Consider the following 55,792-nt stretch of genomic DNA (forward strand, 5'->3'; position numbering starts at 1 on the left):
CGGAAGTTAAGCCCTCCAGAGCCGATGGTACTCCGCGGGAAACCGCGTGGGAGAGTAGGTCGCTGCCGGATTCTTTTTGAAAGCCCCTGACGCCGAAAGGCGCCAGGGGCTTTGTCTTTGCGGGCTTGTGGCGCTGGTTTCGGGCGCACGTCTCCTCGTGGATTGATCCGACGGGATGCGAACGTACAGCCGCCTGGCTTTGAGGCTGGCCTGACCCTGGCTGCTTTTGCTTGAGTGGCGCTCCTTCCCCCTCTCTGGACAGGAGCCTCTCGCATGCATCTGCTTCGAATCTACGCCGCTGGTCTGTTCGCGCTGGGGCTTCTGCTGGCGCCCGCGGAATCCAAGGCGCAGCAGTCCGGCGTCCGCCTGGGCGTGGGCGCGGACTACTGGGTCGACACCAGCGCCGCGTTCAACTTCACGCTGGGCGTTGAAGGGCATGTCGCGGGTCCACTCTTCGTGGGTGCCCGGTTCGGCGCGGTGCTCGTCACGGACGGCAACATCATTGGCGTTCCGTTGGACATCTCGCTTCGCGCGACGGTGGGCCGGAACGTCTACATCGAGGGACTCGCGGGGCCGTGGATCTTCTTCAAGGGGGACACCTTCAAGGCCCATGCGGCGTTTGGCTTTGGTCTCCAGGGCAAGGCCGCGAGCATCGGCATCGAGGTGGGCTACCTCGATCCGAATCCCATCATCGGCCTGCGGCTGGGCTACAAGTTCTGAGGCCTTGCCTCAGTAGTGCGGTGGCCGCTCCTGCTGGCGGGCGTCCACTAGGCCCGGCTCCGCGTCCAGCTTGCGCTTGAGCTGGTCCAGCTCCGCCCGGAGCGCGTCGACGACGCGCCCCTGCTGGTAGAGCACGTCACTGAGCTCCTGCAGCAGCTCCTGCTGCTGCGTGTAGCGGATTTCCAGCTCGACCAGGCGCTTGTCTTCCATTGCCGTCTTCTCCGCTCGGGGACCGTGCCCCATGAATACCCTTGAACACCTGCGGCGCGCCCGCGAGCTGCTTGGACGCGGACAGCCCGAGTTGGCGGAGTCCGCGCTGAGTGACGCCATCGATGCGGCCGTGGCGGCGGAGGACCTGGTCCTCCTCACCCAGGCCCGGTTCGCGCTGGGGGAGTTGCTCTTCCAGCAGGGCCGCGATGAAGAGGCAATCCCCTTCCTTCAGGCGGTGGTGCGCACCGAACGGGCTGACGGGTCCGTGGACGCGCCGGTCGTCGCCTCCGCGCGGATGCTGCGCCAGATTCGGGGACAGGAGCCGCGCTGAGCGTCTCCTGCGCTTCAGGGCAGCCGGCACTGCTCCCGGATGGCGTCCATCCGCTGCGGGAAGCGCCGCTCCAGGTCCGTCCTTGTCTGGCGTGCTCCCTCGAGCTTCCCTGCCTTCACCTGGAGGGTGCAGAGGGTGGCCAGCGCCCGCGTGTCGGACACGTCCAGACGGTCCGCCTGACGCAGGGCTGCCTCGGCGGCGGTCTGATTCCCCAACTGGAACCAGACGATGCCCAACTGGAAGTGGCCTTCCGCGAGCTTCGGGTCCTGCTGCACCGCCTGCTGCAGTAACTCCACGGCTTCGCGGCTCCGGCCTTCCTTGGTGAGCACCAGTCCCTGTTCCACCAGGAGCCGGGCCGCGGGGACCTTGCCCTCCAGGGAGGTGAACACCTTCAGGGCGTCCTCGGGCCTTCCGACCCGGCTGAGCAGCCGGCCGTAGCGCACGCCGATGAGGGGATCGCCTGGTGCGCGGTTGTAGGCCCGGGACAGAGCCTCCGTGGCGCCCTCGACGTTGCCCTTCTCCTCGCTCAGGTCCGCCCGGAGCAGGTCCGCCCGTGGGTCCGCCGGCGCGAGCTTCCTCGCCTTTTCGAGCGACTGGTCCACGCAGCGGGACATCCGCTCCCGGTCGCAGATGCGCGCGAGCAGGAGCTGGGTCTCCAGGGCGTTCGGGTCCCTCCGTTCGGCTTCCAGGGCCAGGTCGTGCGCTTCCGCGGGGGCCTCGCGCAGGAGCTCTGCTGCTTCGCGCAGGTCCGCCGCTGTCGCCTTGTCGTTGTGCTTCAGGGGCACCAGGAAGCGCAGACGGCCTTCCACGTTCTCCGTGGCCCTCGCGATGGCCAGCTCCTGCTCGGGCATGTCGCGGGGCAGGAACAGGGGGATGACGTGGATGGCGAGCGCCGCTCCGCAGACCCAGATGACGCCCCGGAGACCCTGGTTCCGGCGCCGGCCGCTCCGCTCCCCCGGTTCGTTCGATGGGTCGCTCATGGGGGCGTTTCTAGACGGCTCGGAGGTGCGGGCGCAGCCCCGACGGCAGTTCCAGCTCGCAGCTCCAGCAGAGCTCGAAGTTGGCGGGGTTCTCCTCGCCACAGCGTGGACAGGTCACCGAACGGTTGGCGGCTTCCTGGTTGGCCTGGAGCTCCGCGAGGACCTGGCGCCCGGCTTCCAGCTCCTGCGGCCACAGCCACAGCTCCACCCAGGCCTCGGTGCTGGGAATCTCACCGCTCAGCGGGACCAGGGACTCGCCGCGGATGTCGACCGAGAGCCCGGCCGATTCCAGGGCCCCTGCCAGCATCCGTGCCTCTCCGACCGTGCGGTGCACGGAGAACTGCACGCGCTTCATGCTTCTTGTCTGTCAGAAGCGGGCCTCCAGGGCAACCGGCCCCGGCTGCTCCCCTGCTGTGCCCTGACCGATGCGGCCCTCACGGACCGTGCGGCCTCCGTCATTCATCGTGACGGAGCTGGTGTGGCAGGACGGCGTGGGCGTGGCGGGGGGCTCGCGCGTGGAGCTCCGCGGACAGCAGCGCGTCCAGCTCCTCGAGCAGGCGATCATACCCGCCCCCCTTCGCGGGCAGTCGCTCGGTGGCGAGTCTCAAGCGGGGCGTCTCCTCGTCCTCGAAGGCCAAGGTCACCGCCAGGATGTCCGGGCCTCCTGCCTGGGGCGCGAGGGTGGCGGGTTCGGGCTCCCGCTGCAGGGGTTCCAGCAAGGGGGCCAGCCGGTGGATCTCCTCCGGCGTCAGGTCCCGCTCCACCACCGGTTCGCCCTGTTCCAGGACGCGCAGGTGCTTGAGGCCTTCCACTCGCAGCGCCTGCGCTCCGGTGTTCGTCTGGCCACTGCGCTCGTAGGTCACGGTCTTCACGCGCCGCACCTCCCCGGGGTCAAGGAGTAGGCATTCGCATCCTCCCCGGCATCCGCGGGAGACCGCCGCGGGCGCTCCCGGGCCGGGGAGGACAGCCCGAACGACCGGTGCCGGACACCAGGCAGCGCCCGCTGGGCCCCTGCGCTTCCCGGGGGCGTCTCCCTACCGTGCCTTCCGTCCGGGCGCCCATGTCCGGACACACGGAGGACGCCGAACGATGAGCAAGCACAAGACCCCGAGCCCGAATGATCAGCGCTCCAACACGAAGAACCCCGAGCGCCCGGAGCACAAGTCCGCCCAGGACAACCGCTCCAACCAGATGAACCCGAACCGTCCTCCGAACCCGCCGTCCCACATGCCTTCGCACGGCGGTGGCACGACGGGCGGGGACGATTCCTCGAAGCGCTGAGTGAAACGGGAGAGGCCGGCCGCGCGTTCGGGCCGGCCCCTCCGGGGGCGTGTCCTAGCGGACGCGCGGCGAGCACTCGCCTTCGCCGCGGTAGTGGCCCACGGTGCGCACGAGCGCCGTCACGAAGTCGCGCAGCGTCCGCACGCTGCCCGCGCCTCCCGTGCCGTACTGGCCCGAGGGCAGCGACGTCAGGTTCACCAGGCCCAGCTCATCCAGGGTGATTTCGCCGTCTGGACCGACGATGCCCGTGCTGTCCGCCGCGGCGATGGCGTCGAAGCGCATCTTCGCGTCCGGCGACTGGAGGTCGTCGAAGAACAAGTGGTCGCCGTGGATGGTGAGCTGCACCGTCTCCGTGCTGCCCTTGGGCACCGTCACGCCGTTGCCGATGTCCTCGCTCTCGCAGTGCTCGTAGAGGGTGTTGGTGGCGAAGCCCCAGTGGAAGCTCTTGGTGGCCGCGCCCTTGGTGGCCGTGCCCTCGACGTAGACGGACCAGCCTTCGGTGTTCATCCGCGTCACGTCTTCCGCGTCCGCGTTGCCCGCGGTGGCGTTCGTGGCGGGGGCGATGGCGTAGCTCACCTCGTCCCAGTCCTCGGCGGCCAGGTCGCTGAACTTCGCGACGTCCACGGGGCCCGGACGGTGCACGTCGTACACCTTCGCGGCCGTCTGCTCGGCGGCGGTCACTCCCTCGCCGTTGGCGACCTTCACCTCGCTCAGCTTCACGAGGAATTTGGTGTACTTCACCGTCCAGCCGTCCTCGAAGGCGCTGACGGGGATCTCCTTTTCGATGAAGTCCTCTCCGTACGTGGTGAACGTCACGTTGCCCTGACCCGACGAGCAGGCGACCAGGCCCAGACACGACACACCCATCAGCCAATTCTTCATCACTGCGCTGCTCCTTCCACCCACGTCACGACGTAGGCGCTGGTGTCTTCCACGCCGCGCACCAGCCCGTTCTGGGCCTGGCTGCCGGCGGGGAAGGTGGAAACGCCAGTCGCGTCCGGAAGCGACGCGGTGGCGAAGTCGATGCGGTCCATCCATTTCCCCAGGTCCACCGAGATGCGCACGAAGCCGGCCTCCTGCTGGAGATCGCGCTCGAAGCGCACGCCTTCGATGGCCTTGGGTAGATCCACCGTCGCGTCGAAGCGCACCGTGGCTCCGGACGTGTGGGTCGCGGTGCCTCGCACGTGGGCCTGGTGGCCTTCGAGCACGTTCTGCGCGTCCGTGGCCGCCGTGGGCGCCACGAGCGTCAGCTCCAGCGAGCCGTACGAGCCGGTGACGGCGTTGGCGCTGCCCAGGCTTCCGCCCGCGAGCAGATCCACGGTCTGGGCGTTGAGCACCTCTCCCAGGGCATCCCCCGGGACGTAGTGGCCGGGGTGCGCGTTCGCGGTGCCTCCGATGAGCGAGTACCAGTCGAATCGGGGGAGGCGCCGCGATAGCAGCACGCGGCCCTCGAAAAAGCGCACCGATCCCACGGAGAGCTGCGCGGCTTCGGGCGTCACCGTCCAGCCGTACTCGTTGGGGGCCGTGGGCGCCGTCGCCGTCATCGCCACGGCGAAGGTGCGGCGCTCCGCTTCCGTCTTGCCGCCGCAGCCCAGGCTCATCAGGGCCGCGGTCAGCGCCAGCGCTCGGAGCGGGGTGGGAATCGGGTTCATCACAGGTGGACCTCCAGGGTGAGCGAGGCCACGCGTGGCGCCCCCGCGGTGAAATGTCTGGCTGGAACGAGGCTCGGCTGGGCGGTGGGGTCGAAGCGCGAGCTGTAGACGAACTCGCCGTCGCGCCAGCGCGTGTTGAGCAGGTTCTTCACGTCGAGCCGCAGCGCGAGCGCTCCCCGCCGCAGCGCGGCCTGCACGTCCACGAGGAACACGGTGTGGCTGTACTCGTCATAGGGCAGGGGCCTGGGTCCGATGAGCGTGAGGCCCGTGCCCAGGGACAGCACGGCGTCGATGCCGGGCAGCGGCTTCTCCCAACCGATGTCCGCTCGGGCGACCAGCGGTGCGAAGTAGGGGAGCTTCGCGTCCGTCTTCGTCACCGTCGCGTTCGCCACCGTGGCGCTCAGCGCGGCCGTGACGCCTTCGAGCGGACGCGCTTGCAGGGACGCGGAGACGCCCGTGCGCAGTGTCTCTCCCGTGAAGACGGTGGTGCCCACCGTGTGGTCGAAGAAGAAGTCGTCCGCTACCTGTGAGCCGAAGACGCTCGCCTGGAGGGACAGACGTTCTCCGTCCATCCGGGTGCCCAGCTCCGCGCCGTGCACGTTCACGAACGGGGCCTGTTCTCCTTCCGCGAGGCTTCGCGCCTGTGGGGAACGGAAGCCGTCTCCGTAGCTGGCGAAGAGGGCCCAGGTGTCCGTGAGCGCGTATTCGACGCCGGCCTTCGCGCCCCAGTGCACCCCGAAGGCGCTGCGCGAGTAGCCCTGCCCGTCGTAGTAGCGCGGGTCCCGGAAGGCGAGCGCGTCGAAGACCTCCACGCCCAGCGCGTCCGCGCGGCCTCCCAGCCGGAAGGCCCAGCGGCCCAGTGGGAGCCTGGCTTCGGCGTAACCCCAGACGTCCGTCTGGGTGAGGTTCGCGTCCACCTCGTCCGCGAAGAAGGTGCCGTCCGTCTCGCGGTAACGGCGTTGCGTCTGGTGGATGCCGTCGCGCCTTCCTCCCAGGCCGAGCTCCAGCGCGACGGGGCGGTCGAAGAGCGTGACCTGGCGGCGGTGCTCGGCGCGCAGGCCCAGCGTGGAGCCGTCGTGGGTCTGCTCCAGGCCGTCGCCCCGGTCGTCCACCCGGTAGCCCGTGAAGTTGTTGCGCAGGCGCAGGTCCGAGAGGATTCCGAAGGCCTCCAGGCGCGTGCGCGCGGTGCCCTCGCGCGGGAGGTCCACTCCGATGAGGAGCTGATGCCTGGAGACCGTGCCTCCCTGACGGTCGAAGGAGCCGGAGTAGAAGGTGCGGCGCCCGGCTTCGAGGTCGTCCTCTCGCACCACTCCGGGGGAGTCGAAGCGCGTGGCGTAGCTGCCTCCCAGGACTCGCGCGCTCAGGCCGTGGCCCAGGTCCAGGTTCCCCTGGGCGAGCAGCGCGGCCCGGCCGTAGCCTCGCTGGGGCCCGAAGCCGTCGCTCTCACTGAGCTCCGCCGCCGCGAAGGTGCCGGGGTCCTCTCCCGGGCGGACCGTCACGACGAGCCGGCGCGTGTTGAACTGGCCCAGCGTGCCGGCGAACTCCACGCCCTTTTCACGCGCGCCCAGGTCCATGCGCACCGTTCCCGCGACCGCGAAGTCCCCCTGGAACGCGCGGTAGGAGCCCTCCGTCACCTCCAGCGATTGGACGAGCTCCGGGATGATGAAGTTGGTGTCCGCGTAGCCCAGCGCGTGGATGTGGCTCACCTCGTTCACCGGCAGGCCTCCGACGTTCAGCTCCACGTCCTGGCCGTGGAGCGCGTCGAAGCCTCGGAGGAAGAGCTGCTGCGCCTTGCCCTCGCCGCTGTGCTGCGAGGCCACCAGGCCCGGGACCACGCGGAGCACGTCCGTCGCGTTCATGCGTGGTGCCGTGTCGAGGATGTCCCGGCCGATGGTGACCTCGGCGGCGCTCTGGGCCGGACGCGTGCCTCGCACCACCGTGGAACGCTGCTTCCCGGTGGCCTCTGGCGGCGGCGTCGCTTCCAAGGGCTGCTGCTCAGCTGGAGATGCGACCGCGTCGCTGGAGGGCGTTTGCTGCTCGGGTGGCGTCGCGTCTGTCTCACCCGGGGCCTCCGTCGGCTGTTGGAGTTCGGGTTGCTGCTGTTGCTGCGTGGCTTCTGTCACCGCGTGGTTGGTGACTTCCTGGCGCGGTCCTTCCTGTGCGGTGGGAATGGCCGAGGGAAGACACGTCGAGAGCGTGGCGAACGCGATGAGCAACATGGTCACGGTGGGGAACGCACGACGACACGTCCCCGACGCGCGTCGGGACGCGCTCCGGGGCGTGCGGGTTGAAAGACAGACGGCTTCAGGACACACGCTCACGCAGGCCCGTGCCTGGCGTGGGCCAGACGGTCCTCGTGCTCGCAAGTCATCCTTACGGAGGTCCGAAGGGGCCTAGGGGCCTTGCGGCATCGCCGCGGACCGCAACCGCTGGCCCGGCGACCACTCCGGGCTTCGCTCCGGCTCCACCCGCCAGGACACCCAGCGCAACTTCGGCGGCACGAACACGGTCCAGCTCGCCGCCACCGCCAGCAGGTGCTCCACCGAGCCCGTCAGGTGCTGGTGGCCATGGCCCCGCTTCGCTCCGTCCGGTGTGCCCTGTTCGGACTCCGTCGGACACGCGGCCTTCGTCGCGTCACACGTACCCGTGGTGCGGTGGACGTGGGTGCTGGCGCCGTGCTCATGGCCGTGGCGTCCCAGGCCTCCACCGTGTCCCACCACCGCGTGCAGCACCGGCGCGACCGCGAGCCCGTACACCAGGACCCACAGTCCCAGGAACGCCAGGTCTCGTCGGTCTCGGGAATCCCACACGGCGGTTCGGGGGCGGCGGAGCGTCCAGGACGGGGGAGGTGAGGCGGCTGCCTGCCTATCCGTCCTCCCCCCGACACGCAAGGCGGCCTCCGCCGCTCGCTGCGCGACAGTTCCCTGTCGCCCAGCCCCATGACCCCGTGGACCTCTTGACGCATCGCATCGGAATCCGCTGCGGCCACAGACTTCCCGTCATAGACTCGTCACGTGCGTTCCGAATCCGCCGCGCTTCGTTCCCTGCCTGCCTCCACGGAGGTTCCTGCCCCGCCCTCGCGCGCCGACCGTCTGCGTGCGCTGGGGAGTGAGTCGTTCGACCTGCTCGTCATTGGCGGCGGGGTGACGGGGGCGGGGGCTGCCCGGGACGCGGCGCTGCGGGGCCTGAAGGTGGCCCTGGTGGAGCGCGAGGACTTCGCCAGCGGGACGTCCAGCCGCTCGTCGCGCCTCATCCACGGCGGCCTGCGCTACCTGGAGCATGGCCACCTGGGGCTCGTCTTCGAGTCGAGCATCGAGCGGCGCCGCCTGCTCCACCTGGCGCCCCACCTGGTGCGCCCGCTGGCCTTCATCTGGCCCGTCTACGAAGGGGCTCGCGTGCCGCGCTGGAAGCTCAACGCGGGCCTGATGCTGTACGACGCCCTGTCCCTGTTCCGGAACGTGAAGGCGTATCAGCGCCTGTCGCTCAAGCAGTTGGTGGAGGCCGAACCCGGCATCCGTTCCGAAGGCCTCAAGGGCGGCGCCCGCTACTACGACGCGGCCACCGACGATGCTCGCCTCACGCTGGCCAACGCGCTGGGCGCGAGCGAGGCCGGCGCGGTGGTGCTCAACCACGCCTCCGTGAAGCGGCTGGTGCTGGAGGACGGCAAGGTGAAGGGCGCGGTGGTGGTGGATCACCTCACCGGCCTGGAGCACACCGTGCGCGCGCGCGCCGTCGTCAACGCGACCGGGCCCTGGAGCGATGAGATCCGCCGGCTGGATTCGCAGCAGGAGCGCACGGGGCCCGCGGTGCGCGGCAGCAAGGGCGTGCACATCGCCGTGCCCCGCTCGCGGCTGAACATCGGGGACGCGCTCACGCTCCTGTCGCCCGTGGATGGCCGCGTGATGTTCATCCTCCCCGCGGATGCGTTCACCCTCATCGGCACGACGGAGACCGCCACCCGCGCCCATCCGGCCGAGGTGCGCGCGAGCGAGGCGGACGTGGCCTACCTGCTCTCTTCCGCCAACGCCTTCTTCCCCGCCGCGAACCTCACCCGCGAGGACATGGTCAGCGCCTGGGCCGGCATCCGCCCGCTGGCGGCGAGCGGCTACCACGGCAACAGCGACGCGGGCAGCGCGAGCCGCGAGCACTCCATCGACGTGAGCCCGTCCGGCGTGCTGGCCATCAGCGGCGGCAAGCTCACCACCTTCCGGGTCATGGCTCGCGACGTGGTCAACGCCGTGGAGCGCCATCTTTCCCTCCCGCACAAGAAGCCCGTCACCCACGAGCAGCCCCTGCCGGGCGGCGACCTCCTCAAGCTGGACGCGGAGCTCGCGGCGGCGAAGCAGGAGGTGGGGGACGCGGCCACGGGCGAACACCTGGTGCGCGCGTACGGCAGCCGCTGGCACGCGGTGTGGGCGCTCACTCGCGAGTCTCCCGAGCTGGCCGAGCCGCTCGTCGAGGGCCTGCCGTACCGCCGCGCCGAGGCCGTCTGGGGCGTGTCCCACGAGATGGTCCAGACGCTCGCGGACCTGCTCATCCGCCGCCTCAAGGTCGCGTTCGAGACGCGCGACCAGGGCCGCGCCGCCGCCGTCCGCGCCGCGGAGGTGATGGCGCCGCGCCTGGGTTGGGACGCGGCGGAGACCGAGCGTCAGCTGGCGGCCTACGCCGTGGATGCCCAGCGCGTCTTCGGCGTGGATCCTTCCGACGCCTGACGCCCTGCTGGGTCACCGGGCCCGGTGCGTCATGCCGGGCCGGAGGTCCTGCCTCGAAGGAAGCGCTCCCCATCAGCGTTGAGCGCCTCACGTTGGACCGGTACCGGATGGCCGTCGGGCGCACGACAGCCGCCCGAGCAGTCGTGCTGCGTCCATGCTTAAATCGTCTTGGGAACGGGAAGCAGGGCCGGCCCGTTCCTTCCGGCCCCCTTTCGGGGCGGCGGGTCACGGCGCGGTAATCCACGTTGGCCGGGCGAAGGAGATACACCCCATGAAGCGTTGGCTTTGGCTTGGGCTTGGGTTGTCCGGACTGGTGGCGAGCGGCTGTGGCAGCGACCCCGACCCCATCGACGTCCTGCCCCAGGCGTGTCCTGGCACCGCGGAGATGTCGCTGCCGAAGCCAGGGGTCTCCCCGCTGAGCACGGACACGGCGCCGGACGGCGTCATCATCACCTACAAGCCGAAGGTGACCGCGAGCGCGCTGGCCGCGTCGGCGGACATCGCGGCGGCCGTGGAGCGCGAGGGCGGCACGGTGAAGCGCCGCATCCCGAACATGAACATGGTGTCCGCACGGCTGTCGCCGGAGGCCATCTCCGCGCTGAAGCTCCGCTCGGACGTGCTCTCCGTGACGCCCAACCGCCGTGTGCGCGCGCTGGGCCTGCCCACGCCCCCTCCGCTGGCGTCGTGGCAGGGCGTGTACAACACGCAGGGGTCGGTGGGCGAGTACACGGAAGGGCTCAAGATGATCCAGGTCCCGCAGGTGTGGGACGCGAACAACGACGGCGTCATCGACCCCGGCGCGCCCACGGGCGAGGGCGTGAAGGTGTGCGTCATCGACAGCGGCTGGGACAGCAAGCACCCGGAGCTGAAGGCGGCGTTCCTCATGGGCAAGGACTTCGTCGACGACGACGATGACCCGTCCGACCAGAGCGAGTCCCAGGGCGTGGTGACGGTGGGCGGCGGCCACGGCACGCACGTGTCCGCCACCATCCTGGCGCAGTTCGGCGCGGGCTCCGGCGCGCGCGTGGCGCCCGGGGAGGAGCCGAACGGCGTGGTGGGCGTGGCGCCGGGCGCGTCGCTGCTCGTGGCGCGCGTGCTGGACACGGACGGCGGCGGCCGCACGGACGACGTCATCTCGGCGGTGGACTGGTGCCATTCGCAAGGGGCGAAGGTCGCCTCGCTGTCGCTGGGCGCGCCGGAGCCGTCCGAGACCGAGCGGCTGATGTTCGAGAAGGTCTGGGAGAACGGCAACGGCATGCTGTCCGTCGCGGCCAGCGGCAACGACGGCACCAAGGGCAAGCCCGGCATCGCGTATCCGGCCGCGTACCTGCCGTCGGTGATGGCGGTGGGCGCGGTGGACCTGCAGGGCGAGTACGCGCCCTTCTCGCAGTTCGGCCAGGAGCTGTCCGTGGTGGGGCCGGGCGTGAACGTGCTGAGCGCCACGGTGCTGGGGGCGGCGTCGCTGTCCTCGGTGACCGCGGCGTCGTCGCCCATCACCTCGTCGCCGCTCACGTACACCGCGCAGGGCACGTACACGGGCCGGCTGGTCAACTGCGGCCTGGGCGTGGACCGCGCGGCGTGCGGTGAGTCCGCCACCTGCGAAGGCTTCGTCGCCTATGTGGACCGCGGCGACCTGTTCTTCGAGGAGAAGGCGCGCAATGTCATCCAGGCCGGCGCCCGCGCGGTCATCATCGGCAACAACGTGGCGGAGGACGGGGACGGCACCTTCACGCTGGGCTCCGCGAACTCGCACTGGGTGCCCACGGTATCGGTGTCCATGGCGGCCGGCACGTCCCTCAAGAAGATGATGGGCCAGGAGGTCACGGTGTCCATCACCGGCCTGGACTACCAGCGCGAGTCAGGCACCTCCATGGCCACCCCGCACGTGTCGGGCGTCGCCGCGCTGGTGTTCAGCGCCCGGCCGGACCTGAGCGCCGCGCACGTGCGCGCGGTGCTGGAGAAGACGGCGAAGGACGACAAGACGACGCCGGGCAAGGACGAGAAGTACGGCTACGGCCTGGTGCAGGCGGCCGAGGCCGTGGAGCTGGCGCGCACGCTGCCCCAGGGCGGCGGTCCGCTCCCGCTGCCGTAGCGGCGCGCCTGCGCGCCCGTGGGCCAACGCCCCCGTGTCCCTTCGTGGGACCGGGGGCGTTTCCTTTTCTTCCGAGCAGGCGCCGGGTCGTGGGTTGGCAGTCCGGACGGACAGGCGACCGCCAGGCCTCCGGGCCGGTGGTTCGTGCCGCGTGCGCATGCACCTTCCCAAGAAGGGAGGCACGCGACGCATGAGGCGAGACACCTGGCTGGGATTGGGAATCGCGGGTCTGGCCTTCCTGCTGATGTGCGCCGGGACTCAATCCGGCGGCATGAGGGATGACGCGGCGTCCGAGGAGAGCACCGCTCCCGCGAGCTCGCGGCCAGCCACGCAGCAGGCTCCCGCGGCGACGCAGCAGGCTCCCGCGGCGACGCCGCCGGCTCCGGTGACGACGCCCCAGCAGCAGCCAGGGACGGGAGGCTCCGGGACGAACACGCAGGCCCCCGCTGGGACGGCTCCTGGCACCGCGCCCGCGCAGGGCACCGCGGGGGACAGCTCGGCGTCGGATCCGAACAGCCCCAGCGCGGAGCCGAACCCGGAGGGACAGACGACTCCGCCCAACCCGGGCCCGGAGACGAACTCGGGCACGGGGGGCACGGGCAACACGGGAACTAAAGCTCCCTCCACGGCGAAGCCCTCCGCCCCAGGCGCTCCGCAGGGCGTCGCGGTGGTGGACGCCATCTACCGGGGAAAGGTGCGCTCGGTGTCCGACAAGGAGGTCGTCATCGACAACGAGGGCACGCGCCTGCCGCTGGAGATCAGCACCCAGACGCGCATCGTCCGTGACGGCGAGGACATCCGCGTGACGGAGCTCAAGGAGGGCGAGCGCGTGCGCGCCACCGTGAACCTGGTGGGCCGGAGCCACACGCGGGAGATCGCCGTGCTGACCGGCGCCGAGGCCCGGCGCGACGCCGAGACTCAACGCCGCCGGTAGCCAGGGGGCCCCTCCGTCAGCCGCATGGCCCCGTCCGCGTCTCCCGGACGGAGGTTTCCACCATGACGGTCTACAACCGATACCGAACCCTGTTGCACAAGTTGGCCCTCGTCCGCGCCCGCGCGCCCGGCGGAGATTCACCCGAAGCGGACGCGCTGCTCGACACGATGGACGAGGTCTGGGACGCCCTGTCCGACGGCGAGCGCGCCGCCATGGAGCGCGAGCGCGACCGGTTGGCCGTCTCCGTGGCCACGCGCGCCGTGCCCGCGTGAGGCGTTCGTGTCACTCCCGCACGGACCCCATGGGTGCACCCGTGGGCCCATGGGGAATGCGCGAGGACGGCCGGGACGGCGGCCGTTCCCGGTGCTGACGCTGGCGCCACACCGCCCGCGAGTAGTCCACCACCGACGCCAGCGACAGCATCGCGACGAGCGCGACGAGCGGCCGCACCAGCGGCGGGTAGAGCAGGACGCACAGCAACACCGCGAGCTGCAACGTCGTGACGACCTTGCCCAGCATCCGCGCCTTGAGCTCGATGGTCCGCATGTCCGGCCGCACCCTGGCGACGATGAAGCCGATGGCCGTGCCGATGTCCCGCAGGAGCAGCAGCGTCAGCTCCACCGGGTCGATGAGCCCATCCAGCAGACACACGATGAAGGCCGTCACCATGAAGGCGCGGTCCGCCACCGGGTCGATGAGCGCTCCCACGCGCGTGGCCAGTCCCCGGTGCCGGGCAATCCAGCCGTCCAGGAAGTCCGTCGCCGCGGCCAGCACCACCAGGAAGGCCCTCATGCGCAGGTCCGACACCGCGATGAACACCGCGGCGAGCGGCAGTCGCGACAGGGACAGCGTATTGAGCAGCACGAGGCTTGCCCGACGGTGCATGGCTTTCAAAAGGTAGTGCTCGCCCCCCGGGGCGCACCTGCCCGTCGTGGCGAGCGTCCGGCGAAGAACTCCTCCGGTGCCCTCGTGGATCCACGCCCAACGAAGGGACCCCGCGGCCCGCGTGCGGTGTCCCAGGGCATGGTCCGGGATTTTCCCCGGCCTCTGTCTTCCTGGAGCCCGCCTCTTGACCGCGATGGGACCCTTCCGCCCCCTGCTGGCACTGGCCACCCTGCTCACCGCCGCGCTGTCCCTGGTGAGCTGTGAAGCGGCCGGGCGGGCGAAGGTCTCGACTCGGGCCCCCACGGCGGAGGAGCGGACGCGCTACCCGTGGCTGCCGGCCTCCGCCCAGGTGCGCTCGTTGGAGGAGACCTTCGCGCCACCGGAGGGCTACACGCGCGTGCCCCTGGAGGTGGGCTCCTTTGGCGCCTGGCTGCGCGGCCTGCCCCTGCGCCCGGAAGGCTCTCCCGTGCGCGACTTCCAGGGCAATACCGTGCTGGCGGCCTCCGACTCCCGGCTCGCGGCGGTGGGGGAGCTGGACGTGGGCACCGCGAACCTCCAGCAGTGCGCGGACTCCATCCTGCGCCTTCACGCGGAGTGGCGCTGGGCGTCTGGTCAGTCGGAGCGCATCGCCTACCGCTTCACCAGCGGCCACCTGGCGTCCTGGCCCCGGTACGCAGCTGGAGAGCGGGCGCGCGTCGCCGGCTCGAAGGTGACGTGGGTGCCGGGGAGCGCGGCGGCGGACAGCTCGCGGGTGGCTTTCCGCAACTACCTGAACCTGCTCTTCACCTACGCAGGCACCCTGTCGCTCCAGGCGGAGGGCGCCCGTCCCACGCGGGAGCAGCTGCGCTCAGGGGACTTCTTCGTCCTGGGGGGCAGCCCCGGCCACACGGTGCTCGTGCTGGACGTGGCCACCAACGCGAAGGGTGAACGGGTGGCGCTGGTGGGCCAGGGCTTCACTCCCGCGCAGGACTTCCACGTCCTGGCGGGAAGGGACGGGCCCTGGTTCCCGCTGGAAGGGGAGAGCCTGGCGACGCCCTTCTGGGCGCCCTTTCCCATGACGTCCCTGCGCCGGCTGCCCTCGCCCTGATCGCCCGGGAAACCTGGAACGCCAGCGAGGTGCGGCCTGGGGGACGGGCGCCCTCCTGGTGTGTCCCCCGGCGGACGAGGGGGCGGTAAACGGAGGACGCCCAAGGGTTCTGCTGGAATCGACGGGAGGGAGGAGGCAGGTTTGCGGCGTGGAGTGTTGTCCTGCCGTCAACGGGGACACACCGAAGCCGGGCCCGTCCCCCACCGCGTGCCTGCCAGCCTAAAGGGAAGAGGAGCCCGTCCCCCGAGCCTCCACCATGTCCTCCGCCGCCGCGTCCGCGCCCGCGTCTTCCCCCAGGGCCAGCATCCTCCTCGTCGACGACACGCCCGGGCACCTCCTGGCGCTGGAGGGCATCCTCACGCCCCTGGGGCAGCGGCTGGTGCGCGCCACCTCCGGACGCGAGGCCCTGCGGCGGGTGCTGGACGAGGACTTCGCCGCCGTCCTGATGGACATGAACCTGGGCGACATGACGGGCGTGGAGGTGCTGGGCCTCTTGCGTGAGCGCGATCGCAGCCGGCGCACGCCCGTGCTGCTGATGACCGCGGGCGACGGCGAAGAGAAGGAGTGGCTGGCGGCCTACGCGCACGGCGCGGTGGACTACCTGCGCAAGCCGCTGCGGCCTGAAATCCTCCTGGCGAAGGTGTCCATGTTCGTGGAGCTGCACCTGGCGCGCGAAGCCGTGCAGCGGCACGAGGAGTCGCTGCGCGAGCGCGAGCGCCACGCCCTGGAGGCCGTCCACCGCGAGCGGCTGCATGCGTTCTTCATGCAGGCCCCGGTGGGCATCTCCATCACGCGCGGGCCGGACTTCGTCTTCGAGCTGGCGAACCCCTACTACGAGCTGCTGGTGGGCCGGCGGGTGACGCCGGGCCAGACGATGTTGGACGCGTTCCCGGAGATGGCCTCGCAGCCGGAGGTGATGGAGGTGCTTCGCGGCGTGGTGCGCACGAAGCAGCCCTTCGTGCGGCCGGAATTCGAGGTGAAGCTGGTGCGCGACGGCCAGCCGGACTCCGTCTTCTTCAACGTCATCTACCACCCGATGGTGGAGGTGGACGGCACCGCGTCCGGCATCATCACCCTGGCCACCGACGTGACGGAGTTCGTGCGCGCGCGCCGGCACACGGAGGCGCTCACGCTGGACCTGCGAAAGCAGCAGGCCGCGCTGGTGGACAGCGAGCAGCGCCTGCGCCTGGCGCTGACGGCCACCCAGCTGGGCACCTTCGACATGGACGTGGTCACGGGCGAGCTCAAGTGGGACGCGCGCTGCAAGGCGCTCTTCGGCCTGCCGCCCGACTCGGAGTCGTCCTACGACAAGTTCCTCGCGGGCCTGCACCCGGAGGACCGGGACGCCGTGCAGCGCGCGATCGCGCTCAGCTGGGACCCCAGCGGCAAGGGCGACTACGACGTGGCCTACCGCACCGTGGGCTTGAAGGACGGCGTGGAGCGCTGGGTGCGCGCCACGGGCCGCACGCACTTCCAGGACGACAAGCCGGTGCGCTTCGTGGGCACCGTGCAGGACATCACCGCGCGCAAGCGCGCTGACGCGGAGCGGGCCCGGCTGATGGCGGGCGAGCTGCGCCGCACCGAGCAGCTTCGTGGCCTGTCGCGCGCGAGCCTGGCGCTCAACGCGGCGGGCAGCGTGCCGGCCATCCTGGAGCTCGTGACGCTCAAGGCGCGCAAGCTGATTGGCGCGAACCAGTCCTTCGTGCAGGTGGCGGACGGCCGGGATGCACCGCCGCTCGCCTCGCTGTCCGCGGTGGATCATGATCCGCTGGCGCCCGGCGCCGCCCAGGTGTCCGTGGACGAGCGCGGCCTCTTCGCCCGGGTGTGCCAGGAGAACCGGCCGCTGCGTCTGACGCGCGAGGAGCTGCGCCAGCACGCGGACTACACCCAGGCGCCGCCCGCGCCGCCGCCCGCGCTGCCCCTGAAGGGCTTCCTCGCGGTGCCGCTGGTGGGGCACGACGGCCGCAACCTGGGCCTGATGCAGGTGTCCGACAAGCTGGAGGGCGACTTCGACGCGGAGGACGAGACCATCGCCGTGCAGCTGGCGCAGATGGCCAGCGTGGCGCTGGAGAACGCCCGCCTGTACGAGACGGCGCAGGCGGAGCGGCGCAACCTGTTCGCGGTGCTCAAGCAGCTGCCCGCCGCCATCACCGTGCTGCGCGGGCCGGAGCTCGTCTTCGAGATGGCCAACGACCTGCGCCTGAAGCTCACCGGGTCCCGGCCGCTCCTGGGCCTGACCGTGCGCCAGGCGCTGCCGGAGCTCAAGGACCAGGGGCAGGTGGCCCAGCTGGAGGAGGTCTACCGCACCGGAGAGACCTACCGCGGCCACGAGGTGCCCATGCGCCTGGGGCGCGACGTGGGGCAGGAGGCGCCCGAGGGCTACTTCAACCTCACCTTCCAGCCGCTGCGCAACGCCGAGGGCAAGGTGGACGGCATCGTGTCCGTGTCCTGGGAGGTGACGGAGCAGGTGCTGGCGCGCCGGCGCATCGAGGCGCTGGCCGCGGAGCTCAAGGAGCGCGAGCAGCAGTTCCGCACGCTGGCGGACTCCATCCCGCAGCTGTCGTGGATGGCGGAGCCGGACGGGCGCATGTTCTGGTTCAACCAGCGCTGGTACGACTACACCGGGACGACGCCCTCGCAGGTGGGGGAGAAGGACTGGAACGAGCTGCTGGACCCGGAGGACGCCGGGCGCGTGCTGGAGCACTTCAGCGCGGCCCTGCGCGAGGGGACGCTGTGGGAGGACCAGTTCCGCCTGCGCCGCGCGGACGGCAGCTATCGCTGGTTCCTGTCGCGCGCCATGCCCGTGCGGGACGGCGAAGGGCGCATCGTCCGCTGGTTCGGCACCAACACGGACATCGACGACGAGCGCCGCATGATGGAGAGCCTGAAGCGGGCGGAGGAGGAGATCCGCCACCTCAACACGGGCCTGGAGAAGCGCGTGCGGGAGCGCACCGCCCAGCTGCAGGAGGCGAACAAGGAGCTGGAGTCCTTCAGCTACTCCGTGTCGCACGACCTGCGCGCGCCGCTGCGCCACATCACCGGCTTCGCGCAGTTGCTGGATCGGCGGGCGGGCGCGAAGCTGGACGACGTGTCGCGCGGCTACCTCACCACCATCGCGGGCGCGGCGAAGCAGGGCGGCACGCTGGTGGATGACCTGCTCGCGTTCAGCCGCATGGGCCGGGCGGAGCTGCGCCAGTCGCGGGTGGACCTGGGCCAGTTGGTGGAGGAGGCCCGGCGCGACCTGATGCCGGAGGCCACCGGGCGGCAGGTGGAGTGGCGGGTGGGAAGCCTGCCCACGGTGGAAGGCGACCCGGCGCTCCTGCGGCAGGTCATCCACAACCTGTTGGCGAACGCGCTGAAGTATACCCGTCCCAAGCCGGAGGCCCTCATCGAGGTGGGGGCTCGGGAGACGGAGACCGAGGTCGCGGTGTGGGTGCGCGACAACGGCGTGGGCTTCGAGATGCAGTACGTGGACAAGCTGTTCGGCGTCTTCCAGCGCCTGCACACGGCCGAGGAGTTCGAGGGCACCGGTATCGGGCTCGCGAACGTGCGGCGCATCGTGTCGCGCCATGGAGGACGGACCTGGGCGGAGGGCGCCGTGGGGCAGGGCGCGTCCTTCACCTTCACCCTGCCCCGCGCTTCTCCAGTGGAGAAGAAAGTCGAGACGCACGCGTGATTGACCTCAAGCGGATCCTCCTGGTGGAAGACAGCGCCAACGACGTGGCGCTCACCCTGGCGGCGCTGGAAGAGGTGCACCTGGCCAACGAGGTGGTGGTGGTGCGCGACGGACAGCAGGCGCTGGACTACCTCTTCCGCAAGGGCGAGTACGCGAACCGGCAGGACGGCCACCCGGCGGTGGTGCTGTTGGATTTGAAGCTGCCGAAGGTGGACGGGCTGGAGGTGCTGGAGAAGGTGAAGGGCGCTCCGGAGCTGAAGGCGGTGCCGGTGGTGATGCTCACCTCGTCGCGCGAGGAGCGTGACCTGGCGCGCAGCTACGGCCTGGGCGTGAATGCCTACGTGGTGAAGCCGGTGGCCTTCCCGGACTTCGTGTCCGCGCTGCGCGAGCTGGGGTTGTTCTGGGCGGTGGTGAACCAGCCGCCGCCGGGCTCCCCTGGCGCGTCCGGAGCCTCGAAGTGAGCGCACGCGGCGGCGCCGCGCTGGACCTGACGACTCTGCCATCGGCGGAGCGGCCCCTGTCCATCCTCTTGCTGGAGGACAGCCCGCTGGACGCGCAGTTGGTGGCCGCGCAGCTGGAGGAGGGCGGGCTGCCTTCGAAGCTGGAGTGCGTGCAGGGGCGGGCGGCCTTCGTCGCGGCGCTGGAGAAGGGGAAGTTCGACCTCATCCTGTCGGACTACAACGTGCCGGGCTTCGACGGGATGAGCGCGCTGGAGGCGGCGAAGGCCGTGTGTCCGGACATGCCGTTCCTCTTCGTGTCCGGTGCGCTGGGCGAGGACCGCGCCATCGAGCTGCTCAAGCGCGGCGCCACGGACTACGTGCTGAAGGACCGGCTGGAGCGGCTGGGCCCCAGCGTGCGGCGGGCGCTGCGCGAGGCGGAAGGGGTGCGGCTGCGCAAGCGCACGGAGGAGGCGCTGCGCCGCTCCGAGGAGCGCTACCAGCTGGTGGCGCACGCGAGCTTCGACGCCATCTGGGACCTGGATCTCCAGACGGACGCGATGCACTGGATTGGCGACGCGACGGAGGAGGTCTTCGGCTTCCCGGTGGAAGAGGTGGGCGCGGACGCGGCGTGGTGGCGCAGGCACATCCACGGCGAGGACCGCGAGCGGGTGCTGGCGGGGCTGCAGCGGGCGTTCGATTCGGACGAAGACCGGTGGCAGGACGAGTACCGCGTGCTGCGCAAGGACGGGGAGTACGCGTACGTGGCGGCGCAGGGCTCCATCCTGCGCGGCGAGAGCGGGAAGGCGCGGCGCATCGTGGGCGCCATGCGCGACATCACGGAGCGGCGGCGGGCGGAGGAGGAGCGGCAGAAGCTGGTGCACGAGGCACAGGCTCGGGTGGAGTTCGAGCAGCAGCTCATTGGCATCGTCAGCCACGACCTGCGCAACCCGCTGGGCGCCATCCTCACTGGCGCGTCGCTGATGCTCCGGCGCGACGACATCCAGCCGTGGCACGCGAAGGCGGCGGCGCGCGTCCTGTCCGCGGCGGAGCGGGCCACTCGGATGATCCGCGACCTGCTGGACTTCACGCAGGCGCGCATGGGCGGCGGCATCCCGGTGCACGCGGCGCCGTGTGACTTCCACGCGCTCACGCTGCAGGTGGTGGAGGAGGCGCGCACGGCGCACCCGGAGCGCACCCTCCAGATGGAGCAGGTGGGGGATGGGCAGGGGTCGTGGGATTCCGACCGGATGGCGCAGGTGCTGTCCAACATCCTGGGCAACGCGTTGAAGTACAGCCCGGAGGACACGCCGGTGCGCGTGGAGAGCCGGGGCGAGCAGGACGCCGTCGTGGTGCACGTGCGCAACGGGGGCGACCCCATTCCCCCGGAGATGCTCCCGCGCATCTTCGAGCCGCTCCAGCGCGGCACGACGGCGGGGCGCTCCGAGCGCAGCATCGGGCTGGGGCTCTACATCGTGCGGCAGCTGGTGCTGGCGCACGGCGGGACGGTGGACGCGCGGTCGTCCGCGGCGGAAGGCACGGTGTTCACCGTGCGCCTGCCGCGGGTTCCTCCGAGGGAGATGACCGCTCCGGTGCCGGAGTAGGGCGCCTCATGGCAGGTCGGTTCCCCCGAGGAACAGCACGTCGTTGCAGCGCCGGATGCGCGCCCAGGTGCGGAGGACTCCGCGCCAGAGGCCGTACTTCTTCAGGGACTGGAGCCCGTACAGCGAGCACGTGGGCGTGTAGATGCACTGCCGCTTCCAGCGGTGGGGCACCCCGTGGCGGTACAGCAGGACGAGCCCCACCGCGACGAGGCACAGCGGGTTGAGCCACCAGGGCAGGCGCGTGGGCTGGGGCGCGGGCGCGGCCTGGAGCTCGCGGGCCTCCTCGGGGAAGAGGGCGAGGGCGGAGTAGGGGTTGCCCTCCCAGGGCGGCGGTTCGGCCCGCGCGGGCGGGTGGCCCGGGCTCATTCCTGCTTCGTCCGCTCGAAGACGCACACCAGCCAGGAGCCCGTCGCGGTGCCACAGCCCTTGGTCGCGGTGACGGCGCGGTATTCGCTGGAGTGCAGCTTCCAGCCCTGCGCGGCGTAGTTGTTGAGGAACTTCGCGAAGTCGCCGCAGCGCTTGGGGTTCCAGCCCGGGTCCGTGGAGTTGCAGCCGGGGGCGGGCGGGACAAAGGCATCCACGTGATACTCGTACATCCAGGGCTCCTTCGGGGTGTCTGGGATTGGCGGCGGATGCTGTCTCAGGCCGGCCGCGTGGCAAGAATTCATGCTTCACTCCAGTGCGTGGGTTTGGCCATACCCCGTGCGTGGGATGGCTCGGACCTCGACGGGCCGGCAGGCTCGCGTGGGACGCCGCGTATGGGGTTCGCGTGCCTGCCTGGAGGACGGACTGGGGGGCCGGTGGCGGAGCCGCCTGGCTCCAGCAGGGGACCTCCGCCGGGTAGGATGCGGGGCTGGCCTCATCGTGGAGGATGGACGCATGTCGAAGCCGCTGAAAGTCGTGAACGCAGTGCTGGACGCGGGCTTCGAGGGCCTGGGGCCGCTGTGCAGCGCGACGGGGCTGGCGGACGAGTATCTGCGCGACACGCGCTACGCGGACCACGAAGCGCGCATCGATTCGCTCATCCACTGGGAGACGGGGAAGCTGTTCACCACGGGCTTCCTGTCCGGGCTGGGCGGTCTGCTCACCCTGCCGGTGTCCCTGCCCGCGGGCCTGGGCGTGTCGTGGATGGTGCAGGCGCGGCTGGTGGGCGCCATCGCTCGCATCCACGGGCACGACGTGGAGGAGGACCGCGTGCGGACCCTCACGCTGCTGGCCATCGTGGGGGACATTGGCAAGGAAGTGGTGAAGCAGGCCGGTATCGAGATCAGCCAACAGTTGGGCATGCGCGCGCTGGAGGCTGTGCCAATGCATGCGCTGAGCAGCATCAACCGCGCGGTGGGCTTCCGGTTGGTGAGCAAGGCGTCGCAGAAGGGCGTCGTGAACCTGTCCAAGGTGGTGCCGCTGGCCGGTGGGCTGGTGGGCGGCGCGGTGGATGCGCTCGCGTGCCGCGCGGTGGGGGCCACGGCCCGGCGGTTGTTCGCGCCAGGACCGGGGGCCTTGGTGCCCGTGTCGCCTGGATGACCGGGCGCGGGGCTTGTCGTTGACGGTGGGCCTTCGCGCTGGAGTCATCCGGGCGCATGGGCCGACTCCTTGTCCTCCTCGTCGCGCTGGGCCTCGTTGGTGGAGGCTGCCGGCGCTCGTCCGAGGAGGCGGGCACCGCGGGCCGCACTCGCATCGTCTTCAAGTTCCAGCCGCTGTGGGGTGACCCGAAGCCGTTCCGTGAGCTGCTGGCGCAGTATGAGCGCGCCAATCCGGGCGTGGAGCTGGTGACGGAGGCGCTGCCGAATTCGTCGGACCTGGCGCACCAGTTCTTCCTCACGTCGTTGCAGGGCGGGGCCACGGACTTCGACGTGCTGGTGGCGGACGTCGTCTGGGTGCCGGAGTTCGCTCGCGCGGGCTGGGTGGCGGACCTGTCCGAGGACTTTCCTCCCGAGCGCCTGCGCCAGGAGTTCCTGCCCGGACCGGTGGACGCCGTCGTGATGAACGGGCGCACGTACGCGGTGCCCTGGTACGTGGACGTGGGCGTCCTCTACTACCGCAAGGACCTGGTGCCTCGCGCGCCGCGCACCTACGAGGAGCTGCGGCGCTTCACCCGCGACGCGATGGCGAAGACGCCCGGCATCCAGGGTTATGTGTGGCAGGGCCGGCAATATGAAGGCCTGACCTGCAACGTGTACGAGGCCATCTGGGGCCACGGTGGGCAGTCGTTGGGCAAGGACGGGCGCGTGCTCCTGGAGACGGAGCCCGCTCGCGAGGCGCTGACGTACCTGCATGGGCTCATCGCGGACGGGCTGTCGCCGCAGACGGTCACGGGCTTTGGCGAGGAGGAGTCGCGGCGCGTGTTCCAGGAGGGCCGCGCGGTGTTCATGCGCAACTGGCCCTATGCATGGAGCGAGGCGCAGGCGGAGGGTTCTCCCATCCGGGGCAAGGTGGGCATCGCGCCGCTGCCGACGAAGGATGGACAGCCGGGGTGGGGGACGCTGGGCGGGTGGCAGCTCGCGGTGAACGCGCATGTGTCGCCCGCGCGCAGGAAGGCGGCGGCCCGGCTCATCGCGCACCTGACGTCCCCGGAGGCGAACCGCGTGCTGGCGCTGCACTACGCGCGCAACCCGCCACGGATGGCGCTGTATGACGACTCGGAGCTGCGCGCGGAGGAGCCGTTCATCGCGAGCCTGAAGGAGGCGCTGGTGCGGGCTCGCCCCCGGCCGGTGACGCCGTACTACCTGCTCATCGCGGATGTGTTGCAGAGCGAGTTCTCCGCAGCCGTGGCGGGCCTGCGGACTCCAGAGGTAGCGCTCACGCGCGCGCAAAAGCAGGTGGATCACCTGACCGGTGAGCAGCCTCCGGAGGAGGAATGAGGGGCGTGGGTTCGCAGGCGCGGGAGCGGCGGCAGGCGTACCTGCTGGTGGCGCCGGCCGTGTTGGTGCTGGCCGTGGTGGCGCTGTACCCGGTGCTGGCGGCGATATGGCTGAGCCTGCACCGCTTCATCCTGGTGTTCGGCGAGCGGCGCTTCACGGGGCTGGAGAACTACGTCTACCTGCTGGGGGACGCGCGCTTCTGGTCCGCGCTGGGGAACACGGCGTACTTCACGGCGGTGGCGGTGACGGTGGAGCTGCTGCTCGCGGTGCCGCTGGCGCTGCTGCTCAACCGCGCGTTCCCGGGGCGGGGCTTGTTGCGCGCGTCGGTGCTGGTGCCGTGGGCGATTCCCACGGTGGTGAGCGCTCGGCTGTGGGCGTGGATGTTCAACCCGGACTACGGGCTCATCAATCGGCTTTTGGGTGGGGCGGAGATCAACTGGCTGGGAGCGCCGGGGTATGCGTTGCACGCGGCCATCCTGGTGGACGTGTGGAAGACGACGCCCTTCGTGGCGCTGCTGGTGCTGGCGGGGCTGCAGGGCATTCCGGAGGACCTCTACAAGGCGGCGCGTGTGGACGGGGCGTCGGGGTGGCGGCAGTTCCGGTCCATCACGATTCCCTTGCTGAAGCCCGCGCTGCTGCTGGCGGTGCTGTTCCGGTCGCTGGACGCGTTCCGCGTGTTCGACGCCATCTACGTGCTGACGGAGGGCGGGCCCGCGAACACGACGGAGACGTTGAGCATCTACGCGTACAAGACGCTGATGCGTTCTGGAGACTTCGGGTACGGCAGCACGCTGTCGGTGGCGACGTTCCTGGGCGTGGTGCTGCTGGCGGTGGTGTGGCTGCGCTGGCTGGGGCGCGAGGAGGGGCGGCGATGAAGCGGCCGGGGCTGGGCACGGCGCTGGCCGTGGTGGCGTTCCTCACGTTCTTCCTGGGGCCGTTCCTGTGGCAGGTGCTCACGAGCCTGTGGCCGGACGGGGAGCTGACCCGGCCGTGGCCTTCGCACCTGACGGGGGCGAACTACGAGAGCGTGTTGTTCGGGCGGCCGTTCCTGTGGGCGGTGTTGAACTCGCTGGTGGTGGCGACGCTGACGACGGTGTTCTGCCTCACGGTGGGCGCGTCCGCGGCGTTCGCGCTGGCGAAGCTGGAGTTCCGGGGGAGGGGACTGCTGCTGTCCGCGGCGCTGGGCGTGTCGATGTTCCCGCCCATCGCGACGGTGAGCCCGCTGTACCTCATCCTCAACGCCGTGGGGCTGCGGGACAGCCTGGTGGGGTTGGCGCTGCCGTACACGACGTTCGCGCTGCCGTTGACGCTGTGGGTGCTGACGTCGTTCTTCCGCCAGCTGCCGGACGAGCTGTACCGGGCAGCGCGAGTGGATGGGTGCACGCCGGTGGGGGCGTTCCGAAGGGTGCTGTTGCCCCTGGCGGCGCCAGGGTTGGCGACGACGGCCATCCTGGTCTTCATCTTCGCGTGGAACGAGTTCCTCTACGCGCTGACGTTCCTGTCCACGCCGGAGAAGCGCACGGTGCCGGTGGCCATCAGCCTCTTCGCCAGTGAGTACAAGGAACCGTGGGGAGAGATCGCCGCCGCGTCGGTGGTGGCGACGTTGCCGCTGGTGGTGCTCACGGTGCTGTTCCAGCGGCGCATCGTGTCCGGGCTCACGGCTGGCGCGGTGAAGGAGTAGGCCTAGGGGCGGCTTCGCGCTCGGGGCAGCCAGTAGTCCGGCCGGCGGCGCAAGTGCGCGACGGCGAGCACCACTACGTCCTCGTCGCGGACGAGGTAGGGCAGGGCGAAGGGATATTCCGGAAGCAGGAAGCGACGGATGGGCGGCGTGTGACGGAGGTCCGGCCAGTAGGGCCAGCGGTCTGGATGCTCGTTAATGGAGGTCATTGCTTGATGCATGACTCCAACAAAGTGGCTACCGAGTCCTGTGCGTTGGTTCTCGTACCACTTGGCGACCTTGAGCATCTCCGGCTTGGCGGCGTGATGCAGTCGGGTGCGCATGGGAGCACCTATCGCCGCATTCGCTCCAACTCCTCATTCACTTGTTTTCGTACGTCGTCCCAATCGAGGAGCTCCGCTGTGCCGTCCAGGACCTCTTGGGCGCGGCGGCTGATTTCCTCGCCCCAGGCCGCCTCGGCATCCGAGGCTTCCACGCCTTCATCCAGGCTGTCGAGCAGGTCATGAGCGAGCCGTCTGCGGTCCTCCGGTGAGAGTCGCAGGGCCTGGGCAAGCAACTGGTCTCGGGTCGCCATCTTCCTCATTCTAGCTCCTCCATGCGTCACGCGCTCGTTCGGCGGAGGAACCTTCCTACCTGGAGGGTCTGACAGCTACCGGCCTACCGCTTCGACCTCCGCCCAGAGGCGCTTGCCTTCGAGCGCAGTGTCGAGCGGCGCCCGTCGCTCCGAGATGCGCAGGAGCACGGCGGCCAGTTGGTCCAGGTGCATGGGCTTCAGGTGGTGCAGCAGCGGCAGCTTGCCCAGCGTGTGCAGGATGCCGGGCGGCGCGTGGTATTCGCCCTCCAGCGCGGGCGGGCGCACCATGGTGTAGGGGATGCCGCTCTCGCGGACGATGCGCTCCGCTTCCGCCTTGGCCTTGAGGTACGCGCCCACCGGGCTTCCCGCTCCCACCGACGTGAGCAATACGAAGTGGTCCACCCCCGCCGCCTTCGCCGCGTCCACCAGCTGCCGCGTGGTGCCGATGTCGCTCGACTCGTAGGTGTCCCCCGCCGCGAAGCGCTTGCGCATCGTGCCGATGAGCTGGAGCACCGTGGTGCTGCCCTTCATCGCCTCCACCAGCGCGGGCCCGTCCGCCAGCTCCAGCACCGCCTTCTTCGGCCAGTGTTTCGCGGGCTCCGTGTTCGCGCTCTTGGGCCGGACGTGCGGCGTCACGGATACGCCCTGGGCCAGGGCCTGCCGCATCAGCGTGCGGCCCGTCGCGCCCGTGGCGCCCGCGACGAAGAGATGACGAGGCGCTGCGCTGCTCATGGTGATGCCTCCCGGCCGCGAACCTCGCGGCCCCTGGGAGCGCTTCTTGAGCACACGGCCCGCTCCTTGCCCACTGTTTCCAGGGGCCACGCGTGAAAGCGGACAGCCGGCCTTCAGCGGTTCGCCTGCTCGGCCTGGACCTCGCGCGCCTTCGTGAGGTCGTCCAGGAAGATGGCCTCCAGCTGGCGTGCCGCCTCCACGTCCTCCAGGACCAGCGAACCTTCTTCCAGCAGGTTGAACGACAGCGCGTCGTAGTTGATGGACCCCACCAGCACGAGCCGGTCATCCACCAGCATCGTCTTCGCGTGCATCATCGACGGCTGGTACTCCCAGAGGCGCACGCCCGCCGCCCGCAGCGTGTCGTAGCTCTGGCGCTGGAGCACCGTGATGGCCCGCTGATCATTCTTGTCCCCCGGCGCCAGCACCCGCACGTCCACGCCCGCGCGTGCCTTCTCCACCAGCAGCGCCGTCAGTGCGTCGTTGGGCGTGAAGTACGCCTGCGAAATCCACAGCCGCTTCTTCGCCGCCTTCACCATCAGCTGCGTCAGCCGCTCCGCGCGCGTCACCTCCGGGTTCGCCGTGCTGCTGACGAAGGCCGCCCAGCCTTCTCCTGCCGCATCCAGGCCCGGCTGCTCCACCGACAACGTGGGGAAGTCCGTCTGGGGCAGGAGCTCGCCCGTCGACTCCTGCCAGTTCTCCGCGAACGCCTGCTGGAGCTGCGCCACCACCGGGCCCTGGACCCGCACGTTGGTGTCGCGCCATTCCTTTTCATTGCGCGCGTCGCCCAGCCACTCGTCCTGGATGGCGAGCCCGCCGGTGATGGCCACCTTGCCGTCCACCACGAGAATCTTGCGGTGGTTGCGCGCCAGGTTCTCGTCCGCCGGCAGCGGGCGGAACAGGTGGGCTTCGCAGCCGGCTGCTTCCAGCCGGGGCTTCACCTCCGTCTCGAAGGGGCCGCTGCCCAGCGGATCCACCAGCACGCGGCATTGCACGCCCTTCCGGGCACGCGCGGCCAACGCTTCAATCATCCGGTCGGACGCACGGCCCGGCCGCCAGATGAACATCACGATGTGGATGGAGGCGCGGGCCCGGCCGATTTCTTCCACCATCACGTCGAATACGGCGCCGTTGTTCGCCCACCGGATGCGGTTGCGCGGTTCCATCCGCACGCCCGTCGTCTGGTACAGCGCCGATGCGAAGCCCGCCCCACGCGAACCCACCTGCCCCGTGAGCTGGAATGGACGTGACGACTCCTTCGTGTTGCACGCGGACGGACATCCCGCGAGCAGCAACGCCCCCATCATTCCCCCCAACCATCGTCCGCCCTTGCTCACGCCCGTTGCCCGCGCCTCCTGACCTTCAGGGGTAGGCACCCCCGGGTGACGTGTCACCCGTGAGCGCGAGACGAGTGTTCTCTGTCCACGGAGTGAGTGTGCGCACAGGGCGGTGAGGTAGGTATGTCGATCCTCCGCGACGTGGGCCGTCTTTTTCGACGAAACCCCCGCTGTCCCCCGAAAGGTCTCCGTCCCATGGCCCGCTACCTGATGCTGCTGCACGAGAACCCCGCCCACTTCGCCGCCATGTCCCCCGCCGAGCTACAGGCCATCGTGGAGGAGTACGCCCGGTGGAGTGACGGGCTGCTCCAGGAGGGCCGCCTGCTCCAGGGCGAGAAGCTGCGCGACGAGGGCGGCCGGCGCCTGAAAGAGCAGGGCGGACAGGTGCTCGTGTCGGACGGGCCGTACGCGGAGGTGAAGGACGTGGTGGGCGGCCTCTTCATCCTGTCCGCGGATTCGTATGACGCCGCCGTGGCACTGGCCCGGACGTGTCCACACCTGCGCTACGGCGGTGAGGTCGAGCTTCGCGCCATCGAAGAGGTCTGACGGCGTGTCCTCCGCGACGCAGGTGCTGGAGCTGGCCTTCCGCCAATGGTCCGCGGGGCTCGTCGCGGCCGTGGCCCGGCGCGTGGGGCTGGGGCGGTTGGACCTGGCGGAGGACTCGGTGCAGTTCGCCATGCTCCAGGCGGCTCGGACGTGGGGCTTCCACGGCATTCCCGAGCAGCCGCGCGCGTGGCTGCTGCGCGTGGCGCTGAACCGGCTGACGGACCTCTTGCGGCAGCGCGCGCCGGAGGTGCCGGAGGAATCGGAATCCGAGGAGGAGGCCGGGCCTCCGGAGGAACCCACGCGCTTCGCGGCGGAGCTTCCGGATGATGCGCTGCGGTTGCTCTTCGCGTGCTGTCATCCGGCGCTCTCCCGCGAGATGCAGGTGACGCTCACGTTGAAGGTGGCGTGTGGCTTCTCCGTACGCGAGGTCGCCGCCGCGCTGCTCGCGGACGAGCCCACCGTGGCGCAGCGGTTGGTGCGCGCGAAGCGGACGCTGCGCTCCTGCCGCGCCACGCTGGAGGTGCCTTCTCCGGAGGTGCTGCCGGAGCGGCTGGGCGCGGTGCACGCCGCGCTCTACCTGCTCTTCAACGAAGGCTACGAAGCCTCCGAGGGCCATGACCTGTCCCGCGCGGAGCTGTGCTCAGAGGCACTGCGTCTGGCGGAGGTGTTGCTGTCGCACGCGGGGACCACGACGCCGGAGGGCCATGCGTTGGCGGCGCTGTTCTGCTTCCGCACCGCGGGGCTTCCGGGGCGCGTGGATGCGCGGGGCGCGTTCGTGCCGCAGGAGGCGCGAACCGGGACGGAGCCGTCGCCCCTCTTGATGGCGCGAGGGCTCTGGCACCTGCGTGCTTCCATGGGGACGGTGCTGACGCCGCTGCACCCGGAAGCGGAGATTGCCCTCATGCATGCGAAGACGTCCACGCCGGGGCCGGAGGACAGCGCCCGGTTGCTGCGGCTCTACGATGCGCTGCTTGCACTCAAGCCGTCGCCCATCGTCGCGCTGGGGCGGGTGGTGGCGCTGTCACGCGTGCGCGGGCCGGCCGAGGCGCTGGCGGCGTTGGGGCTCTTGCGCTCGGAGGCCGTGCTGCGGCGCTATCCGTATCGCTTCGCCGTGGAGGGCATGCTGCTGGAACAGGTAGGGGCGCGGGCCAGGGCGGCGGATTGCTTCCGTCAGGCCGCGGCGCTGGCGCGGACGCCTCCGCAACGCGAGTACCTGCTCTCCCGGGCCCGAGCCTGCGAGTAGGAGGCTGCGTGCTACCGTCCCGCTCCGTCGAGACACCGGGAGCGGACATGGCGTTGAGCACGTCGGATGACTTCAAGTCGGACCTGGGCATGGAGCCCCGCCACCTGCTGCCCATCGTGTCGCGATTGAATGACTTCATCCGGCCGTTCTGCGCCGCGCTCGATGCGTTCCATGCGGACTGGAGCGGTTGGGGCAAGGCCTCGTACTTCTTCACGGGCAAGCAGGCGTGGGTGGACGCGAAGCTGAAGGCGCTCGATACGGCGGAGCACCTGCTGTACCGGCTCTGCGACCTGGAGCAGGAGCGGCTCGCGCATTCCAGGGCGTCGCGGCTGCTGTTGATGCGGCTCCTCGTGGAGATCCAGGAGACGCACATCGAGATGGTGGACTACGTCCACGTGAACAGCCTGAAGCTCTTCACGCCGGACCGCGGGACGCTGGGGACCGCCGTGTTGAATCAGCTGGACGCGGACTGGGATGCGCTGCGCAACGGCACGGGCGCGGTGAAGCTGCCCACGGGGGCGCAATACGCGCGCGGCAACCGCGAGGTGCGCGCCATCCACGCGCGGCTGCTGTCCCGCCCGCATGGCCGGGAGTTGATGCGGTGGATCCTCGAGGACACGGAGGCGGATCCGGAGTGGCCGGTGACGCTGGTGTTGACCCAGGCGTTCACGCCCTCCGCCAACTTCCGGCAGAAGGTGGTGGTCAACAAGCAGCGGCTGCAGGCGACCTCCGATGAGCTCAATCGCCTGAAGGCCGAATACGAAGGGATGACCCAGGAGCTGTCCCGCATCGAGGAGTCCTCGCGGCGAGGCAGTGAGCCGTGGGGCGAGCTGCGCAGCCGCCTGGCGTCGACGTCCAAGCCCTACGCCGAGCTGACCGAGGCGCGTGAAGCGCTGAGCAAGCCCATGTTCGCGATGGAGGAGGAGCTCGGCTGGTACGACGAGGACGGCCACGGTGAGGACTACCTGTTGAGCGAACCTGCGCCGGGGCTCGCGGGCAAGCGCCCCACCGGGGGACGCGGCTCACAGCTCAGCCTGCGCTCCGGGCTGCGCGACAGCACGCAGCGCAACTACTCCCGCGACCAGCACCCCATCCCCGCGCCGGCGTTCATCGTGTACGGGCACGAGCTCATCCACATCCTGCAGAACCGCTACCCCACGCGGATGGTGTTGCAGCCCCTGAATTACACGACCGGGCACACGAAGCACGGCTACAGCAACACCACGGAGCACGAGACCATCCGAGCGCTGCGAAAGCTCCGCACGGACGCGCACCTGCCCTTCTACGAGAACCAGCTCCGCGACGAGCACCAGCTCACGAAGCGCAAGCACCACACGGGCACATCGGCTTTCGAGTTGGGCGAGACGGACTGAAGGGGCTGCCATGGCCTCCAGTTACCGGGAGCAGTGGATGGTGCGAAGTGGGACGGTCTTGCTGTTGCTGGCAGTGGTGCTGCTGGCCGCGGGATGTGCTTCCGCGCCGCATCCGCGGAGCTTGAGATACGCGCCGGGTGGAACGTCCGTCTTCTCCGGGCAGGAGCAAGGGTCGCCGCGCCGCCAGGGCACGCGTGACAGCGATGCATTGACGCGCGATGCAGTCCTCGCGGGCATTGCCGACGTGAAGGGCTCGCTCGGCGGCGTTGAAGCCGCGCTATCCAAGCTGGCGGACCGTCCACCACCTCTCTTGGGGTGGAGCCTCAAAGGCGTCTTCACCCGCTACCTCGACCATGGCTCCAGTCAGGTGAAGTGGATGAAGGGTGCGCTCGGGAGCGCCACCGCGCTGACACGCGCGGCCACGGAGGTGGGGGACTCGAACATGGAGCAGGGCCTCCTGCGCATGACGGGGCCGAAGCTCCAGTCGGCCCTGTTCGGGACGCTTCTGTTGGCCACCTGGGTGGACTTCCTCCACCTCGCGGACGCCGTGCTCCGGAACTGTCCGACGTGCAGCGTCGAGAAGCTCTTCGTCGACCTGCATCGTGTGCAGGAGTTGATGGAGCCTGTGCTGGCGGACCTCGCCTCCCAGGATCCGGAGCGGGTGGAGGCGGCGGCGGTTGCGATGCCCGAGTTGATGGGGAAGCTGACCCGTGAATTCGACGCGATTCATCGCGAGGCTCGCGCGAGCATGAAGCTCGGTGGGCAGGTTCTCGCGGCGGTGCGGGCGGTGGAGATGGTCGCCATGATCTCCACGCTGAAGGTGTCGCTGCCGCGGCTGCCTCCCTCGGCACCTGCGACGCTGGGCGTGGGCTTCGTGATGAGCTCGGGTGGAGTCATGACGGGCTCGCGGCTGGTGGTCTCCGCCGAGTGGGTGGAGATGATGCGGCGGCTCGTGCGGGCGGGCGTCATCTCCGTCCCCGCCGTCAGCTCCGCCGTCCTCATCCACGGCGGACAGGTGCTGATGGCGCAAGCGCCTCACGACCTGCCCAAGGGCGTGCGTGAAGCACTGGGTGACAGCCCCGAAGTTCGTGCGATGCACGAAACCGGCAGAGCGGGGGCGGGCATGTCCGATGCCCCGAAGCATCATGTGCTGCCTCAAGAGCACCGTGAGTGGTTCGAGCGGCGCGGATTCAAGGGCGACATGGACATCAACCAGTTCTGTGTCCGGATGGAGCGGGCGCACCACGAAGCGATTCACGGTGGGGGGAACTGGAAGCAGGGACGCAAGTGGCCCGGCGAGTGGAATCGGATGATCATGGAAGCATTGAGTGAAGCTGAAGTGGAAGTTGGCCGCATGCTGACGCGAAATGAGGTCCTGAACATTGTCGCGTCTCGGATGCAGCGCTACGACATCCCAATGAAGTTCATTCAATGGGGACCGCGATGACCGACGGCCGTTCTTGGCAAGGCAACTGGAAGGCCCGCCTTTATGAGCGTGTGCGCGAACGCGGCTTCAGCTCGCTGACAGCCTTCGCCGAGGCGCGGCCTGCCGTTTCGCTGAATCAGCTTGCCGAGGAACTTGGCAAGGATGACATCGCTGGGGTGCAGGTGTTGGGTGGGTTGCATGCCGAGGCGGAGCAGCGCAAACAGGTCACACGTTTTGTGCGTGACGTGCTCGTGCGAGAACTCTCCGAGAGCCTCCCCCAGGGCTGGCCGGCTGTGATGGATGACGAAGCTCGTTTCCAGGTCGCGAAGGTGCTCGGCTGCTGGTCCGCTGATACTCCTGATACGCACAAAGAGCGGGTCAAACAGGCCCGAGCAGCCCTTCGCGTGAGTCCTCCGCCTCCCGGCTGGCGCCCACTGGGCCCTGACGACGAGCTGCTCCGCACGCTCCTCCCCGACGAAGAGGCGTGACTACTTGCGCGTATCCCCCGGAGGCGTGGCCACCACCTCGCGCCCCAGCTCCAGCATCGTGGCGCTCTCTGACGGATCCGGGCGCTTGTCCCGCAGCGTGACGAACTCCTCCGCCGCCGTGGGGTGAATCCCCACGGTGGCGTCGAGCTGCTTCTTCGTCACGCCGCACTTCAGCGCCACCGCGAGCCCCTGGATGATCTCCGGCGCGTCCGCTCCCACCATGTGGAAGCCCAGCACGCGCTCCGTGCCTCGCTCCACCACCACCTTCATCATCGACCGCTCATCCCGGCCCGTCAGCGTGTGCTGCATGGGCCGGAAGCTGGAGACATAGACGTCCACCTTGCCGTATCGCTCCATCGCCTCGCGCTCCGTGAGCCCCACCGTGCCCACGGGCGGCTGGCTGAACACGGCGGAAGGGACGTTCTCGTGGTCCATCGTCACCGGGTTGTTCCGGTACAGCGTCTCCACCATCGCGCGGCCTTCCGCGATGGCCACCGGCGTGAGGTTGAGCCGGTCCGTCACGTCCCCCACCGCGTAGATGCTCTCCACCGACGAGCGTGATTGCGCGTCCACCACCACCGCGCCGCGTTCGTTCAGCTTCACGCCCGCCTCCTCCAGGCCCAGGCCCTGCGTGTTGGGCACGCGGCCGGTGGAGTACAGCACCGCGTCCACCTCCAGCGTGTCCCCCATGCGCGTCAGCAGGCTGAGCGTGCCGTCCTCGCGCTTCTCGATGTCCTGGACGAACGTCTCCGGGCGGATGTCCACGCCCTTCTTGCGCATCTCCTGCGTCAGCGCCGCGCGGATGTCGTTGTCGAAGCCTCGCAGCACCGTGTCGCCGCGAATCAACATCGTCACCTTCGCGCCCAGCGCCGCGAAGATGCCCGCGAACTCCACGCCGATGTAGCCGCCTCCCACCACCGCCACCCGGCGCGGCAGCGTGGGCAACTCCAGCGCCTGCTCCGACGTGAGCGCGTGCTCGATGCCCGTTACCTCCGGCAGGTAGGGCCGCCCACCCGTGGCCACCAGGATGCGCTCCGCCGTGTAGCGCTTGCCCGCGACCTCCACCGTGTGCGCGTCCACCACCCGGCCCCGGCCCTCCACCAGCGTCACGCCCGCGTCGCGCAACAGCCGCCCGTAGATGCCCGTCAGCCGGTCCAGCTCCTTCGCCTTCACCGCCTGGAGCTTCTTCCAGTCCAGCGCGGGGCCGTTCACCGTCCAGCCGTAGCCGGCCGCGTCCTCCATGTCGTAGCGGTAGTGCGCCGCGTACACGAGCAGCTTCTTGGGCACGCACCCGCGCAGCACGCACGTGCCACCCACGCGCCCCTCCTCGCAGATGGCCACCTTCGCTCCGGAGGCCCCCGCTCGCCGGCTGGCCGCCACGCCGCCCGACCCCGCGCCCAATGTGAACAAGTCGAAGTCGTAGCCAGCCATCCGGTGTCCTCACTGCGTCAAAAGTGATGTTCCAGCGCTCCAGAGGGAAGGAACCCTGCCGGGCCCCGCCCGCCGGGTTGCTCCCCAGGGTCCGAAGCGCCTCCTGCTTCGGCTGCCCCTGACGCATTCAATCCCCCTCCCGCACGAGAAGGGGGGATATCCTTACCCGCGCGTAAGGGCGGCTCCCCCTCATGTCTCACCCCCCCTCCTGTCAGAACTCCCCCCGGGCGGATGCCCCGGATGCCGACACGTCTCCGGGCATGGATCCAGAAGTGGTGGGGCGCCGGTACCGCATCCTCGACCTGCTGGGGCGCGGCGGCGCGGGCACCGTGTGGCGCGCGCAGGACGGGCTGTCCGGGCCGGTGGCCCTCAAGCGGCTGCACAAGACGGTGGCGGACCTGGCTCGGCGGCCCGGCCGGGGCACCCCTTCCGCCTTCGCCACGCAGGGCATGGCGCTGTCCCTGGCCCATGAGTTCCAGACGCTGGTGTCGCTGCGCCACCCGCACGTCATCCGCGTGCTGGACTACGGCTTCGACGCCGAGGGCCGCCCCTACCTGGCCATGGACCTGCTGGAGGACGCGCGCACGCTGGTGGAGGCCGGCACGGACGCGCCCCTGGCGACGCAGGTGGGGCTGCTCATCCAGACGCTCCAGGCGCTCGCGTACCTGCACCGGCGCGGCATCATCCACCGCGACCTGAAGCCCGGGAACGTGCTCGTGGTGCGCGGCCAGGTGAAGGTGCTGGACTTCGGTCTGGCCGTGGGCCGCGACCAGCAGGGCCGCCGCGCGCAGCCCGCGGGCACTCCCGGCTACCTGGCCCCGGAGCTCTTCGAGGACCAGCCTCCGTCCGAGCTGACGGACCTGTTCGGCTTCGGCGCCATGGCGTGCCAGATGTTCTTCGGCCGGCTGCCCCACGCGGGCCAGGTGTTCGCGACGCCGGGCTTCTCGCCCGCGCTCAAGGCCCTGCTGGAGCAGCTGGTGGCGCCGGAGGCCCACCGCCGGCCGCGCGACGCGGAGGCCGTCATCACCGCGCTGAGCGACGCCGTGGGCCAGCCCCGGCCCGCCGAGTCCGCCGCCACGCGCGAGAGCTTCCTCCAGTCCGCGCGCTTCGTGGGCCGCGTGGCGGAGCGCGAGCATCTGACGGACGTGCTCGACGCGGCGCTCGCGGGCCAGGGCAGCGCGTGGCTCATTGGCGGCGAGAGCGGCGTGGGCAAGTCGCGCCTGCTGGAGGAGGTGCGCTCGCTGGCGCTGGTGCGCGGCGCGATGGTGCTGCGCGGCCAGGCGGTGGACACCGGCGGCGTGCCCTACCAGGAGTGGCGCGCGGTGCTGCGCTGGCTGCCCATGCTCACGGAGCTCTCCGACCGCGAGGCGCGAGTGCTCCGGCCGCTGGTACCGGACCTGGAGGCGCTGCTGGGCCGCGAGGTGCCCGCCGCTCCGGAGCTGGACGCGGACATGGCGCAGCTGCGCCTGCACCAGACGGTGGAGGACCTCTTCGCCCGCCTGTCGCAGCCCACCGTGGTCATCCTGGAGGACCTGCATCAGGCGCACGCCGAATCGCTCCAGCTCCTCGCGCAGCTCGCGGCGAGGGCGCCGGGGCTGCCGCTGCTGTTGCTCGTGAGCTTCCGCGACGACGAGTCCCCGCAGCTGCCGGAGCACCTGCCCGGCACCCGCGTGCTGCGGCTGCAACGGCTGAACGCGGAGGAGATCGCCCAGCTGGGTGAGTCCATGCTGGGCGCCGTCGGCCGCCGGCCCGACGTGGTGGAGCTGCTGCGCCGCGAGTCGGAGGGCAACCCGTTCCTGCTGGTGGAGGTGGTGCGCGCGCTGGCGGAGGACGCGGGCGGCCTGGACCGGCTGGGCGCCGTCGCGCTGCCCCAGCGCGTGTGGGCGGGCGGCATGCGCGCGCTGGTGCAGCGCCGGCTGGAGAAGGTGCCGCGGGACGCGCGGGAACTCTTGGGCGTGGCGGCGCTGCTGGGCCGGGAGCTGGACCTGGCGGTGCTGGAGCGGGCCGCGCCCGGCGTGGACGTGGAGGCGTGGCTCACCGACTGCGCGGCGGCGGCGGTGCTGGACGTGGCCGACGGCCGCTGGCGCTTCGCGCACGACAAGCTGCGCGAACGGTTGCTGGAGGACCTGTCCCCGGCGCTCCGGCCCGTGCTCCACCGGCGCGCGGCCCAGGCGCTGGAGGCGGCCCACCCCACGGGCCACGCCGCCGCGCTGTCGTACCACTGGGGACAGGCCGGGGACGTGGCTCGCGAAGCGCACCACGCGCGGCTCGCGGGCGAGGAGGCGCTGGCGGTGGGCGCGTGCCGGGAAGCGCTGCCATTGCTCTCGCGGGCGCTGGCGGTCGCGCCCCAGGCCACGCCGCTGGAGCGGGGCCGCGTGGAGGCGCTGCTGGCGGAGGCGCGCTTCCAGCTGGGAGACCTGGAGGCCTTCCGCGCGCACGCGGAGTCGGCGCTCGCGCACTTCGGCTGGCGCGTGCCCTCGTCTCGTGCGGCGTGGGTGCTGGGCACGCTGACGCAGGCGCTGGCGCGGCTGGCGCAGAGCGCACGGCCGGATGCGTACGTGGATGATTCCCGGCGGCGCCGGGAGACGCGGCGGGTGGCGGGCCGGCTGCTGATGCGGCTCACCGACGCGTTCATCTACGCGCAGGAGGCGCTGCCGGTGCTCTGGAGCGGTCTGCGCATGCTCAACCTGTGCGAGCCCGCGGGGCCCACGCCGGAGTTGGCGCGCGGCTACACGGTGATGGCGGTGGTGGCGGGCACGGTGCCGGTGCACCGCGTGGCGGACGCGTGGGTGAAGCGGGCGCAGGAGGTGGCTGAGAGCGTGGGCCGCCCGGCGGACCTGGCCTACGTGCTCAACCGCAACGCGGTGTGCGCGGTGTACCAGGCGCGCTGGCAGGACGTGGAGACGTGGCTTTCGCGAGCGACCGCCATCGTGGACTCGGTGGGGGACCTGCGGCTGGCGGAGGAGTGCCGCGCGCTGCTCACCGTGTCCGCCATGTACCGGGGCCAGTTCGCGCGGGGCCTGCCGCTGATGGACTGGCTGGAGGCGTCCGCGGTGCGCCGGGGCTCGGCGCAGACGCGGCACTGGGCCCAGCATTATCGCGCGCACATGCTGGTGCGGCTGGGTGAACACGCTCGGGCGCGCGTGGCGCTGGAGCCGGCGCTCGCGTGGACGGAGGCGCATGGCGGCGCCACCGACCGCATCATCGTGGACGGCACGCTGGCGCTCTTGTGTCTGCGCGAGGGCGACGCGGCGGGGGCTCGCGCGGCGGCGGAGAAGGCGCTGGTGCGGCTGTCCGCGGGCAAGCCGGTGGCGCACTTCGTCTACTTCGGCGCGACGGCGGTGGCGGAGGTGCTGCTCACGCTGTGGGCGCGCGAGACGCCCGGGCCTGGATTGCAGGCGCTCACGCACAGCGCTCGGGCCGCGCTCCAGGCGGTGGAGGGCTTCGCGCGGGTGTTCCCCTTCGGCGAGCCCGCCGCGTGGCTGTGGCGTGGCTGCGAGGCGTGGCTCGCGGGCAAGCACCGCAAGGCCTTCCGCGCGTGGAAGCGCTGCATCGCGGAGTCGGACGCGCGGGGCATGCCCTACGAGGCGGCGCGCGCGCGGTTGGAGTGGGCGCGGCGCCTGCCCGCGGACGACGCGGAGCGCGCGGAGTTGCTGCTTCGGGCGGCGGAGGACTTCACCCGGCTGGGGGCGCGCGATGACCTGGCGCGGACCCTGGCCGAACAGGGGACGGCAGGGTGACGAAACGATGATGTGGCTGCAAGACGTGGCGTTGCTGGCATGCCCGGATTGCCGGGGCCAGTTGGTGTGGCACGGGCAGAGCGAGGACGACCGGCTGGACGAGGGACGTCTGCGCTGCGGCGGCTGCGGCGAGACGTGGGAGGCGGAGGACGGCCTGGCCCGGCTGTACCGCGAGGACCGCGTGCAGGGGACGGACCGCCTGATGCGCCACATCTACGACGGGCTGCCCGCGCTGCACGACCCGCTGACCGCGGTGCTGACGCCGCTGTTCCAGTCCGTCTCCGAGTCACGGATGCGCGACGGGTACATGCGCAGGTTGGAGCTGGGCGCGCTGAAGCCGCGCGAAGACGGACAGCCCGTGCGCGTGCTGGAGGTGGGCGTGGGCGCGGGCGCGAACCTGCCGCGCATCCGGGGCGCGCTGCCGCCGGGCCTGCCCGTGGAGGTGTGGGGCCTGGACCTGAGCACCGGCATGCTGGCGCAGTGCGAGAGGCGGCTGCGCAATGGCCGGGGCGTGAAGGACACGCGGCTGCTGGTGGCGGACGCGCACGCGCTCCCGTTCAAGGACGGCCTGTTCGACCGCGTCTTCCACGTCGGAGGGATTGGCGGCTACCGCCAGCCCGCTGTGGCGCTGCGGGAGATGGCGCGCGTGGCGCGGCCCGGCACGCCGCTGGTGGTGGTGGACGAGCAGCTGGACGCGGCCTTCCGCCCGTCGCTGTTCCAGCGCGCCGCCTTCCGCGCCCTCACGTTCTACACGCGCGACGCGAAGAGCCCTCGCGACCTGCTGCCTCGCAACGCCGAAGACGTCATCGAGGAACAGGTGTCACCGTTCTACTATTGCCTCACGTTCCGCGTTCCGGCCGTCACGGGTTGAGCACCAGGTCCAGCAGCTTCAGCGTCATGCCGCCCGTGAAGTCGATGGTGGCGCCGTTGAACCACGCGGCGTCGTCACCCACGAGCACGGTGACGAAGCGGGCCACCTCTTCCAATGTCCCCATGCGCCCCGCGGGGTTCATGGCCGCGTGGCGCGCTTCCAGTCGGGCCAGCGCTTCCGGCGAGTAGACGTGGCGCAGCGCGGGCGTCATCACCGTGCCGAACTTGAGCAGGTTGACGCGGTGGCCCTTCGGGCCCAGCTCCATGGCCAGGTGGCGCACGTACATCTCCAGCGAGGCCTTGGCGGCGCTGATGAGGCCGGTGTTGCCCAGGTGCGTCTCATCCAGCGGGTTCTGCAGGCCCAGCAGGCGCGCGTCCGGGGCCAGCAGGTCGCGTTGCACCAGGGCCTGCGTCCAGTACACGAACGAGTGCGCCATGCAGTCGAACGTGCGCTGGATGCGGCGCGGGTGCAGCCGGTCCGGGCCCTCGGAGAGGAAGTGGCCCACGGACGCTCCGGCGATGGCGTGCACGAACAGCTTCACGCTGCGGGGGCCCGCGCGCTGGAGCAGCTCGTCCGCGCCGGCCTCGGCGGCTTCGGGCGTGGAGGCATCCGCCTGCCGCAGGTGCACGTCCCGGCCCGCGTCGCGCACGCGGGTCTCCAGCTCCCGCGCGGTGTCCGGGTAGCGGCCCCGGTGCACGCCGAAGACGTTCAGCCCCGGCTTGCGCGCGACGGCCTCCGCGATGGCCGCGCCCGAGCCGGAAGATGCACCCAGGATGAGCGCCCACGCCGGGGGAGCACCCTCCGATGCGGCTGGAGGAAATCCGCAGGGGACAGGGGGCTCGTGCATGGTGCTCCCATCATAGGAGGCCACGCGGGGTGGGGCTCGGGAGACGGCAGGGGGCCTCGACGGAAAGGGGAACGGAGTGGAAAGATCCACCCATGCCCTCAGTGAAGCTCCTCTTCGCGTGCCGGGTCGTGCCCGTCCTCGCACTTCTCGCGGCCTGTGCCCATGGCTCCTCGGACGAAACGAAGTCGGAGGCCGAGCAGGAGCTCACCACGCTGTACCAGCGCACCTGCGGTGGGAGGCTGGCGCAGGCGTGCTTCGAACAGGCCGAGCGCCTCCGCGTGGGCGACGGCGTCCCGAAGGACGTGGCGCGCGCGGCGACGCTCTACGAGCTGGGCTGCAACGGCGACGACCTGCGCGCGTGCGTGGCGCTGGGGGTGTTGAAGGAAGAGGGGCGGGGCGTCGCGAAGGACGAGGCCGAGGCGGCGCGGCTGTACTCGCGGGGCTGTGAGCGGGACCTGCCGGAGGGCTGCGGCCACCTGGCGCTGCTGTACGGCGAGGGCCGGGGCGTGGCGAAGGACCTGGCGCAGGCGGTGCGCCTCTACGAGCGCGGCTGCGCGGGGGATGACCGGCTGGCGTGCAACAACCTGGGCGTGCTGACGCTGATGGGCGGCTTCGGCGTCGAGCAGGACGTGGCGGCGGGCATGGGGATGCTGGTGCAGGCGTGCAACCGGAGCCTCGGGGTCGCCTGCCTCACGGTGGCGCGCGAGTTCGACCAGGGCACGCGCACGCGCAAGGACGCGCGCCTTGCGTCCAGCTACTTCCGCACGGCTTGCGGCCTGGGGGAGAAGGACGCGTGCGCCTTCGCGAACACGGCGGAGAAGCCGGAGCCCACGCCCACGGCCACGCTGGAGGAGGGCGCGAAGCTGGAGGAGATCCGCGCCATGTGCGAGACGGGCTCGGGCGTGGGCCTGGGCATGGCGTGCTACGTGATGGGCACCGCGTACGAGAAGGGCGGCGCGGGCGTGGCGGTGAACCCCGGCCGCGCGACGATGTTCTACCAGCGCGCGTGCGACCACGAGGTGCCGGAGGCCTGCGGCGACGTGCGGCGCATGCTGGGGCTCGCGGCGGACGGCACGAAGGCGGAGGCGCCGAAGCAGTCCGTGTTGCAGTCGCTCCAACTGGACCCGGCGAAGACCGCGCCGCGGAAGCCGAAGGGGTCCGTGCTGCAATCGCTCCAACTGGACGCGGGGAAGGTCACCTCGAGCGCGAAGCCCGCGCCACGCGCGTCCATCGACCGCTGGAAGGACGAGTGCCGGGACGGAAAGGGCGAGGGCGATGCATGCGCCCGGCTGGGAGAGGCGCTGCTGGAAGGGAGCGCGGGGCTCCCGGTGGATGTGACGAAGGCGATGCAGCTGCTGGAGGACGCCTGCATGAAACGCACGCCCTCCGCCTGCGTGCGGCTCTGGCGCGTGCTGTCCTTCGGGGATGAAAACCTGAAGATCAAACCGGCTCCGCTCGTGGGCCTCGTCTTCCTGGAGACGGGGTGTGAGGCGCGCAACGGCGGCCCGGCGTGTGAGGCGCTGGGCATGGCCCTGATCAACACCTCCCGTCGATACGCGAATCCGGGGAAGGGCATGCAGGCCCTGCGCGACGGGTGCTTCACCCATGAGGACAGCAGGAGCTGCGCCGTGCTCATCCACCTGACGCGACAGCTCGCGGACTCCGGGCAGGAGGGGCTGAACGCGGAGGCGCGGCGCAGCCTCCCGCTCGTCCTAGCCCAGGGATGCAAGTCGCACATGCGGCTTGCCTGCAAGGAATCGGGCCAGCCGTTGCCTAAGGACAACCTGGGGGTGCGCAACCTGCGGGCGGACTGCGACGCGGGCGACCCGGATGCCTGCGCGGACCTGGCTCATGAATACCGGCAGGCCAACCGCGTCGACCGCGACCTCGAAGAGGAGCTCCGGGTGGCGGAGAAGGGGTGCTCGGGTGGCAGCGCCCGCGCCTGTGGCCACCTGGCGATGCGCTACAGCGAGACGGTCACGGGAGGAATGCCGCGCGACCTGGACAACGCCTTCGCACGCGCGGAGCAGGCCTGCGCCATGAAGTCCTGGGGCGCGTGCGACCAGCTCGCGCGGCTCCTGAAGGAGCACCGGCACCTGGGAGCGGACGCGCCGCAGGTCCAGGAGGCCCAGGCGCTTGACTGCCTCTACCGGCCCGTGGCCTGGCGCCCGAAGGAATGCGCGAAGTAGGCCCTTCATCGCGTCATCCGCGCCGGAGCTGAAACGCCGCGGCCACGGGCTTCGTGGAGTTGCGCCGTCCGCTGGTGGAAAGCCCGCTGCACGAAGGGATGGATGGGTTGTTCCCGGGTCCGTCCGCGTTTACCGATGAAGGACGCATCCCCAGCGCCGTGGAGAAGGAGCATCCCATCGTGCGTCCTCCGGAGAAGGTCGTGTTCGGCCACACCGTCGAAGGCCTGCTGGTGGCCCTGGATGGGCATCTGGAAGGCCCGCTCCGCCCGAGGTTGAAGGCCGTGGGGCTGGACCTGGACCAGAAGCTGGCGCCCGCCTATCCCCGGGACCAGTGGCACCAGATGCTGCTCCTGGGCGCGCAGGTGCTCTTCCCCCACCACTCCGTCGCCCAGGCGCACTGGCACCTGGGCCAGCGCTTCGTCACGGCCTACTTCTCCACCCGCATCGGCCGCGCGCTCCAGGGTGTGGTGAAGCTGCTGGGCCCCGCGCGCACGCTGGAGCGCACGACGCGCAACATGGCCTCCGGCAACAACTACCTGCACGTGGACGTGGTGCGCCTGGCCGCCACCGACTACCGGCTCCGGGTGAACGAAGGCGGCATCCACCCGGAGTTCATCGGGGCCCTGTGCCACTTCGGCACGCTGACCACCGGCGTGAAGGGACTCACCACCGTCGTGGAGGGCCGTGAAGGGCCCTCCGCGACGTACCGGATGCGCTGGTAGCGGCCGTGCTCAGCCGTGGGAGATGACGAACTCCTGTTCTCCCACGCGCACCTGGAGCAAGCGCTGGATGCCCGACCCCAGCTTCCACCGGATGGCGAGCTGATCCATCCACGCGACGAACGCGGTGACGCGGAAGTCGTCGCAGGCCAGGTCATCCAGGGCCGTGAACACCTGCTGCACGGCGGAGGTCGCGTCGTTCTCCGCGATGACGGCTTCCGAGTGGATGGCCTTGTTCAGCGTGATGAGCTTGTCGAGCAGGTCCCTCCAGAACACGTACACCTTCCCGTACGGCTGGCCCCCGATGTCGCCTCCGTAGCGTGACGACTGCACGAGCACGTCCGAGAACGTGCCCGTGCCGCCGGTCTGCTCCCAGTGTGACGCGACGAAGCCGTCCGCCCCCGCCTGGGTCTTCAGGTGCCAGGCCACGCTCGCCCTGGCCCGGTCCAGCGTCCAGTCCTTCGCCCCGTCCTTGAGGTACGCGTCCCAGAGCGGCGTGTAGAGCTCTTCCCGGCGCTGGAGGCTGGTGCGCACGGGCTGGCTGGCCCGGGGCAGGGCGCGCGCCAGGGCCCTGGCGAAGGCGTTGCGTTCGAAGGCGGGTTCGGAGCCCAGCTTCGCCAGCAGCCGCCGGAAGCTGGGGTTGTCCACGCGCAGGTCCAGCCGCGTGGCGGTCTTCGTGCCGGCGGGCGCCGCGCGGAAGAGGCGGTCCACCAGCGCCGGCGCGTCCTCCGGACGGACCGCGCCCCAGACGGTGGCCGCGTCCACCGCGCGTTGGATGAGCTCCTTCGACAGGCCGTCCTCCACGTGGCTCTGGGCGAAGAAGGAGTATTCGAATTCGTCCGCGCTGGGCGTGAGGCTGAAGCGCGGCATCTGGGCGCTGAAGTCGAGCCCCCAGCGGGAGGTCTTCCCGTACAGCACGCCCGAGCTCGTGTAGCTGCGCGCCCCCAGGAACGCGTAGCGGCGCGGGCCCTGCCGGTGGTCGCGGGACGCGTGCTGGACGACGGCCTTGAGCTTCCGCCGGTCCTCCTGCGAGGCGAAGTTGAGGTCGCGCCAGCCCAGGCCCAGGCCCCAGACGCGCTGGGACTCCACGGACTTCATGTGGAAGTAGCGCCGCAGCCAGGTGTCATTCACCCGGCGCTGGATGGAGGCCAGGTCGCCGGAGACGAACGCGCCATGCGCGCCCGCCAGCTCCCCGACTGGCACCTCCAGCTCCAGCAGCGTCGCGTCCTCGGTGCTGCGCGCGTACTCGTATTCGAAGCCGGCCTTGAGCGCGCCGCTCACCACGCTCTCCACGAAGTCCTTCAGTTCTTCATACGCGGCCGTCACCGCCGCGACCGTGGGCTCCACCGACTTGAGGAACCCCAGTTGCTTCAGCAGCGCGGCGGCGACCTGGAGGAGCGCGGGCTGGAGCGAGCCCTGCTCCAGGCCTTCGACGAGCTTCAAGGCGTCCTGCACCTTGGAGTCCACGGCGCTCAGGATGGAGGCGAGCAGCGGCGACGAGTGCCCCAGCGAGACGCCCGCGGACACGTGGACCGCCGCGCCGTCCGAGGTGGCCTTGCGGACCGACACGCGGAACGCTCCGCCGTCCTTCGGCCGGGAGAAGACGATGCGGAACTCGTCCTGGAGCGACACGGTGCCGCCGATGGACGCGCCCGCCTCCGCCTTCAGCTCGAACACCAGTTGCCCGGCCAGCCGCTTCGCGAGCGCCCCCACCAGGGACGTGCTGATGGCGGACCAGGACACCTTCACGCCGGCCTTCAGGGCCACGCACGTCTGGAACGACAGGGCATCACCGGGCTGGAGCGCCTGCACATCCCCCAGCACGAAGGGCAGGCGGAGGGACTTCACGTCCGAACCCAGCGCGGCCTCCAGCGTCTGGGTGGCGGCGTGGTGCCGGTAGTCCGCCACCTTCACCTGGAGCGACCCGCCGCCGCTCAACTCGACGAAGGGGAAGTCCCCCTGGCCGTTGGCCTCCGCGCTCAGCTCCGCCGCGTACTTCAGCCAGCACGCGGCCCCGTCCGGGGAGAAGAGGGGCTCCACCGAGGAGCCGTCCAGCTCCTTTGGGGGCACGCCGATGATGCCGTACGCGTCCTTGTCGTTCCGGTCGTTGAAGAGCTCGACGGGGACCTTGAACGCGCCCGTCAGGGACACCTCGCCGCCCTGGATGGGGATGGCCTTGTTGCCGTTCAGCTCCGCGTGGCCCAGCGCCTGCTCGTGCGCGGCGTTGCCCAGCGCGAGTTTGAGCGTGTTCACCGCGGGAATGTGGATGCTCCAGCTCATGAGACTCCCCCACCTTGGAATGACTGTGTCCCAGGGACCGCTGAGCAATCATTGCCGTGGGGCCTGCCTGGCCGCTTCTGACGGCGGGGAGGTGCGACTGTCCTCACCGTGAAATCGTCATCACCCCTAGGATGTAGGGGTTGTCCACGAGTCGGTGTTCGAACTAACCAGGGGGCACCCAAGCCACGTCATCCCCCGAGACGTGGCGGAGGAGCCCCGCGTGTCGAACCCCTCGGAGATCATCTTCGGCCATACGGTCGAAGGGCTGCTGTTGGCCTTGAAGGGCCGGCTGGACGGTCCGCTGCGCGCGAAGCTGAAGGACGCCGGGCTGGACCTGGACCGGAAGCTGGAGCCCGCGTATCCGAACGCCATCTGGCAGAAGGTCCTGCAGCTATGCGCGACGGAGCTGTTCCCGGGGGTGTCCATGAACGAGGCGCAGTGGCGGCTGGGTGAGCGCTTCGTCGCGGGCTACTTCGAGACGAACATGGGCCGCGCGCTGCAGACGGTGGTGAAGCTGCTGGGCCCCGCGCGCACCCTGGAGCGCACGTCGCGCAACCTGGCCTCCGGCAGCAACTTCCTGCACGTGGAGGTGGAGCGGCTGGCGGACACGGACTACCGCGTCAAGGTGAACGAGGGCGGGACCTACCCGGAGTTCATCGGCTCCATCTGCCACCACGGGACGCTGGCCACCGGCGTGAAGGGACTGACCACCGTGGTCGAGTCCCGCCAGGGCCGCGCCGCCATCTACCGCATGCGCTGGTAGTCCCGCGCCGCGTCCAGCAGTCCCTGCACCGCGCCTGTCACCTCGCGGTGCACCGTCAGCAGGGACTCCCGGTCCGCCGCGTCGAAGCCCGGGTTCAGATGGGTTGTCAGTGGCTCTCCAACCCATTGGGTCATCTTCACCGGGAAGGGCAGGGACAGCGGCCACAGGCCCGTGGCGCCCACGCCCAGCCATAGCGGCAGCCTTCCGGGCAGCCCCACGCGCTTGCCCCACGCGTAGCCGTCGTTCAGGCCCACGTAGGCGTCGTCCATTCCGTGGCCCGCGATGGGGACGATGGGCAGGCCGTAGTGCACGGCCAGCCGCAGGTAGCCCAGCCGCTCTCCCCAATCCACGCGGTAGCGGTGCCGGAAGTCGCGGCAGCCCTCGCGCGTGCCTCCTGGCTGCACCAGGATGTGCTCGCCCTTCTTCACGGCTTCGGCCAACAGCGGCCCGTCGCCCGTGACGAAGCCCAGCCCGTCCGCCACCTGCCGCATGCCGGGGATGCGGTCGAACGCACCGTGCGCGATGCCGTGCGGCAGGTAGCCCAGGCGGTCGTGCAGCGTCACCGTCAGCATGCACAGGTCCACCGCCAGGGGCCGCCCGTGGTAGCCCACCAGCAGCTTCGCGCCGGGGCGCAGGAGCGGCTCCAGGTTCACCACTTCGTAGCGGTGGTAGCGCTGGAGCAGGCGGAACGTCGTCAGCCACGCGGCCCGTGCCGCCGTCGCCGTGACCGTCACCCGCCCACCCGGTACAGCACCGCGCCGTGCGCCACGCCCGCGCCCACGCCCACCATCAACACCCGGTCCCCCGGCTTCACCGGCCGCGTGCGCCACAGCCGGTCCAACCCCGTGCCCAGCGACGCGGAGCCCACGCTGCCCACCGTGTCCACCACCGTGACGCTCTTCGCCTCCGGTACCTCCAAGGCCTGGAGGATGGCCGCGAACATGCTCCCGTTCGGCTGGTGCGTGAGCACCCACTCCACGTCCGCCACCGTCAGTCCCGCGCCCTGGAGCACCGTCGAGGCCGCGCGCTTCAACGCGCCCAGCGCCACGCGGGTCATGTCGCGCGATGGCGTGAGGAAGCGCATGCCCTCGCGCTGGCCCGTCTGGTGCGGGTTCTCCAGCACGACGTCCGGCGGCAGCGTGCCGTCGTTGCCGAACGCGGCGCCCAGTACTCCCTCTCCGGGACGCGCTTCGCCCAGCACCACCGCCGCCGCCGCGTCACCCAGCACCAGGTAGGGACGTGGGTCTTCTGGCCGCGTGGTGCGCGACAGCAGCTCCACTGACACCACGCCCACCGGCCCCAGCCCCGTCGCCACCGAGCGCGCCGCCAGGTCGAACGCGCTCAGGAAACCCATGCACGCGTTGCCGATGTCCATCGCATCGCACGTGCCGGACAGCCCCAGCGCCGCCGCCACCCGGCTGCCGTTGGCCGGCGTGGTGACGTCCCCGCCCATCGACGACACGAACAGGATTCGCCGGAGCGCCGTCGCCGGAAGTCCCGCTGCCTCCAGCGCGCCCCGCAGGGCCTGGGCTCCCAGGTCCGCGGCGCGCGTCCCCGCAGGAGCGAAGTGCCGCGTGCGGATGCCCGTCTTGCGTTCGACCTCCGCCGCGTCGCGGCCCACGCGCGCGCAGACCTCTTCCGTCGTCACGGCCGGGCCGGGCAGCACGCTCGCGGTGCCGAGGATGCGAACCGGAATCATGCGGCCCTCCGGCGGCCGGCCGGCTTCCCGCGCAAGAACTCCCGCGCCTGGCTGCGGCCAGGAATCATGCGGCCCTCCTTCCGCCGGCCGCGTTCCGGCGCCCTCGCAGCGCCTCCCAGGCCTGCTTGAGCTCCAGCAGCTTCTGCTCCAGGTCCATGTCGCGCGCGGCCTCGTCCAGCACCTCGTCCACGTGCGTGAAGCGCATGGAGCCGAGCAACGGATGCTCACGCGTGCCCACGTCGTAGCGCAGGTCCCCTCTCGCGGACTCCAGGTCGCCGCTGCGGTGCAGGAGCAGCACGCCGCTGGCCAGCAGGTCCTTCGCTCGCGCCACCGGGTTGAGCGCGGAGAGGAACAGCCCCACCGCTCCGGGCAACAGCGGCCGCGCGGCGTGGTGATGGCCCGCGGGGAAGATGTTGCTGGAGAAGATCAGGTCCGCGCCCGCGTGGAGCAGCACGTCCACCGGCACCATGCTGGTGAAGGCCCCGTCCACGTAGCGCGCGGGAGGCTGGAGCGTGGGAGCCCAGACACCCGGCGCCGAGCCACTCGCGCGCACGGCCAGCGCCAGCGGCCCCTTCTCCAGCACCACGCAGCGGCCCGTGGTCAGGTCCGTCGTCACCGGCAGGAAGCCCATGGGCAATTCCTCCAGCGCCAGGTCCCCCAGGTCGCCGCGCACCAGCCACTCCATGGCCTGCGTCGTCACGACGGAAGACAGCGCAGCTGCGGACAGGTGCCCGCCCCGCGCGCGGTGCTGGAGCCGGCGCAGGCCGTCCAGGCCTTCACGCCCGTCGCGCGCGGTGCCGCAGTAGTACGCGCCCACCAGCGAGCCCATGCTGGCGCTGCTGAGGAAGTCCACCGGCACGTCCAGCGCGGCCAGCCTCCGCAACAGGTGCACGTGGTAGAAGCCCCACACTCCGCCGCCGCTGAGCGCCAGTCCCACGCGCCGGCCGGTGATGGCGCGCGCCCACCGCGACAGCGCGTCCAGCGTCCCCGCGTCCAGGCCCAGCGCCGCCAGCGGCCGCGAGTCCCCGGGCCGCACCACCAGCCGCTCCCAGTCCAGCCGCAGCCGGCACCCGGGCGGCGGCGCGTCCTCGTCCCAGCCGTCCTCGGCCGGCAGCGAGCGCCCCCGCAACGTCGGGCTGCCCATCGGCCGCCACGGCGACAGCAGCACGGTGGGCAGCACCGGCGCTCCCGGCGTCCCCACGCCGTCCGCCTCTCCGCCCGGAGGCATGAGCCGCACCTCGCGCGGCGTCAGCGCCTCCGGCACCGGCGCGCCATCCACCAGCACGCAGTCGAAGTCCTCGCTCTCGGGGAGGAGCGGAGCGCCCGGCGTCACCGTGCGGCGGAACACGCGGTCGGCTCCGCGCACCGCGCCGTCCGTGCGCTTCGTCCCCGCGCGCACGAGCAGCACCCGGTCCCCGAAGTCATGGACCATCACCTTCGCCACCAGCTCCACCAGCACGGACAGCATCGCGGGCGGCAGCTCCAGCCCCTGCTGCGCGCGGAACGTCACCACGTCCGTGCGCGGCGTGGCGCCGCCGCGCGGCACCGTCGCCACCGCCTCCAGCTCCGCGCGAGGAAGGAAGAGGGCGTGCGACGCGGACGCCGCCGTCACCGTGACGGGCCACGTGCCGCGCGCGAGCGCCTCCACGCCCAGCGACATCCCCGAGCGCAGGTGCAGGAGCACCGTCCCTCCCGCCGTCATCCGCCACTCGCCCGAGCGCAGGAGGTAGATGCCGTCCACCGGCTCGCCCTCGCGGCAGATGCCCTCGCCCGGCTGGGGTTCCACCGGCCGGGCCCGCTCCAGCAGGCGGAGCAGGGCGGACGCACGCGCGTGGCGCAGCACGGGGGCTTGCTTCAACGTGTACAGCCACCGACGCCGCTCATCGACAGTCAGAGGAGAAGGCATGCGTCGCTCAAGGATAACCAGGACGCTCCGGCGCCGGGTAGCACGCCAGAGTGCCTGCCCGCTCCGTGCGGGTCCTTCGCGACGCGCCGCTACGCCGGCTGGGGTCGCGGTGGCTCCCCCTCGGGAGGGATGGACGGCGGCGGCGGATTCTGCGGTCCGCTTGGTGGATTGCCATGCTTGCGGTGTTTCAGGATCTTCGTGCGCGCGCCTTCCACCAGCGCGTAGAGCACCGGGATGAAGATGAGGTTCACGAAGGTGGAGAAGAGCATGCCGCCGAAGACGGCCGTGCCCAGCGACTTGCGCGCGGAGGCGCCCGCGCCGCTGGCCAGCATCAGCGGCACCACGCCGAAGAGGAACGCGAAGGACGTCATCAGGATGGGACGCAGGCGCGTCTCCGCCGCGTTGATGGCGGACTCCACGACTCCCTGACCCTGCGCGCGCAGCTGCTCGCCGAACTCCACGATGAGGATGGCGTTCTTCGACGCGAGGCCCACCAGCATCACCAGGCCCACCTGACAGAACACGTCGTTCACCAGCCCTCGCAGGTTCTGCAGGAGCAGCGCGCCCATCATCGCGACGGGCACCGCGAGCATGACGACGAAGGGCAGGGCGAAGCTCTCGTACTGCGCGGCCAGCACCAGGAACACGAACACGATGCCCAGCGCGAAGATGACGAGCACGGTGTTGCCCGCGCTCTTCTGCTCCTGGGACAGGCCCGTCCACTCGAAGGTGAAGCCCGGCGGCAGGGCCTGCTTCGCCACCTCCTCCATGGCGTTCAAGGCCGTGCCGGTGGAGGTGCCGGGGCTGCCCTGGCCGTTGATGTTGGCGGAGCGGAAGAGGTTGTAGTGGGTGATGTTCTGCGCGCTGGTGATGGGCGTCACCTTCACCAGCGCCTCCAGCGGCACCATGGCCCCGGTGTCCGCGCGCACGTAGAAGCTGCCGATGTCCTTGGGGTTGTCACGGAAGGGCGTCGCGGCCTGCACGAACACGCGGTAGACGCGGTTGGCGAAGGTGAAGTCGTTCACGTACTGGCTGCCCAGGTACACCTGGAGCGTGGAGAACAGCGAGGACAGGGGCACGCCCATGGCCTTGGCTTTCTCCCGGTCCACGTCGATGTTGAGCTGCGGCGAGCCCGCGGTGAACGCGGAGAACACGCCGCGCAGCCGGTGATCCTGGCCCGCCTTGCCCACCAGGGCCTGGGTGGCCTGCGCCAGCTCCTCCAGCGTGCGGCCACCCTGCTGGTCCTCCAGCACGAACTCGAAGCCGCCCACGCTGCCCACGCCTCGGATGGCGGGTGGTTGCAGGGGCAGCACGCGCGCGCCGCCCACCTGGCTCAGCGGGCCACGCAGACGCTCTATCAGGCCCGCGACGCTGGACTCCTTCGCCTTGCGCTCCTCCCAGGGCTTCAGGTTGATGAAGAGCGAGCCGTAGTTGGCGCCCGTGCCCAGGAGCGAGAAGCCGCCCACGGTGAAGATCTGCGTCACCTCCTCCTGCTGCTTGATGAGGCCCTCCACCTGGATGAGCACGTTGCGCGTGTACTCCAGCGACGTGCCCTCCGGGCCCTGCACCGCGATGATGATGTAGCCCTGGTCCTCGTCCGGGATGAAGCCCGTGGGCGTGGAGCGGTAGAGCAGGCCCGTGGCCACGAGGAACACCGCGAAGATGCCCACGACGAGCCACCGAGCCTTGCCCAGCATCACGCCCAGCAGCTTCCCGTAGCCGCGCCGGAGCGAGTCCAGGCCCTGGTCGAACTTGCGCGCCAGGACGAACTTCTTGCCCTCGTTGGGGCGCAAGAGGCGCGCGCACAGCGCGGGGGACAGGGTGAGCGCGACGAGCGCGGAGAGGCTGATGGAGAACGCGATGGTGAGCGCGAACTGGCGGTAGATGGCGCCCGTGGTGCCGGGGAAGAAGGACACCGGGATGAACACCGCGGACAGCACCAGCGCGGTGGCCACCACCACGCCGGCCACCTGTTGCATGCCCCGGTGGGTGGCCTCCTTCGCGTCCACCTTCTCGTGCTCGATGACGCGCTCCACGTTCTCGATGACGACGATGGCGTCATCCACCACCAGGCCCGTGGCCAGCGTGAGGCCGAAGAGGGTCAGCGTGTTGAGCGAGAAGCCGAACGCGTTGACGAACATGAACGTGCCGACGAGTGACACCGGCAGCGTCGTCACCGCCACCAGCACGCTGCGCCAGCCGTGCAGGAAGATGAAGATGACCAGGACGACCAGGAGAATGGCTTCACCCAGCGCCTTGAGCACCTCCTCGATGGAGGCGCTCACCGCGGCCGTGGTGTCGAACGCCACCTGATAGGTGAGGCCCGGCGGGAAGTTGGCGGACAGCCGCTGGAGCTCCGCCTCCACGCCCTTGCGCACGTCCAGCGCGTTGGAGCCGGGCAATTGCGTGATGCCCAGGCCCACCGCGTCCTGGCCGTTGAAGCGCAACAGCTGCTGGTAGTTCTCCGCGCCCAGCTGCGCGTTGCCCACGTCGCGGATGCGCACCAGGGCGCCGTCAGCGCCGCGCTGGATGACGATGGCGCCGAACTCGTCCGCGGACGTCAGCTGGCCCTTCACCTGGAGGGACAACTGGTACGCCTGGTCCTTGGAGGACGGGGCCTGGCCCACCTTGCCCGCGCCCACCTGGACGTTCTGCTCCTGGAGCGCGTTGACCACGTCCTGCGCGGTGAGGCCGCGGCGGGCCAGCTCCGTGGGGTCCAGCCACAGGCGCATGGCGAAGCGGCGCTCGCCGAAGATGCGCACGTCGCCCACGCCCTTCACGCGCAACAGCGCGTCGCGGATGAAGACGTCCGCGTAGTTGCTGATGAACTCCGTGTCGTAGCGCTTCTCCTTGTCATAGACGCCGAAGGAGACCAGCAGCTGCGTCTGCGCCTTGCGCACGGTGACGCCCAGCGCGTTCACCTGAGAGGGCAGCTGCGGCGTGGCGGTGGCCACGCGGTTCTGCACGTCCACCGCGGCCAGGTCCACGTCTCGCGACGGGTCGAACGTGGCGGTGATGGTGCACTGGCCGTCGTTGGTGCTGGTGGAGGACATGTAGCGCATGCCCTCCATGCCGTTGAGCTGGCGCTCCAGCACGGTGGTGACGGCGCTCTCCACCGTCTCCGCGGACGCGCCGGTGTAGGTCGCCGTGATTTGCACCTGCGGCAGCGCCAGCTCCGGGTACTGCTCGATGGGGAGGCTGGGAATGGAGATGGCGCCCACCAGCGTGATGAGGATGGACAGCACGCTGGAGAAGACGGGGCGCTGGATGAAGAAGTCGGTGAACATGGCAGCCCCCTACCGACCCGCGTCCGCGCCGCCGCCCATGCCCTGGGCAGGGGGCAGGGGCATGCCTTCTGTCTGGCCCTGCGACCGCCGCGCGGGCTTCGGCTGGATGGGCATGCCGTCCCGCAGCTGCTGCACCCCGCTGATGATGACCTGGGTGCCCGCGTCCAGTCCCTTGAGCACCTCGTAGTCGTTGCCCTCCACCAGCCCCAGCGTCACGGGCTGGCGCTTCACCACGGTGCCGGCGTCGCTCTCACCCACCACCATGGCGAAGGACTGGCTGCCCTGCCGCGTCACCGCGGTGGTGGGCATCTTCAGGGCGTCGCGCACGTCGTAGACGAGCTGCGCGCGCACCAGCTGGCCGGCCCTGAGGCCCACGGTGTTCGCGAAGGCGGCCTGCACCTCCACCAGCTGCGTGTTGGGGTTGGGGGTGGTGGCGACGAAGGAGGCGGGGGCGCGGACGATGGGCTCGCCGTCCGCGTTGAGCACCTCCAGCGGCGTCTGTCCCACCTTCACGCGCGCGGCCTGGTCCACGGGCACCTGCACGGACAGCTCCAGCGCGCGGCTCTGGTCCAGGATGGTGAGCGCCGTCTGCGGCGTCACGTAGTCGCCCAGCTTCACGGGGATGTCGCCCACGACGCCGTCGAAGGGGGCGCTCACGTTGAAGAAGCCCAGCTGCACCTGCTGGTTCTGGATTTGCGCCTCCGCCGCCTGGGCCTGGGCCTCGGATTGCGCCGCCTGGGCCACGGCCTGTTCGTAGTCCTGGCGGCTGACGAGTCCTTCCCTGAGAAGCTGCGCGCTGCGCTCGCGCGTCTTGCGAGCGAACTCGCGGTTGGCGACGGCGGAGGCCTTCTGGGCCTGGGTGGCGCGCAGGGAGGCCTGCTCCTGGCGCGGATCCACGACGAGCAGCACCTGACCGGCCTTCACCTGCTGGCCGGGGCGGGCGGGAATCTGCTGGATGTAGCCGGCGACCTGCGGGACGACGGTGATGCTGCTGCGGGAGATGAGGGTGCCCACGTACTCGCGGGTGTCGCGCACCGGGCCGGGCTTCACCGCCATCACCTGCACGGGCGTGGGCTTGCCGCCGCCCTGGCTCTGGCCGCCCGCCTGGGGGCCGCCTCCGGGAGAGGCCTGGCCGGGCTCCTTGCCGCCGCTGCACCCGCCCGCCGTCAGCGCGAGGACGAGCCCCCACGCGCCCCAACCGACCCTCACCAATCGCATGCCGCCTCCGACAGGAATGCATCCACCTGGGCCTGGCGGTACTGGAAGTCGCGGATGACGAGCTCCAGTTCGGCCTGCCGCAGGGCCCCGGCCGCGTCCACCAGCTCGAGGCTCGTTCCGGTGCCCACCTCGAAGCTGCGGCGGGTGAGCCGGTCATTCTCTTCCGCGAGCTTCCGCTGGCGGTCCGCCAGGTCGCGCGTCGCCTGGGTCACCTGCACGGCGCGCTTCGCCTGGGTGACCTCGATGACGACGTTGCGCTCGCGGCCGGTGACATCCGCGCGGGCCTGCTCCAGCTGGCCGCGGGCCTGGCGCAGGCGGCCCTCGCGCGCGCCGCCATCCCAGAAGGGCAGCACCAGGCTGGCGCCGACGTTCCAGATGGGCACCTTCGCGAAGCCCGGGTTGACGGTGAGCGCGGTGGTGCTGCTGGTGAGGTCCAGGGTGGGCGCGTACTGGCGATACACCTCGCCGATGGCGCGCTCGGCCACCACCTGGCGTGACCGGGCGGCGGCGATGTCCGGGCGGTTCTCCAGCTCCTGCAGCGTGCGGCAGGTGGCCTTCGCGCCCTGGAGCAGCGTGGTCAGCTCCAGGCCCGGCTTGAGGCCCACGGCGGACGGGGTGCCCAGGGCCAGGCCCAGGGACTCGCGCGCCTTGCGCAGGTCCTCGTCGCCGGTGACGACGTTGCGGCGGGCGATCTGCGCGTCCTGCTCCACGCGGACGACGTCCAGCCGGGTGCCCGCGCCCAGCTCGAAGCGGCGCTGCGCCAGGGCCAGCCGCTCCAGCGAGGTGCGCAGGTTGACGCGGTTGACCTCCGCCAGGCGTTCCGTGGAGGACACGGAGACGAGCGCCTGTGCGAGGCCGCGGGTGAGCTGCCGGCGCGTCTCCGCGAGCGACAGGTTGGCGGTGCGCCGCGACTCCTTGGCGCTGCCCAGGGCGTAGAGGCTGGCCAGGTCCACCACGGGCACGTTGGCGCTGAGGATGCCCACGCCCAGCAGCTCCGTGGGGGTGAAGTTCCCGCCACCCGTCACCGCGCCGCCCGTGCCGCCGCCGAAGGCGACGATGCCCGGGTTGAGGACGTTGTATTGGGCGGTCAGGTCGCCGGAGACGGAGGGCAGCAGGTTGGCGAGCGCGATGCGCCACGTGCCCGCGGCGACTTCAATCTGGCCCAGCGCCGCCTGGAAGTCGGTGGAGCGCTGGCGCAGGAGCGTGAGCGCTTCGTTCCAGGACTGGAGCTCCTGGGGCGCGGCGGGCGCGGGCGTGAGCAACGGATCCGACACGTTCGCCTGGAACGGCGGTGGCACTTCGGGGACGTCGTCTGGGTCTTGGGACGCGGGCGTGCTGGCGCGGCCGGGTCGGGGCGGAGCGGGAGTGCGGGGTGCGTTCGGAGCCTGGGTGGTGGGCGCGGGAGCGGCCGGTGGTGGCGCGGAAGGCGTGGGTGGCGGAGGCGCGGGCGGAGCGCGCTGCGGTGGCGCGGTGTATTGCGCGAGGACGGGACGGAAGGGTCCGGAGCCGTGCGGCGCTGGCGCCTCACCGGGGATTCCGGCGGGAACCAGCAGGGCTGCGAACACGAACGCGTTCATAAGGAATGCTCCCCAGGTAGGGGCGATGCCAGCCCCCCGCCACGGTTCGCGCCCCCCGGCGCTCCAGTGGACAACACAGCAGGGCGAGGAAGTGCTCAGCCGTCGATGAACGGACCTCGGGCCAGGAGCGGAGGTCCGGGGTTGCCCTTACGGACGCGAGGGCAGGGAAGAAGGTGGAGGGGCTCGTGGAGACATGGCGCGTCCTGACGCTGGCTGGGGAAGAGCCAACGTGCGTCGCGAGCGCCGAGCAGGCGTCTGTCTTCAAGGGAGGGCGCGCGTTCAGCACGCCACGGCTGCCCCAGGGGCGTGAGAATGGAGAAGCGTTGGGCGCTCATCGGTATCGTCAAGCCAGAGCACAAAGCCACGGGTCTGATGACCGCCGTTACGGAGTAACACCCACGCCCATGCA

Annotated in this window: 50 protein-coding genes and 1 rRNA gene (1 of these 51 cut by a window edge); 27 read left to right on the plus strand and 24 right to left on the minus strand. The window is 70.8% G+C overall.

The window, feature by feature from the left end; translation table 11 throughout:
• Both rrf and D7X30_RS37795 read left to right on the plus strand, forming a co-directional pair.
• A 5S ribosomal RNA gene (rrf, locus tag D7X30_RS37790) occupies positions 1-71 on the plus strand; the annotation flags it as partial.
• Positions 72-273: 202 nt separating this feature from the next.
• On the plus strand, positions 274-720 hold the full coding sequence (locus D7X30_RS37795; protein ID WP_120567841.1) for a hypothetical protein: 447 nt from the start codon (positions 274-276) through the stop codon (positions 718-720).
• Positions 721-729: 9 nt separating this feature from the next.
• Here the strand turns inward: D7X30_RS37795 and D7X30_RS37800 are convergent, their stop codons facing one another.
• Positions 730-930, minus strand: coding sequence for a SlyX family protein (locus tag D7X30_RS37800; RefSeq protein ID WP_120567842.1), 201 nt, complete (start codon positions 928-930; stop codon positions 730-732).
• Positions 931-961: 31 nt separating this feature from the next.
• On the opposite strand from D7X30_RS37800, the gene D7X30_RS37805 reads away from it, so the two are divergent.
• Positions 962-1,261 carry a hypothetical protein gene (locus tag D7X30_RS37805; RefSeq protein WP_120567843.1) on the plus strand — a complete coding sequence of 100 codons (300 nt, stop codon included), beginning with the start codon at positions 962-964 and terminating at the stop codon, positions 1,259-1,261.
• 14 nt (positions 1,262-1,275) lie between these two features.
• Here the strand turns inward: D7X30_RS37805 and D7X30_RS37810 are convergent, their stop codons facing one another.
• The 3 genes from D7X30_RS37810 to D7X30_RS37820 form a co-directional block, all read right to left on the minus strand.
• The gene (locus tag D7X30_RS37810; protein ID WP_120567844.1) at positions 1,276-2,241 is read right to left on the minus strand and encodes a tetratricopeptide repeat protein; all 966 of its coding nucleotides are present in this window, start codon (positions 2,239-2,241) and stop codon (positions 1,276-1,278) included.
• A 10-nt stretch (positions 2,242-2,251) separates the two neighbouring features.
• On the minus strand, positions 2,252-2,596 hold the full coding sequence (locus tag D7X30_RS37815) for a hypothetical protein (RefSeq protein ID WP_120567845.1): 345 nt from the start codon (positions 2,594-2,596) through the stop codon (positions 2,252-2,254).
• Positions 2,597-2,696: 100 nt separating this feature from the next.
• Entirely contained in the window at positions 2,697-3,113 is a 417-nt protein-coding gene (locus D7X30_RS37820; protein ID WP_120567906.1) for a hypothetical protein, read from the minus strand.
• Between the two features lie 217 nt (positions 3,114-3,330).
• Between D7X30_RS37820 and D7X30_RS37825 the strand changes: the two genes are divergently transcribed.
• The gene (locus tag D7X30_RS37825; protein WP_120567846.1) at positions 3,331-3,522 is read left to right on the plus strand and encodes a hypothetical protein; all 192 of its coding nucleotides are present in this window, start codon (positions 3,331-3,333) and stop codon (positions 3,520-3,522) included.
• Positions 3,523-3,576: 54 nt separating this feature from the next.
• On the opposite strand, the gene D7X30_RS37830 is transcribed toward D7X30_RS37825, so the two are convergent.
• From D7X30_RS37830 to D7X30_RS37845, 4 genes are all read right to left on the minus strand, one after another.
• Complete coding sequence (locus D7X30_RS37830; protein WP_120567847.1) at positions 3,577-4,404, minus strand: hypothetical protein; 828 nt, start codon at positions 4,402-4,404, stop codon at positions 3,577-3,579.
• Positions 4,404-5,174: a hypothetical protein gene (locus tag D7X30_RS37835; RefSeq protein WP_120567848.1), complete on the minus strand. Its 771-nt coding sequence runs from the start codon at positions 5,172-5,174 to the stop codon at positions 4,404-4,406. The genes D7X30_RS37830 and D7X30_RS37835 overlap by 1 nt, the downstream gene beginning before the upstream one ends.
• Entirely contained in the window at positions 5,174-7,393 is a 2,220-nt protein-coding gene (locus tag D7X30_RS37840; RefSeq protein WP_233592064.1) for a TonB-dependent receptor, read from the minus strand. Before D7X30_RS37840 ends, D7X30_RS37835 begins: the two co-directional genes overlap by 1 nt.
• Positions 7,394-7,567: 174 nt before the next feature.
• A complete protein-coding gene (locus tag D7X30_RS37845) occupies positions 7,568-7,984 on the minus strand; it encodes a hypothetical protein (protein WP_120567849.1) in 417 nt (138 codons plus the stop codon).
• Positions 7,985-8,188: 204 nt separating this feature from the next.
• Here D7X30_RS37845 and glpD point away from each other — a divergent pair, with 204 nt between their 5' ends.
• The 4 genes from glpD to D7X30_RS37865 all read left to right on the plus strand — a co-directional run bounded on the left by glpD (position 8,189) and on the right by D7X30_RS37865 (position 13,184).
• Entirely contained in the window at positions 8,189-9,886 is a 1,698-nt protein-coding gene (gene glpD, locus D7X30_RS37850) for a glycerol-3-phosphate dehydrogenase (protein ID WP_120567850.1), read from the plus strand.
• Between the two features lie 271 nt (positions 9,887-10,157).
• On the plus strand, positions 10,158-11,978 hold the full coding sequence (locus D7X30_RS37855) for a S8 family serine peptidase (protein WP_120567851.1): 1,821 nt from the start codon (positions 10,158-10,160) through the stop codon (positions 11,976-11,978).
• 190 nt (positions 11,979-12,168) lie between these two features.
• The gene (locus tag D7X30_RS37860) at positions 12,169-12,912 is read left to right on the plus strand and encodes a hypothetical protein (RefSeq protein WP_147443417.1); all 744 of its coding nucleotides are present in this window, start codon (positions 12,169-12,171) and stop codon (positions 12,910-12,912) included.
• Positions 12,913-12,974: 62 nt separating this feature from the next.
• Positions 12,975-13,184, plus strand: a complete 210-nt coding sequence (locus D7X30_RS37865) for a hypothetical protein (RefSeq protein ID WP_120567853.1) — start codon at positions 12,975-12,977, stop codon at positions 13,182-13,184.
• Positions 13,185-13,194: 10 nt separating this feature from the next.
• Here the strand turns inward: D7X30_RS37865 and D7X30_RS37870 are convergent, their stop codons facing one another.
• Positions 13,195-13,797, minus strand: a complete 603-nt coding sequence (locus tag D7X30_RS37870) for a CDP-alcohol phosphatidyltransferase family protein (RefSeq protein ID WP_120567854.1) — start codon at positions 13,795-13,797, stop codon at positions 13,195-13,197.
• A 193-nt stretch (positions 13,798-13,990) separates the two neighbouring features.
• Between D7X30_RS37870 and D7X30_RS37875 the strand changes: the two genes are divergently transcribed.
• The 4 genes from D7X30_RS37875 (at position 13,991) to D7X30_RS37890 (ending at position 20,601) form a co-directional block, all read left to right on the plus strand.
• Complete coding sequence (locus D7X30_RS37875; protein WP_120567855.1) at positions 13,991-14,884, plus strand: DUF4846 domain-containing protein; 894 nt, start codon at positions 13,991-13,993, stop codon at positions 14,882-14,884.
• Positions 14,885-15,140: 256 nt separating this feature from the next.
• Positions 15,141-18,560, plus strand: coding sequence for a PAS domain-containing protein (locus tag D7X30_RS37880; RefSeq protein WP_120567856.1), 3,420 nt, complete (start codon positions 15,141-15,143; stop codon positions 18,558-18,560).
• Positions 18,557-19,021, plus strand: a complete 465-nt coding sequence (locus D7X30_RS37885) for a response regulator (protein WP_014392985.1) — start codon at positions 18,557-18,559, stop codon at positions 19,019-19,021. The genes D7X30_RS37880 and D7X30_RS37885 overlap by 4 nt, the downstream gene beginning before the upstream one ends.
• A complete protein-coding gene (locus tag D7X30_RS37890; RefSeq protein ID WP_120567857.1) occupies positions 19,018-20,601 on the plus strand; it encodes an ATP-binding protein in 1,584 nt (527 codons plus the stop codon). Before D7X30_RS37885 ends, D7X30_RS37890 begins: the two co-directional genes overlap by 4 nt.
• A 6-nt stretch (positions 20,602-20,607) precedes the next feature.
• On the opposite strand, the gene yidD is transcribed toward D7X30_RS37890, so the two are convergent.
• Together yidD and D7X30_RS37900 are read right to left on the minus strand one after the other, a co-directional pair.
• Complete coding sequence (gene yidD / locus D7X30_RS37895; RefSeq protein WP_120567858.1) at positions 20,608-20,967, minus strand: membrane protein insertion efficiency factor YidD; 360 nt, start codon at positions 20,965-20,967, stop codon at positions 20,608-20,610.
• Entirely contained in the window at positions 20,964-21,197 is a 234-nt protein-coding gene (locus tag D7X30_RS37900; RefSeq protein ID WP_158619458.1) for a DUF4177 domain-containing protein, read from the minus strand. Before D7X30_RS37900 ends, yidD begins: the two co-directional genes overlap by 4 nt.
• 283 nt (positions 21,198-21,480) lie before the next feature.
• On the opposite strand from D7X30_RS37900, the gene D7X30_RS37905 reads away from it, so the two are divergent.
• From D7X30_RS37905 to D7X30_RS37920, 4 genes are read left to right on the plus strand one after another with little or no spacing between them, the layout of a single operon-like run.
• Positions 21,481-22,125, plus strand: coding sequence for an EcsC family protein (locus D7X30_RS37905; RefSeq protein ID WP_158619459.1), 645 nt, complete (start codon positions 21,481-21,483; stop codon positions 22,123-22,125).
• Between the two features lie 56 nt (positions 22,126-22,181).
• On the plus strand, positions 22,182-23,462 hold the full coding sequence (locus D7X30_RS37910; protein ID WP_120567861.1) for an ABC transporter substrate-binding protein: 1,281 nt from the start codon (positions 22,182-22,184) through the stop codon (positions 23,460-23,462).
• On the plus strand, positions 23,459-24,337 hold the full coding sequence (locus tag D7X30_RS37915) for a carbohydrate ABC transporter permease (RefSeq protein ID WP_120567862.1): 879 nt from the start codon (positions 23,459-23,461) through the stop codon (positions 24,335-24,337). The genes D7X30_RS37910 and D7X30_RS37915 overlap by 4 nt, the downstream gene beginning before the upstream one ends.
• Positions 24,334-25,143, plus strand: coding sequence for a carbohydrate ABC transporter permease (locus tag D7X30_RS37920; protein WP_014392992.1), 810 nt, complete (start codon positions 24,334-24,336; stop codon positions 25,141-25,143). The genes D7X30_RS37915 and D7X30_RS37920 overlap by 4 nt, the downstream gene beginning before the upstream one ends.
• A gap of 2 nt (positions 25,144-25,145) precedes the next feature.
• Here the strand turns inward: D7X30_RS37920 and D7X30_RS37925 are convergent, their stop codons facing one another.
• The 4 genes from D7X30_RS37925 to D7X30_RS37940 all read right to left on the minus strand — a co-directional run bounded on the left by D7X30_RS37925 (position 25,146) and on the right by D7X30_RS37940 (position 27,780).
• Positions 25,146-25,463: a type II toxin-antitoxin system RelE/ParE family toxin gene (locus D7X30_RS37925; protein WP_120567863.1), complete on the minus strand. Its 318-nt coding sequence runs from the start codon at positions 25,461-25,463 to the stop codon at positions 25,146-25,148.
• A gap of 8 nt (positions 25,464-25,471) precedes the next feature.
• Positions 25,472-25,714, minus strand: coding sequence for an addiction module protein (locus D7X30_RS37930; RefSeq protein ID WP_199724664.1), 243 nt, complete (start codon positions 25,712-25,714; stop codon positions 25,472-25,474).
• Positions 25,715-25,789: 75 nt separating this feature from the next.
• Positions 25,790-26,446, minus strand: a complete 657-nt coding sequence (locus D7X30_RS37935; protein ID WP_120567908.1) for an NAD(P)-binding oxidoreductase — start codon at positions 26,444-26,446, stop codon at positions 25,790-25,792.
• Between the two features lie 113 nt (positions 26,447-26,559).
• A complete protein-coding gene (locus D7X30_RS37940) occupies positions 26,560-27,780 on the minus strand; it encodes a phosphatidylserine/phosphatidylglycerophosphate/cardiolipin synthase family protein (RefSeq protein ID WP_233592055.1) in 1,221 nt (406 codons plus the stop codon).
• Positions 27,781-27,975: 195 nt separating this feature from the next.
• Between D7X30_RS37940 and D7X30_RS37945 the strand changes: the two genes are divergently transcribed.
• The 5 genes from D7X30_RS37945 to D7X30_RS37965 are packed head-to-tail and all read left to right on the plus strand — an operon-like array spanning position 27,976 to position 32,856.
• Positions 27,976-28,326: a YciI family protein gene (locus D7X30_RS37945; RefSeq protein WP_120567865.1), complete on the plus strand. Its 351-nt coding sequence runs from the start codon at positions 27,976-27,978 to the stop codon at positions 28,324-28,326.
• A gap of 4 nt (positions 28,327-28,330) precedes the next feature.
• Positions 28,331-29,569: an RNA polymerase sigma factor gene (locus D7X30_RS37950; protein ID WP_158619460.1), complete on the plus strand. Its 1,239-nt coding sequence runs from the start codon at positions 28,331-28,333 to the stop codon at positions 29,567-29,569.
• A gap of 47 nt (positions 29,570-29,616) precedes the next feature.
• Positions 29,617-30,942, plus strand: coding sequence for a hypothetical protein (locus tag D7X30_RS37955; RefSeq protein WP_120567867.1), 1,326 nt, complete (start codon positions 29,617-29,619; stop codon positions 30,940-30,942).
• Positions 30,943-30,952: 10 nt separating this feature from the next.
• Entirely contained in the window at positions 30,953-32,389 is a 1,437-nt protein-coding gene (locus D7X30_RS37960) for a DUF2380 domain-containing protein (protein WP_233592056.1), read from the plus strand.
• Positions 32,386-32,856 carry an NUDIX hydrolase gene (locus D7X30_RS37965; RefSeq protein WP_120567911.1) on the plus strand — a complete coding sequence of 157 codons (471 nt, stop codon included), beginning with the start codon at positions 32,386-32,388 and terminating at the stop codon, positions 32,854-32,856. Before D7X30_RS37960 ends, D7X30_RS37965 begins: the two co-directional genes overlap by 4 nt.
• On the opposite strand, the gene gor is transcribed toward D7X30_RS37965, so the two are convergent.
• On the minus strand, positions 32,857-34,287 hold the full coding sequence (gene gor / locus D7X30_RS37970; RefSeq protein WP_120567868.1) for a glutathione-disulfide reductase: 1,431 nt from the start codon (positions 34,285-34,287) through the stop codon (positions 32,857-32,859).
• Between the two features lie 260 nt (positions 34,288-34,547).
• On the opposite strand from gor, the gene D7X30_RS37975 reads away from it, so the two are divergent.
• Together D7X30_RS37975 and D7X30_RS37980 are read left to right on the plus strand one after the other, a co-directional pair.
• Positions 34,548-38,027, plus strand: coding sequence for a serine/threonine-protein kinase (locus tag D7X30_RS37975; RefSeq protein ID WP_233592057.1), 3,480 nt, complete (start codon positions 34,548-34,550; stop codon positions 38,025-38,027).
• Positions 38,028-38,034: 7 nt separating this feature from the next.
• Positions 38,035-38,898, plus strand: coding sequence for a methyltransferase domain-containing protein (locus D7X30_RS37980; protein ID WP_199724665.1), 864 nt, complete (start codon positions 38,035-38,037; stop codon positions 38,896-38,898).
• Here the strand turns inward: D7X30_RS37980 and D7X30_RS37985 are convergent.
• On the minus strand, positions 38,888-39,745 hold the full coding sequence (locus D7X30_RS37985; protein ID WP_233592058.1) for an SDR family NAD(P)-dependent oxidoreductase: 858 nt from the start codon (positions 39,743-39,745) through the stop codon (positions 38,888-38,890). The two genes, D7X30_RS37980 and D7X30_RS37985, sit on opposite strands and share 11 nt — an antisense overlap.
• Before the next feature lie 92 nt (positions 39,746-39,837).
• Here D7X30_RS37985 and D7X30_RS37990 point away from each other — a divergent pair, with 92 nt between their 5' ends.
• Together D7X30_RS37990 and D7X30_RS37995 are read left to right on the plus strand one after the other, a co-directional pair.
• Positions 39,838-41,934 carry an SEL1-like repeat protein gene (locus D7X30_RS37990; protein ID WP_158619461.1) on the plus strand — a complete coding sequence of 699 codons (2,097 nt, stop codon included), beginning with the start codon at positions 39,838-39,840 and terminating at the stop codon, positions 41,932-41,934.
• Between the two features lie 74 nt (positions 41,935-42,008).
• The gene (locus tag D7X30_RS37995; RefSeq protein WP_233592060.1) at positions 42,009-42,656 is read left to right on the plus strand and encodes a DUF2378 family protein; all 648 of its coding nucleotides are present in this window, start codon (positions 42,009-42,011) and stop codon (positions 42,654-42,656) included.
• A 9-nt stretch (positions 42,657-42,665) separates the two neighbouring features.
• Here the strand turns inward: D7X30_RS37995 and D7X30_RS38000 are convergent, their stop codons facing one another.
• Positions 42,666-44,933 (minus strand): hypothetical protein, encoded by a 2,268-nt coding sequence (locus D7X30_RS38000; protein WP_120567873.1) that lies wholly within the window; start codon positions 44,931-44,933, stop codon positions 42,666-42,668.
• A gap of 220 nt (positions 44,934-45,153) precedes the next feature.
• On the opposite strand from D7X30_RS38000, the gene D7X30_RS38005 reads away from it, so the two are divergent.
• On the plus strand, positions 45,154-45,696 hold the full coding sequence (locus D7X30_RS38005; RefSeq protein ID WP_120567913.1) for a DUF2378 family protein: 543 nt from the start codon (positions 45,154-45,156) through the stop codon (positions 45,694-45,696).
• Here D7X30_RS38005 and D7X30_RS38010 read toward each other — a convergent pair.
• From D7X30_RS38010 to D7X30_RS38035, 6 genes are all read right to left on the minus strand, one after another.
• On the minus strand, positions 45,678-46,430 hold the full coding sequence (locus D7X30_RS38010) for a lysophospholipid acyltransferase family protein (protein WP_120567874.1): 753 nt from the start codon (positions 46,428-46,430) through the stop codon (positions 45,678-45,680). The genes D7X30_RS38005 and D7X30_RS38010 overlap by 19 nt on opposite strands.
• On the minus strand, positions 46,427-47,395 hold the full coding sequence (locus tag D7X30_RS38015; protein ID WP_120567875.1) for a 3-oxoacyl-ACP synthase III family protein: 969 nt from the start codon (positions 47,393-47,395) through the stop codon (positions 46,427-46,429). The genes D7X30_RS38010 and D7X30_RS38015 overlap by 4 nt, the downstream gene beginning before the upstream one ends.
• A 64-nt stretch (positions 47,396-47,459) precedes the next feature.
• Positions 47,460-49,301, minus strand: coding sequence for a cyclic nucleotide-binding and patatin-like phospholipase domain-containing protein (locus D7X30_RS38020; protein WP_120567876.1), 1,842 nt, complete (start codon positions 49,299-49,301; stop codon positions 47,460-47,462).
• 89 nt (positions 49,302-49,390) lie between these two features.
• Positions 49,391-52,588 (minus strand): efflux RND transporter permease subunit, encoded by a 3,198-nt coding sequence (locus tag D7X30_RS38025; protein ID WP_120567877.1) that lies wholly within the window; start codon positions 52,586-52,588, stop codon positions 49,391-49,393.
• Positions 52,589-52,597: 9 nt separating this feature from the next.
• Complete coding sequence (locus tag D7X30_RS38030; protein ID WP_120567878.1) at positions 52,598-53,806, minus strand: efflux RND transporter periplasmic adaptor subunit; 1,209 nt, start codon at positions 53,804-53,806, stop codon at positions 52,598-52,600.
• Positions 53,794-55,104 (minus strand): TolC family protein, encoded by a 1,311-nt coding sequence (locus D7X30_RS38035; protein ID WP_120567879.1) that lies wholly within the window; start codon positions 55,102-55,104, stop codon positions 53,794-53,796. The genes D7X30_RS38030 and D7X30_RS38035 overlap by 13 nt, the downstream gene beginning before the upstream one ends.
• Positions 55,105-55,787: 683 nt before the next feature.
• Here D7X30_RS38035 and D7X30_RS38040 point away from each other — a divergent pair.
• A protein-coding gene (locus D7X30_RS38040; RefSeq protein ID WP_120567880.1) for a hypothetical protein crosses the window boundary here: on the plus strand, positions 55,788-55,792 show its beginning. The gene runs 427 nt beyond the window's last position; the window shows 5 of its 432 coding nt (coding positions 1-5); it begins with the start codon at positions 55,788-55,790; its stop codon lies off the right edge, out of view.

It is taken from the genome of Corallococcus sp. AB011P, from assembly GCF_003611605.1.
GTDB lineage: Bacteria > Myxococcota > Myxococcia > Myxococcales > Myxococcaceae > Corallococcus > Corallococcus coralloides.

Bases quoted from the DNA above. Each gene is read 5' to 3' on its own strand.
- D7X30_RS37795 (WP_120567841.1), top strand. From the start codon at position 274: ATGCATCTGCTTCGAATCTACGCCGCTGGTCTGTTCGCGCTGGGGCTT.
- D7X30_RS37800 (WP_120567842.1), bottom strand. From the start codon at position 930: ATGGAAGACAAGCGCCTGGTCGAGCTGGAAATCCGCTACACGCAGCAG.
- D7X30_RS37805 (WP_120567843.1), top strand. From the start codon at position 962: ATGAATACCCTTGAACACCTGCGGCGCGCCCGCGAGCTGCTTGGACGC.
- D7X30_RS37810 (WP_120567844.1), bottom strand. From the start codon at position 2,241: ATGAGCGACCCATCGAACGAACCGGGGGAGCGGAGCGGCCGGCGCCGG.
- D7X30_RS37815 (WP_120567845.1), bottom strand. From the start codon at position 2,596: ATGAAGCGCGTGCAGTTCTCCGTGCACCGCACGGTCGGAGAGGCACGG.
- D7X30_RS37825 (WP_120567846.1), top strand. From the start codon at position 3,331: ATGAGCAAGCACAAGACCCCGAGCCCGAATGATCAGCGCTCCAACACG.
- D7X30_RS37830 (WP_120567847.1), bottom strand. From the start codon at position 4,404: ATGAAGAATTGGCTGATGGGTGTGTCGTGTCTGGGCCTGGTCGCCTGC.
- D7X30_RS37835 (WP_120567848.1), bottom strand. From the start codon at position 5,174: ATGAACCCGATTCCCACCCCGCTCCGAGCGCTGGCGCTGACCGCGGCC.
- D7X30_RS37840 (WP_233592064.1), bottom strand. From the start codon at position 7,393: ATGTTGCTCATCGCGTTCGCCACGCTCTCGACGTGTCTTCCCTCGGCC.
- D7X30_RS37855 (WP_120567851.1), top strand. From the start codon at position 10,158: ATGAAGCGTTGGCTTTGGCTTGGGCTTGGGTTGTCCGGACTGGTGGCG.
- D7X30_RS37860 (WP_147443417.1), top strand. From the start codon at position 12,169: ATGAGGCGAGACACCTGGCTGGGATTGGGAATCGCGGGTCTGGCCTTC.
- D7X30_RS37865 (WP_120567853.1), top strand. From the start codon at position 12,975: ATGACGGTCTACAACCGATACCGAACCCTGTTGCACAAGTTGGCCCTC.
- D7X30_RS37870 (WP_120567854.1), bottom strand. From the start codon at position 13,797: ATGCACCGTCGGGCAAGCCTCGTGCTGCTCAATACGCTGTCCCTGTCG.
- D7X30_RS37875 (WP_120567855.1), top strand. From the start codon at position 13,991: ATGGGACCCTTCCGCCCCCTGCTGGCACTGGCCACCCTGCTCACCGCC.
- D7X30_RS37880 (WP_120567856.1), top strand. From the start codon at position 15,141: ATGTCCTCCGCCGCCGCGTCCGCGCCCGCGTCTTCCCCCAGGGCCAGC.
- yidD (WP_120567858.1), bottom strand. From the start codon at position 20,967: ATGAGCCCGGGCCACCCGCCCGCGCGGGCCGAACCGCCGCCCTGGGAG.
- D7X30_RS37900 (WP_158619458.1), bottom strand. From the start codon at position 21,197: ATGTACGAGTATCACGTGGATGCCTTTGTCCCGCCCGCCCCCGGCTGC.
- D7X30_RS37905 (WP_158619459.1), top strand. From the start codon at position 21,481: ATGTCGAAGCCGCTGAAAGTCGTGAACGCAGTGCTGGACGCGGGCTTC.
- D7X30_RS37910 (WP_120567861.1), top strand. From the start codon at position 22,182: ATGGGCCGACTCCTTGTCCTCCTCGTCGCGCTGGGCCTCGTTGGTGGA.
- D7X30_RS37915 (WP_120567862.1), top strand. From the start codon at position 23,459: ATGAGGGGCGTGGGTTCGCAGGCGCGGGAGCGGCGGCAGGCGTACCTG.
- D7X30_RS37920 (WP_014392992.1), top strand. From the start codon at position 24,334: ATGAAGCGGCCGGGGCTGGGCACGGCGCTGGCCGTGGTGGCGTTCCTC.
- D7X30_RS37925 (WP_120567863.1), bottom strand. From the start codon at position 25,463: ATGCGCACCCGACTGCATCACGCCGCCAAGCCGGAGATGCTCAAGGTC.
- D7X30_RS37930 (WP_199724664.1), bottom strand. From the start codon at position 25,714: ATGGCGACCCGAGACCAGTTGCTTGCCCAGGCCCTGCGACTCTCACCG.
- D7X30_RS37935 (WP_120567908.1), bottom strand. From the start codon at position 26,446: ATGAGCAGCGCAGCGCCTCGTCATCTCTTCGTCGCGGGCGCCACGGGC.
- D7X30_RS37945 (WP_120567865.1), top strand. From the start codon at position 27,976: ATGGCCCGCTACCTGATGCTGCTGCACGAGAACCCCGCCCACTTCGCC.
- D7X30_RS37955 (WP_120567867.1), top strand. From the start codon at position 29,617: ATGGCGTTGAGCACGTCGGATGACTTCAAGTCGGACCTGGGCATGGAG.
- D7X30_RS37960 (WP_233592056.1), top strand. From the start codon at position 30,953: ATGGCCTCCAGTTACCGGGAGCAGTGGATGGTGCGAAGTGGGACGGTC.
- D7X30_RS37965 (WP_120567911.1), top strand. From the start codon at position 32,386: ATGACCGACGGCCGTTCTTGGCAAGGCAACTGGAAGGCCCGCCTTTAT.
- gor (WP_120567868.1), bottom strand. From the start codon at position 34,287: ATGGCTGGCTACGACTTCGACTTGTTCACATTGGGCGCGGGGTCGGGC.
- D7X30_RS37975 (WP_233592057.1), top strand. From the start codon at position 34,548: ATGGATCCAGAAGTGGTGGGGCGCCGGTACCGCATCCTCGACCTGCTG.
- D7X30_RS37980 (WP_199724665.1), top strand. From the start codon at position 38,035: ATGATGTGGCTGCAAGACGTGGCGTTGCTGGCATGCCCGGATTGCCGG.
- D7X30_RS37985 (WP_233592058.1), bottom strand. From the start codon at position 39,745: ATGCACGAGCCCCCTGTCCCCTGCGGATTTCCTCCAGCCGCATCGGAG.
- D7X30_RS37990 (WP_158619461.1), top strand. From the start codon at position 39,838: ATGCCCTCAGTGAAGCTCCTCTTCGCGTGCCGGGTCGTGCCCGTCCTC.
- D7X30_RS38000 (WP_120567873.1), bottom strand. From the start codon at position 44,933: ATGAGCTGGAGCATCCACATTCCCGCGGTGAACACGCTCAAACTCGCG.
- D7X30_RS38015 (WP_120567875.1), bottom strand. From the start codon at position 47,395: ATGATTCCGGTTCGCATCCTCGGCACCGCGAGCGTGCTGCCCGGCCCG.
- D7X30_RS38020 (WP_120567876.1), bottom strand. From the start codon at position 49,301: ATGCCTTCTCCTCTGACTGTCGATGAGCGGCGTCGGTGGCTGTACACG.
- D7X30_RS38025 (WP_120567877.1), bottom strand. From the start codon at position 52,588: ATGTTCACCGACTTCTTCATCCAGCGCCCCGTCTTCTCCAGCGTGCTG.
- D7X30_RS38030 (WP_120567878.1), bottom strand. From the start codon at position 53,806: ATGCGATTGGTGAGGGTCGGTTGGGGCGCGTGGGGGCTCGTCCTCGCG.